We start from the raw sequence: 57,671 nt of genomic DNA, 5'->3' as shown, positions 1-57,671 counted from the left end.
ATCAAATGATGAGTCGTCCACTGTGCGCGCTATTACTTCGCGTACATCAAATGGCTTTTTAAGGTCGGTGCCTACAATGCCGTAAAGCTCGTTTATATCGTAACGGGGTGGTTTTACATCATCTAGAAGAGGGGCCGTAGGGCGTGTATAATTAATACGCTCAATACATTGGCGCGCAATAGACAGCGCATGAGCATCGTTTTCAGCGTAGTGATCGGCAACACCCGAAATTTTACAGTGCACATCGGCGCCGCCTAACTCTTCGGCTGTTACTTCTTCGCCGGTTGCTGCTTTTACAAGGGGCGGACCTGCTAAAAATATAGTGCCTTGATCTTTTACAATAATACTTTCATCGGCCATTGCAGGTACGTACGCACCACCTGCGGTACATAAGCCCATTACTACAGCAATTTGTGGAATGCCTTTACCCGACATACGGGCTTGATTGTAAAAAATACGACCAAAATGCAGTTTGTCGGGAAATACATCATCTTGCTCTGGCAGATTTGCACCGCCCGAATCCACCAAATAAATACACGGTAAGTGGCAGCGCTCGGCGATATCTTGTGCGCGTAAATGCTTTTTAACGGTAAGCGGAAAATATGTACCGCCTTTAACCGTGGCATCGTTTGCAATAATCATGCATTCAACGCCTTTAACACGGCCAATACCGGCTACAACGCCTGCACAAGGTATTGCTTGTTCGTACACACCAAAGGCAGCAAATTGCGAAATTTCTAAAAACGGTGAGCCTTCGTCAATTAATGTATTTATGCGGTCGCGTACAAATAATTTACCACGGCCTTCGTGGCGCTCTTTTAATGCAGCGCCTCCGCCTTGGCTAATTGTTGCTACTTTACTGCGTAAATCATCCACCAGCGCTGACATATTTTTATGGTTTTGCACAAACGTTGGGTCGTGAGGATTAACGCTCGATTTTAAAATAGTCATGGTTTAATCCTTAACGGCTTTCTGTGAAAAGTTCGCGGCCAATAAGCATGCGACGAATTTCGGATGTACCTGCACCAATTTCGTATAATTTAGCGTCACGAAGAAGACGACCCGTTGCGTATTCGTTTATGTAGCCATTGCCACCTAAAATTTGAATTGCATCTAGCGCCATTTTAGTTGCAAGCTCTGCGGCGTATAAAATGGCACCGGCGGCATCTTTACGGGTGGTTTCGCCTCGGTCACACGCTTTAGCTACCGTGTATACGTATGAGCGCGCAGCATTCATTTGTGTATACATGTCGGCTATTTTGCCTTGAATTAACTGAAATTGACCAATAGGGGTATCAAACTGTTTACGCTCATGAATGTACGGTACCACTATGTCCATACACGCTTGCATTATGCCAAGCGGGCCCGCTGCAAGTACTACGCGTTCGTAATCAAGACCACTCATAAGTACTTTAACGCCTTCGTTTAAGTTACCTAAAATGTTTTCCTGGGGTACTTCGCAGTTTTCAAATACTAGCTCACAGGTATTTGAGCCGCGCATACCCAGTTTGTCGAGCTTTTGTGCTGTTGAAAAACCAGGAAAGTTGCTCTCAACAATAAATGCGGTAATGCCTTTAGCGCCAGCGTTTAAATCTGTTTTAGCGTAAATAACGAGTGTGTGTGCGTCTGGGCCATTGGTGATCCACATTTTATTACCGTTTAAAATGTACTTATCTCCTTTTTTTTCGGCTTTGAGTTTCATCGATACAACGTCAGAACCCGCATTAGGCTCGCTCATTGCAAGAGCACCAATGTGCTCACCACTAATAAGCTTAGGTAAGTATTTTTCTTTTTGAGCTTGTGTGCCGTTACGGTTAATTTGATTAACGCACAGGTTTGAATGTGCTCCATAGCTTAACCCTATAGAGGCACTGGCACGGCTTATTTCTTCCATAGCAATAACATGTTCTAAGTAACCTAATCCTGCGCCGCCTAGCTCTTCAGATACGGTCATACCTAGTACGCCCATTTCGCCCATTTGAGTCCAAAGTTGATTTGGGAAAGCGTTGTCTAAGTCCGTTTTTTCAGCAAGCGGGGCAATCTCCTGACTCGCAAAACTATTTACGTGGTCGCGGATCATATCGGCGGTTTCGCCAAGGCCAAAGTTCATTTCTTTATATAGTGAAATAGTGCTCATGATTCATTCCTGTGTGACGTGTGTGTTGTCAGTGTGTTGTTATTTTAAAAATAAACTTACTCGTCTATTTTATTAAGCGTGTCTCTGCAGCGGCGCTCGGCCGTCACCAACTCCATAAGAACAACTTTAATGTCGTCCATTTGTTGAGATAGGTCTGCTTTTTTTTCTGAAATAAGGTCAAGCATAGTAACCAACTGCTTAGCGCTTGATTTATCTGCGTCGTACAGTTCAAACAAACGACCGGTTTCGGCCAATGTAAAGCCAAGGCGCTTACCACGTAATATTAGTTTTAAACGCACTTTATCGCGTTTTGAATAAATACGGGTTTGACCATTACGTTCTGGCGTTATTAACCCTTGGTCTTCGTAAAAGCGAATAGAGCGGGTTGTAATGTCAAATTCTTTAGCGAGTTCGCTAATGCTAAATGTTTGTTCATTACTGGCCGGCATTTTGGCTGAGCTTGCAAAGTTTGTTTGATTATCTGGTTTCATAATTGTATTTACCTCATTCGAATAACTCCAATATAAGTGAAGTTTACGTAAAGGTAAAGCTTGGTGTGGTTTGAAACTATTTATAAAGGGATGTTTAAGCGAGGTATTGATTTATATTATTAATATTCAATGGGTTATTTTTATTTTATCAGTGTAGTCCAACCGATGGAAAATAATCCTTACACTTATAAAACTAAAAATTAAGCTGTTTTTAGTTGACGTTGGCGTAAACGTTAGTATTGTGTAAGGGTATTAAATAATAAATGAATACTAAATTAATAGAGCAAATATACTAACAACTATTTGCATATAAATACAATGGAGTTAGTTATGACTTTAGAATCAGTGGTAATTGTAGCAGCAAAACGCACCCCAATGGGTGGTTTTATGGGAGCGTTAAGTGATGCGCAGTCTACCGAGCTTGGCGCTACCGCCATTGCAAGTGTACTCACACAAACTGGTTTAGCTAATGATGCAATAGACGAAGTAATTATGGGCTGTGTATTACCAGCAGGCCTTGGGCAAGCACCTGCACGCCAAGCAATGTTAAAAGCAGGCCTTGCACTTAGCACTGGCGCTACAACAATTAACAAAGTATGTGGCTCTGGTTTAAAAGCAGCCATGCTTGCAAACGATTTAATTAAAGCGGGCTCAATTCAATCTGCTATTGCTGGTGGCATGGAGAGCATGACAAATGCACCGTACTTTATACCAAAAGCGCGTGGCGGTATGCGCATGGGACATGGCGAAATAAAAGATCACATGATGAGCGATGGCCTTGAAGATGCTTACGACAACAAAGCAATGGGTTGTTTTGCACAAGACACCGCCGATGAATACGGCATTGGCCGCGAGCAAATGGATGCGTTTGCATTAGGCTCATTAAGTAAAGCAAAAGCAGCAATACACAATGGTAGCTTTGATAACGAAGTTGCACCCCATACAATGCAAACACGCAAAGGCGATGTAACAGTATCGATTGATGAGCAACCAGGTAACGCCCGTCCAGAAAAAATCCCCACCTTACGTGCAGCTTTTAAAAAAGACGGCACTATTACAGCGGCTAATTCATCGTCAATTTCAGACGGTGGCGCAGCGCTTATATTAATGAGCGAATCAAAAGCAAAAGAGCAGGGCTTAACACCGCTTTGTAAAATTGTAGCGCACAGCACGCATTCTCAAAAACCAAGTGAATTTACAGTAGCGCCAGTAGGGGCTATGAACAGCGTGCTTGAAAAAGCAGGTTGGGCTGTAAACGATGTTGATCTTTGGGAAATTAACGAAGCATTTGCCATGGTAACCATGCTGGCTATTAACGAGTTAAAACTTGATGAAAGCAAAGTAAACGTTAATGGCGGTGCATGTGCACTTGGCCACCCAATTGGTGCAAGCGGCGCGCGTATTTTAGTAACGCTTATTCATGCTCTTAAAAACCGAGGCCTTAAAAAAGGCATTGCGTCTTTATGTATTGGTGGCGGTGAAGCGGTTGCTATGGCTGTAGAAGCTTACTAATTAGGTATTTAACAGCAACATGAAGAGTTAAACGAATACCTAAATTAATAACTATAAAAGCGCTGCACTAATAATACTAATAAAGCGGCGCTACCAATTTCAAAAGAGAACACACAACTCACACACTAGGATTTAATCATGCACCAAGTTCCACTACTTATTAATGGCGAATTTATTCAATCAGCGTCAAAAGAGCTTATCGATGTTATAAACCCAGCAAATCAAGAAGTACTTGCACAAGTGCCATGTACCACAGAGTCAGAAATGGACGCGGCAATTGCCTCAGCCTCAGAGACGTTTAAAACATGGAAAGACGTACCCATTACTGAACGTGCTCGCATTATGATGAAGTACGCTGCGCTATTAAAAGAACACCATGATGAGCTTGCTACCATTATTTGCCACGAATTGGGTAAAACATTTGAAGATGCAAAAGGCGATGTTTGGCGTGGTATTGAAGTAGTAGAACAAGCCGCTAACGCTCCATCATTAATGATGGGTGAAACAATGGAAAACGTAGCGCGTAAAATCGATACGTATTCTTACATGCAGCCACTTGGCGTATGTGCAGGTGTTACCCCGTTTAACTTCCCTGCAATGATCCCACTTTGGATGTTTCCGCTGGCTATTGTGTGTGGTAACACCTTTATTTTAAAACCGTCTGAGCAAGATCCACTTACACCAATGCGTTTAGCAGAGCTATTTATTGAAGCTGGTGCACCAAAAGGCGTATTACAAGTTGTTCACGGTACAAAACCACAAGTAGACCGCTTACTAGAAGACAAAGCAGTACGCGCTATTTCGTTTGTTGGCTCGTGTGGTGTAGGTGCTTATATTTATTCTAAAGGCACGCAAAACCTTAAACGTGTGCAAGCCTGTGTTGGCGCTAAAAACCACATGGTTATTATGCCTGATGCAAGTAAATCGCACGTTGTAAACAACTTAGTAGGCGCATCTGTCGGTGCTGCTGGCCAGCGCTGTATGGGTATTTCGGTTGCTGTGTTTGTAGGTCAAGCAAGTCAGTGGGTAGATGAAATAAAAGCAGGCTTTGAAAATGTACGCCCAGGCGTGTGGGATGATGCAAACGCGGCATACGGTCCACAAACATCAAAAGCAGCAAAGGCACGTATTTTATCACTCATTGCTGGTGGTAAAGAGCAAGGCGCTACCTGTTTAATTGATGGTTCTGACTTTACGGTTGAAGGGTATGAGCAAGGTAACTGGGTTGGCCCAACGTTATTTACCGATGTAACCAAAGAGATGGATTTATACAAAGAAGAAATATTTGGTCCAGTACTAGCGTGTATGTTTGTAGACACGCTTGAAGAGGCAATCGCCCTTATTAACGACAGCCCTTACGGTAACGGCACCTCATTATTTACCTCAAGCGGCGCAGTGGCTCGTAAATTCCAACACGAAATTGAAGTAGGCCAAGTAGGTATTAATGTGCCAATTCCGGTGCCACTTCCGTTCTTTTCGTTCACCGGATGGAAAGGCTCGTTTTACGGCGATACTCACACGTACGGTAAACAAGGTATTCGTTTTTACACAGAAACTAAAACGATTACCTCACGTTGGTTTGAAGACGACATTGCGTCGGGTCCAAACATGAGTATTAACTTAAAGTAATCATGATTAAAACGAATAACTAATAATAAAAAAGATGGGCGCGAAGGCTACTTCACACACAACACACACATAAGCCTTCGCCGCTCGTCACAAACTATCCCTGTAACGGGAAACGCTAACAACACAACTAACACAATTAAAGAGGTCTACCATGGACTTTAACTTATCTGAAGATCAACAAGCCTTTGCACAAACTGCACGTCAATTTGCCGAGTCAGAACTTGCGCCCCATGCCGCAAAATGGGATCGCGAACATATCTTTCCTAAAGACACGATTAAAGCTGCGGGCGAGCTTGGTTTTTGTGGTTTATACACGCCAGAGGAAGCAGGCGGCCTTGGTTTATCACGTTTAGATTCGAGCATTATTTTTGAACAACTTGCTATGGGTTGTACCGCAACAACGGCCATGTTGACCATTCATAATATGGCCACCTGGATGGTAGCAAGTTTTGGTACCGATGCCGCTAAAGACAAATACGTAGAGCAATTAGTTATGGGCGAGTTACTTGCCTCTTACTGTTTAACAGAGCCAGGCTCGGGCTCAGACGCCGCATCACTTAAAACTAAAGCAGTGCTTGAGGGTGATGAGTACGTTATTAACGGCTCAAAAATGTTTATATCGGGCGCTGGCGAAACCGAAGTATTAGTGGTAATGGCACGTACAGGCGGCGAAGGCGCTGCGGGTATTTCGGCATTTGTAGTGCCTGCCGACGCAAAAGGCGTTGAATACGGCAAAGCTGAAGAAAAAATGGGTTGGAACGCACAACCAACACGCCTAATTAGCTTTGAAGATGTACGCATTCCTGCGCATAACTTGTTAGGCGCAGAAGGCGAAGGCTTTAAATTTGCGATGCAAGGCCTTGATGGCGGCCGAATTAACATTGCCACATGTTCAATTGGTACAGCGCAAGCGGCGCTTAATACAGCCCGTGAATATTTAAAAGAACGTACACAATTTGGTAAACCATTGGCTGCGTTTCAAGCATTGCAATTTAAAATTGCCGATATGAACACCGAACTTGTAGCTGCGCGCCAAATGGTAAGGCTTGCTGCATTTAAACTTGATAATAACGACGTTGAAAAAACCACTTACTGCGCCATGGCTAAACGCTTTGCTACCGATGTTGGCTTTACTGTGTGTAACGACGCACTGCAAATTCATGGTGGTTACGGTTACATAAAAGAATACCCGCTTGAGCGCCATGTACGTGATGTACGCGTTCATCAAATTTTAGAGGGCACTAACGAAATTATGCGTGTGATTATAGCGCGCCGTATTTTGGCTGAGTCTGCAAGCGACGTTTTATAAGGAGCAATGTATGTCAGAATCTAAATCTAATCCGAGTATTGAACTTACAACCGAAGGTCATGTTGCTATTTTAACTATGTCTAACCCGCCAGCAAACACCTGGACAAAAGACACCCTAGTTGATTTAAAAAATACCGTTAACGCGCTTAATAACAATAAAAATATTTATGCATTAGTACTGACTGGTGAAGGCGAGAAGTTTTTTAGCGCGGGTGCCGACCTAAACGTATTTGCTGGTGGCGATAAAGGCGTAGCCGCCGATATGTCGCGTGTATTTGGTGAAGCGTTTGAAGCGCTTACTAATTTTAGAGGCGTGTCGGTTGCAGCCATTAACGGCTATGCAATGGGTGGCGGGCTAGAAGTTGCCCTTGCGTGCGACGTACGTATAGCGGAAGAGCAAGCACAAATGGCGCTCCCTGAGGCTAAAGTTGGGTTGTTACCGTGTGCGGGTGGCACACAAAATTTAGCATGGCTAGTTGGCGAAGGCTGGGCAAAACGCATGATTTTATGCGGCGAGCGCCTAAAAGCTGATAAAGCTCTGCAAATTGGCTTAGTAGAAGAAGTAGTTCCACAGGGTGAAAGCTTTGCGGCCGCATTAAAACTGGCCAACCAAGTAGCCGATCAAAGCCCTAGCTCGGTAGCTGCGTGTAAAACATTGATTCAAAAAGGGCGCCATCAACCAATGGCAAGTGTATTGCCTCTTGAGCGCGAGTTATTTGTTGGTTTATTTGATACCGAAGATCAACAAGAGGGCGTAAATGCCTTTTTAGAAAAACGCCGCGCTAACTGGGTAAATGGCTAATGAGTGCTTTAACATTATTAAATAGCGCCGATGAGCCCGTGGTATTTGAAACCGCAACCGCAGAAAACGGCAGTTTAATTGGGCTTATTACACTCAATGCGCCAAAAGCCTTAAATGCACTTAATTTTGAGATGATCAAATTACTTGAGCCGCAATTGCGAGCTTGGCAAGACGATGATGCTATTGCAATGGTGTTGTTAAAAGGCGCAGGCGATAAAGCATTTTGTGCAGGCGGCGATGTTGTAAGCCTTCATCATGCAATGGCGCAAGGTAAACCAACAAGCTTAGTTGAAGAGTTTTTTACGCTTGAGTACAAGCTTGATTACCTTATTCATACCTTTGATAAACCAATCCTTGTTTGGGGTAACGGTATAGTGATGGGCGGCGGTTTAGGGTTAATGGCCGGTGCTAGCCATCGCGTCGTAACCGAAACATCTCGCATTGCCATGCCAGAGCAAACCATAGGTTTATACCCAGATGTAGGCGGCAGTTACTTTTTACATAAAATGCCACAAAACGTGGGGCTATTTTTAGGGTTAACGTCGGCATCAATTAACTGCGACGACGCGCGTTCTGTATCACTTGCCGATCACTTTATCGACAGCACTAAATATGATTCCATGCTTACGCAAATTTTAACTGCAAAGTGGGGCAAAACCGCAAGTTTAAATCATGAGCGTTTAACTAAGTTATTAACCGATTTAGACAACCAATCTGCGCGTATGCCAAAAGGCAATATAAAAGCTAATTTAAAAACGATTCAAAAGCTGGGTGAATTTACAACCTTGCAGGAGCAAGTTGATTATATTTTAGGGCTAGCTACTGACGATAAATGGCTACAACGCGCCCAAAAGTCACTTAAACACGGATGCCCACTAAGTTGCGCACTCGTTAGTGAGCAATTAAAAACAAGTAAAGGCAAAAGCTTATTAGCGTGTTTTAAAATGGAGCTGGGTATGTCGGTTCGTGCTGGCGAAGTAGGCGAGTTTCAAGAAGGTGTAAGGGCGCTATTAATAGATAAAGACGGCGCACCTAATTGGCAATACAAAACATTAAGTGATGTACCACAAACAATAATAGACAGCTTTTTTGTTAATCGTTTTGGCGAAAACCACCCACTTAATGGCTTAGACACGCCAATACACAAATAAAGGAAAGACGATGACTAAACTCAATATCGGTTTTATCGGCTTAGGCAATATGGGCGGCCCAATGGCGGCTAACTTAATTAAAGCTGGACATACTGTGAGCGTGTTCGATTTAAACCAGTCGGTCGTAAATGAACTTGCAAGCAAAGGCGCAAAAGCCGCAGTTGATGCAAAGCAGTGCGCAACAAATGCTGACGTACTTATTAGCATGTTACCTGCGGGCAAACATGTTAAATCCCTATACTTGGGTAATAACGGCGACAGCGGTTTAATTAACGTGCTGAGCAAAAATACATTAGTAATTGATTGCTCAACAATAGATGCAGAATCAGCACGCACTGTAGGCAGCGCACTTGGCGAGCAGAGTATTAGCTTTGTAGATGCACCGGTATCGGGCGGCGTTGCAGGCGCAACTGCTGGCACTCTTACCTTTATTGTAGGTGGCGAAAAAGCAGCGTTTAATAAAGCAAATACAGTGCTTAGTGATATGGGCAAAAACATATTTCATGCAGGCGATATTGGCGCAGGGCAAGTAGCAAAAATATGTAATAACATGCTACTTAGCATTTTAATGGCAGGCACCAGCGAAGCACTGCAAATGGGTATAAATAACGGCCTCGATCCTAAAGTACTTAGCGACATTATGACTGCAAGCTCTGGCCGTAACTGGACGCTTGAGCTTTACAATCCTTGCCCAGGTGTAATGGATACCGCACCGGCTAGTAACGATTACAAACCAGGCTTTATGGTTGATTTAATGGCTAAAGACCTAGGACTTGCCATGGAAGCCGCGCAGCAAAGTAATTCATCAACCCCAATGGGTTCAATGGCTAAAAATTTATACACTATGCTACAGCACCAAGGTGCGGGTAGTGATGACTTTAGTGCCATTTTTAAACTGTTTTCTAAGTAGGAGCAACGCGTGGAAATTAAAAATAACACGGTAGTAATAACCGGTGGCGCACAAGGTTTAGGCTTTGCAATGGCGCAAAAGTTTGCACTTATGGGTGCCAACATTGCTTTAATAGATATGGCGCAAGACTTATTAAACAACGCATGCGAGCAATTAACGCAGCTTGAAGGTGTAACTAGCAATATTAAAGGTTATGCCGCAAACGTAACAAATGAGAGCGAAGTAGAAAACGTATTTAATACCATTAATAGCGATTTTGGCCACATTGGTGTGCTAATAAACAACGCCGGTATTTTACGCGACGGCATGTTTATAAAGGCTAAAGACGGCAAAGTCGTTAAAAAAATGTCTCTTGAGCAATTTCAATCAGTGATTGATGTAAACCTAACAGGTGTGTTTTTAGCCGGGCGGGAAGCTGCAAGCCACATGATTGAATCTGGTAAAGGCGGCGTTATAGTTAATATGTCGAGCGTAGCGCGCGCAGGTAACATAGGCCAAACAAACTACGCGGCATCAAAAGCAGGCGTAGTGGCACTTACCACCACATGGGCTAAAGAACTTGGTCGATTTGGTATACGTGTAGGCGCTATTGCACCAGGTGTAATAAGTACCGCCATGACCGACGCCATGAAGCCAGAAGCCAAACAACGTATGCTCGCGGTAACGCCAGTAGGGCGCTTAGGGGAAAGCGACGAAATTGCGCATACTGCACAATACATAATCGAAAACGACTTTTTTACCGGCCGCGTGGTTGAAATAGACGGCGGCATTCGTTTGTAAACCGAACTGGATTAAGGTTGATTAAAAGCATAGCTCTTTGGGTTATGCTTTTTTGTTTTAAATCGGGGAGTTTATAATCTTGAAAAGGACTGATAACGGCGTTGGAAATTTGTTGTGAAATTAGTTGCTCGTTTGCTCTTAATAAAACCTAATGAGAATGGCTTTTTAATCACTTCTTTAAATAAAAAGCTCAACGCATTTAAGGCTTGTGTTTGAGTGTTAGGAGCAACATTTTGTTGGTTGACTAAACGAGTTTAAAAAAGCTAAAAAAAGTTCGACTTCATTATCTCCCATCGTTGTTGGGTGCCTCATAGAGTTAAATCGAATAAACGAAGCTATCCAGTATAAATACGCTTTAATAGTACTTTTAGCATAACGCTTTAGATACATTTGTTCGGCTATCATAGTTAAAAAAGATGATTTCATGATATGAATCTCTAGTAAAAGTTAACTGTATATATAGACAGTAATTGTTGTTTTGTCCAATATTACTGATCTCCACCATTTCGTGTATTTGTGCATTGATTAAAAATAATTTCCAGTTAACTAATTGTTTACAGGTGTTTATTTGATGATTAAGATAAATGCACTGTAATATATGGACATTTGTCGGTTTATAAAACGACAAATGTCGTAGACAAAATTGTTATAATCAAAGGAGCTGTAGTGGATGGAATCAAAAGTAAAGTTAACTGGTGGCACGTTATTCGTAATAGCGTTAATTGTTCTCTTTTTGGGGAATGCACGTTCCATAGAAATTGTAGAAAAACTAGATGAGATACAGTCTGATGTTTCTAGCTTAAAGAGTGAAGTTGCATCTTACAAGCAGCAAGTTGAAATATTGAAAAATGAAAACCTTAACTTAAAAGAACAGCTTAGAAGTGGTAATTAGTTATAACAAGCTGTTAAACAAGGACAATGCTCCTGACCCGTTTTAGTGGACACCTCCTCATCACTTTGAGGAAAATAATGATTAGGATGACACCTATCCTAATCATTAGGAAAAAAGCCAACAAAAACAGTATGAAGAGTGCATTATTATAAATAATGAATCACGCAAAAAGCTGAGCTATGTAGACAAAATGAAAGTAAAAATAGACAGCCCAATCGGGCTACGATAGCTGTTTATTAAAGAATGGCAAACGACTCGGCTGTATAGAGCCCGCTTTCCTTTAAATAAAAAGCGGAATATTACAGTGAATAAAGGCATGAATAAATTGACCTTACGGGGTCAAAAAAAAGTGAATGCCTTTACTTTACACTGCGGCAACTGTATTGCCTTGTTCATAAAATAGAAAAGTTGCAAAAGACGATAAATTAAGAAAGGGAGGCCCTTTTACCCTAAATTAAAGCTACTCAACCAGCCGCAACCCCTTCCAAAACGCCAATTAAAACAATATCAAACACTTTTTTATATTCTGCGTAAAATTACAGTAATCAATTGAACGAAAATAGGAACTCAGCTATGGTTTGTTTATCAATAAAAATAAATAAAAAACGAGTTAATCTACAGATTCGTTATGTTGCTCATGAAGAATGTGGGCTATTCTACTCAAAATAAGGATTTTTTATGAGTTTATTTAAATTAGTTAGTTTATTGATCAAGTTTAGTTGTTTGTTGTTGCTTTTAAGCGCCCCAAAATATCTTCATGCTGAGGATAAAGCCTACCCTCAATTTAGCGGTTATTCACCTAAATCTAAGTTAACAATAAACTTTGAACCTGTGAACATATTATTAGAATCGAATGTTCTTGATATGGGGCCATCCAGAAGAATAAATGCTAAACTTGACAAACCTCCGATAGGTACTAGGTTAAGAAATGTTTTCCCCAGTGCTACCCATAATGAAAGTAACAGATTCACATATGAGTTGATAAAATCTCCTAAACAAAAAAGTTTAGTCAATGATGTTAAAAAATATTTAGAATCATTGCCCGAGAAAAACAACCTTAATTTATATTCAAAACAAGAGCAATTGGCCTATTGGCTTAATCTTTATAACATTACTTTAATTAACGAAATTGTTAAGCGGTATCCAATAGTTAGTTTAGAAAAAATATTAACTGGTCCTGACTCACTATTGGATAAAAAGCTAGTGAATATTGGTAGTCTTCAGTTGAGTCTCAGTGACATACAGTATGGGATTTTAGATAAAAACTATAGTAAAGAACCTTTAATTATTTATGGATTATATCAAGGGTATATCGGCAGCCCAAATATCAATAAAAAAGCCTTTTCAGGTAAAAATGTATATAAGCTATTAAAAAATAATGCAACAGATTTTGTCAATTCGAATAGAGGTACAAAAATTGATTCTCTAAATAGTTTAGAGGTCTCAAGTTATTATGCGAGAAATGCTGATTATTTTCCTAATTTTAGCAATGACCTCAAACTTCATCTGTTGCAATTTGCTGATAAAACAACCCAAGAAATAATAAATAAGTCGGATAAAATTGAACCCATTATAAATAATTGGGCAATTGCTGATCTATTTGGAAGTAAAAGAGTCTTTGGTGGGGGCATGTCTACTAACTCAGCAGCATCAATAGGAATGTCAAGAAATTATGCGTTGACCGATAAAGTCACTAAAGACGCGAACACAGGTGGAAAGTTCAGACTTTCAGCTAGAGAAATAACCAGGTTAAAGGAGTTAATGAGAGTAAGAGCTAAGAATTACGGTGAGACATCCGTAACGATAACAGACCTAGAATTACAAGATGAAAACTAAAATTTACAATATATGAACAGTAGCTCAGTATGGTGAGAAAAAAAACAAATAAAAAACGAGTTAATCTATAGGCTTGTTAGGTATACAAGGAAGTATTGAGTCTGGTGTTGATCCTTAAAGAAAAATTCAAAACTATTTTTGAGTCTACTTTCTTAATCGTTGTATTCTTACTTTGTGGGTTGGCAATTAGTGATATCCTAATTCAGCCGTTTGCAAAACTCGTATTAATATCTATATTCTTTTTAGCATGGTTTATATTGCTAATTTATGGCTTAATTTACAAAGAGTCTTATATGTTTAAGTGTTCTGTAAAAAGTAGATTATTGATATACTTAGCTGAGCAGTTTATATATTGTTCTTTGATCATAATTACAGGTATTGTTCTCTTTCGAGCAGTGTATACCTAACAACACCTCTGAGGTGGACAGCAAGCTCTAAAGCTCACTTCCCACCGCAAGCTTTAACAGTGGTGATCTCTTACTTTTCAATGCCGTTAGGTAAGTTGATTCATCTTAGGGCGTATGTAGATTTAAACCCTATTTTACTTATTTAGTTCTTTTCTTATAATTTCAGCCCCAGCGCTCAAGGCATTTAGTTTACCTCTGGCTATATGGTGAGGTAGTGGAGCCATGCCGCAGTTTGTACACGGGTAGAGTTTGTCGGCATCTACAAATTGCAGTGCTTTACGTAGCGTATTAGCTACTTCTTCTGGCGTTTCGATAGTATGATTTGCTACATCAATTGCGCCTACCATTACTTTTTTACCGCGAATGAGTTCTAGTAAATCCATTGGTACATGCGAGTTATGGCACTCTAGTGAAATAATATCGATTTTAGATTGCTGAAGTTTAGGGAATGCTTCTTCGTACTGTCGCCATTCACTTCCTAGTGTTTTTTTCCAATCTGTATTGGCTTTAATGCCGTAGCCATAGCAAATATGCACGGCTGTTTCGCATTTAAGCCCTTCAATTGCGCGCTCTAAACAGGCAATTCCCCAGTCGTTTACTTCATCAAAAAATACATTAAACGCGGGCTCGTCAAATTGAATAATATTAACGCCTGCGGCTTCTAACTCTTTTGCTTCTTGATTTAGAATTATGGCAAATTCCCACGCTAGTTTTTCGCGGCTTTTATAATGATCGTCGTAAAGCGTGTCTATCATTGTCATTGGGCCTGGCAATGCCCATTTTATTGGTTGCTTGGTTTGCTTGCGTAAAAATTTAGCGTCTTCAACAAACACAGACTTTTGACGGCTGACAGGGCCCACAACGGTGGGTACACTTGCGTCGTATCGGTCACGAATTTTTACTGTTTTACGTTTTTCAAAGTCAACGCCATTTAGGTGCTCTATAAATGTAGTTACAAAGTGTTGCCTTGTTTGCTCACCATCGCTAACAATATCAATGCCTGCTTGTTGTTGGTCGAATAATGACAATCGAAGAGCGTCGTGTTTGCCTTGAGTTAATTCATCACCTTGTAATTTCCAAGGTGACCAAAGTGTTTCTGGCTCTGCAAGCCATAAAGGCTTAGGTAAACTGCCAGCAGTAGATGTCGGTAGTAATTTTTTCATAATAAATAATGCCGTATATTTTAGTTAATTATTAAACGTAGCGTTAAGCGCGTTATTACTGGTTGTTACCATTAGTTGTTATGACAGATAGCTAGTAGAGAATTGCTCAAGGACCGTTTGGTACGGCTTGATAAAATGCTCTTGTGCAAACTTGCCTTGCTCACTGGCTAACTTGCCCCGCTCTTCTCGGTCATACACAATTTGCGTTAGTGAGTGATCCAAGTTTTTTAAGTTTGGTTTATATGATTTACCCGCTGTTGCGTTGGCATTATAAATCTCTGGTCTGTAGATTTTTTGGAACGTTTCCATCGTACTAATGGTGCTTATAAGCTCAAGATTGCTGTAATCATTAAGTAAATCACCAAAGAAAAACAATGCTAAAGGCGCGGCACTATTTGGTGGCATAAAATAACGTACCCGTAAGCCCATTTTTTTGAAGTATTGCTCGGTTAAAGACGATTCATTTGGTTCGTATTCAACGCCAAGTACCGGGTGTTGGTTTTCAGTGCGGTTGTAGGTTTTGTTATCTGACACACTTAGGCATATAACCGGTGGTTTTTTAAAGTTTTGTTTGTATGTATCCGAATTTACGAATGACTGAAATAGCTTGCCATGTAAAACTCCAAAGTCATCAGGAATACTAAATTGAGGCTTGCCTTTATTGTGCTCTTGTAGGAGTACGCTAAAGTCGTAGTCGCGCACATACGATGAAAAATTGTTTCCTACAATGCCTTCAATGCGCTTATTAGTTTTATGGTCAACAATATTTGTTTTTAATATTTCGATAGAGGGGAAGCTTTCGCCGCCGTCTTCAATACCTATCTCAACAGAGACAATTTCAAGCTCTACAGCATAACGCTCACCTTTGGTGTTATCCCAGTGGGCTAGGGCATTAAAACGGTTGTTAATCATGTTTAAGGCGTTACGCAAGTTTGCTTTGCGGTATTCACCTCTGGCTAAATTAGCAAAGTTGGTTGTGATACGCGTATTAGTTGATGGATGATAATTTTCGTCGAGTGAAACGCTCTTAATATTAAATGTAAAATCTTTTTTCATCGTGTTTATATCCAATTTTATAATTTAGACCTGATTGATGCTCTGCGCTTTATTAGCCTTGCAACTTACTTAGCTGGCTTAACTGGTTTAGGTATTCAGCGGCTTTAAGTTGTTAGTAATAGTGTTTAGCGCTAAGGGATGAGTAATTTATACGTGGATTGGCATATGAAGAAAAACGGTTTAATTTCACATAAAACATGAGTCATATTCATTACACATTATTGTTAGATGCGATTACGTAGTAATTGGCGAAAAAAAGGCATAAATCGATAAAAATAAAGGATGGATGTTTAGCCGTTTAGACTTCCTTTGTGTTGATGTGTACTTTATTCATGTTAAACATGAGGAATATTCAAAGAGTTTTTTTGTAGCTATATCAGTGTATTAGTTTGTTTTTAGCATATTACATCGCTGTTTATAATAAATGTCGTCACGGGTAAGTTCCAGCTAGCTATATAAGTAGATACCTTAGCTAATCTAATCTCAAAAGATAAACCGACTTTTCTGAGTACGTATATAAATGCCTGTAAATTAATAAAAGGCTATAAATCATATTAATAGCCATGGCAGTACGTTAAGTAAGTTATACTCGTTTTTCATCACCTCACCTATTGAGTATTCGTGGATATCAAAGGCACTTGTATTGCATCAACTATTGATGAGCATGGCCCTGTTTATGTATATCAAACAAAAAAGAATCTTATTCTCAGCTTTGACGGAAAAATTTATCAAAGCTGTATTAAGTTAAATAATATTAACGGGTTAAGCTTAGCTTATACGCAAGCTATGATGGCTGCGCTTTTTTTTATACCAAATTTAAAAACCGCGATGATAATGGGACTTGGGGCGGGCTCTATAGCAAAAAGTCTTTATCATGCGTTTCCTGCACTAACTATACATACCGTTGAATACCGTAAAGCCGTGGCTGATATGGCTATAAAATATTTTGAACTGCCTGTGTCAGAACGTTTGTTTATTCACATTGATGATGCGGCAAACTACATGAAAAAAACGCAGATAAAAACGGATGTTATTTTTTCTGATTTATATAGCTCAGAAGGGATGGAATCAGATCAGGTGCAATCATCCTACTTACGTGATTGTAAAAATGCGCTCACTTTTGATGGTGTTTTAGTACTTAATATTTGCCATACCAAAGTTGGGCAAAGAGAAACGTTCGATCAACTACTTGATAAAGAATTTGCAGGACAGATTTTTAGTTTTATTATTGAAGGCGGCAATAAAATTGTTTTTGCTTTTAACAATAAAATGCCAGTACTTAGTGAGGATGAATTACTTGCTAAAGCTTACGCGTTACAAAAATTAATAAACGTACCAATGACGCGCTATGCCGAGCTTTTATTTAATTAAAAATGGTTAGTTTGATGTACTGTTAAATGGCGCGTTTAAATCCATCCGTCTATCTGTTGTTCATTTAAACTTGGTTAAACTAATCATACTCTGAATAAAAATAATAAAGTACGTACCCGTACGGAAACACTCATACATGGATTACTGTAAAAATATAATCTCTAAATTTATAAGCGCGATGCAAAAGCGGCCTGGATTATTGGCTGTGTTGGCGTTTTTGTCGGGCGTTGCCAGCTTTGCACTTGTAGATAGAAAAGAGTCTTTTTCGCAAGTTATTGCGATATTTTTACTTATTAGTTGGTTGTGGCTAATTATTGATAATTGGCTGCGTGACAAAGTAGAAGAAAAATTTGGTGTGGCTGTATCTCCTAATGTAATGCGTTTTGCTCTACAAATGGTGCAACAAGAAAGCCTATTTTTTGCTTTGCCGTTTTTTTTAGCGGTTACGCAGTGGGACCATCCTCAAGCATTTTTTACCTCCCTCATTGTGTTATGTGCGGTTATATCGGTGATCGACCCCTTTTATTATAAGAAGCTTGCTAAAAACCGAACGTTATTTAGTGTGTTTCATAACTTTGCTTTATTCGTTGTTTTACTTGTTACCTTACCTATTTTGTTAAACCTTACAACGAGCCAAAGTTTAGCTGCAGCCCTTGTAACGGCTGTAGTGGTTACTCTACCGAGTTTAAACAATTTAATGCCTAATGCACGCTGGTGGCGTTTTCCTATTCTTGTATTGATTTTATGTGCTTTGAGCACTGCTGTGTGGCAGTTAAGAAGCTATGTGCCTCCTGCTGCGCTGCGCTTAACCGATATTACGTTAGCTCATGAAGTTGATTTACAACATAAAAAGCCAGTAGGGAGTATTAAACAGTTAGACTCCTATACACTGCATCATCAAGGTTTATATAGTTGGACCGCTGTTAAAGCACCAAGAGGCTTAAATGAAAAAATATTTCATGTGTGGCTTCATAATAAAAAGGAAGTTGATCGGATCACGTTAAATATAAACGGTGGGAGAGAACTAGGTTATAGAGCGTGGACACACAAAGTAAACTTTCCTAAAGACTCTGTTGGTAAGTGGCAAGTAAAAGTAGTCACCGAATCAGGTCAGTTAATAGGTTTAACGAAATTTACTGTTACACCTTAATGATGGTAATAGGTTTGTAATCTAATAAATATTTGATAGGCTATTTTTACAGTGTTTATTGGATGAACGTTATGAGTTTTGCATTTGATCTGTTTATTTGGTTAATGGTAGAGACTATTTTAGGTTTTTTTATTTACTCAACAGGTTGTACTATTTTAAAAATAGTCACCTTTGGTAAGTTTAAAAGCGATATTACCGATTACGTATCGTTTAAGGCGAATAAAGCTAAAAATGTTTATTTAATTTGTGTGCTCGGGTTTAGCTTTTACGTGCTATTAATTGGCTTTGTTGCCTACATGAGTCATTAAATTATAATTACATGAATAATAATACATTATTTACAGCAGGCATTTTAAGCTTTATAGCATCACTTTTACATGTAGCCTGTGTTTTTGGAGGGCCTGATTGGTATCGCCTTTTGGGTGCTGGTGAGCAAATGGCTCAAATGGCAGAGCAGGGCAGTATGTATCCTACTTATGTAACTTTAGCTATTTCAGTTATTATTGCTATTTGGGGCTTTTATGCGCTCTCTGGTGCAGGCGCCATTTTAAAACTTCCATTTTTAAAAACTGCACTCGTATTAATAACCGCAGTGTATTTAATACGAGGTATTGCGGGTTTAATCATTCCTTTTTTAACTTCAAGCCAAATCGTTCATCAGAATTCTATTCAATTTTGGATTATAAGCTCGATAATCTGCTGCATTTATGGGTCATTTTACTTATTTGGTACCCTTAAATTGTGGCGAATAAAAAATGTATGAATGCTAGATTTCCTGATCTTTTAAATTCAAATTATTAAATACTGATAGCTTATTTTTATATTGCGAAATACTATGTGCGACTATTTTTTACGCGCATATATTTTGGCTTTAGGTATCTATAAATGAATAAAACGTTATTGAGTACTTTGCTTGCAGCTCTTATTTGTGCATCTCTTTTAGCTAAAGTGCAGGCCCAAGACGTTCATGCACTTGAGCCTGAATTAGGTGTTGGCGGAAATATTAAGCTAGATGAGGCAAGTACAGCTTATGTTGATGACGGTTTTGATTTTCATGTGCATCCACTTTGGGAAAGTCGATATGTAAGTGAGGGCCGTGACAATTTAGCGGGTAAAGGTATTGCCTCAATCGCAACTGAATTCAATTATAATGAAATAGCTATTATTCCGTGGGTTGCAACGGGTGTTGATAGCGATTATACCGAGTTTAACTTAAATGCTATTTATGCAACTCAGTTATTTAATACCGTTAATATGTTTATTGGTTACAACCATTTAAGATCGCGTGAAAATACCTCTAATGCTCACGACAATGAGGTTAGCTTAGATTTTTCGTATTTTTACGATGATAAATTTCAGCTCACTAGCAGCGCATATTATTCGTTTGATTCTCAAGGCACATTTATAGAGCTTACGATAAATAAAGGCTACGAGATAAATGAAGCTGTTAATATCGATTTTCAAACGGGGCTAGGGTTTAATGCAGGTTATGTAAGTGATGGCCATAATGGTATTAACAACCTTAAGCTTACAGCTAACGTGTCGTATAAAGTTATTAAGCAGCTTGAAGTATACGCATATACTAGCTACACCATGGCAATTAATAAAAATGCTGAGCGCTTTGTGGGTGATCAAACCTTAAAAAACGTGTTTTGGAGTGGTATTGGTCTGAGCTATCTATATCGTTAAAAGTTAGCAGCACAATAAAATGGTTGTGCTGCTTATTAAGAGTTTATCAATAAAAATTAGCCCTAAATTTACATAGCTTTATTAACGTTGGTTTTTAAATCACTCTTTTCTTTTTCGTGAGTGTGGCTTTTTATAGGGGCGGAAATTCCATTATCAATTTTTTGAATCGGCTGGCTTCGTACACACATTAAATCATCAGCCATATACTGGCAGCTGCCAATATATAAATCGTTATGGCCGCCTTCGTATTTACATGATTGAGATTTTACTTTATCTGCGCAGGCTTTAACTGCAACACCATTTAATGGCCCTGCATGAGCATTTAAAAATGTGGGTGCTGCAAGTAAAGCCATACCAAACACGCTTAAACAACTACTTTTTATAAACATAACAACTCCTTTTTAATGTTTTTCAGGATCATTTCCTGGCGGTGGACCGTTGTGATCACCTGGTGGCCCACCTGCAGGCCTAACTGATTCTCCATGTAGGCACCCTATAAACATATTTTCACTAGGACTGGCTGCGTGGTAGTGATAACCCCTTACTTCATCTGTATTACCTCGGCATTCATCAAGTGACTCTTCTTTACCGCTTGTATCACGCATTGCATAAATACCATAACCGTCTATTGCATAACCTATAAGAGGTGCATGTCCACCTTCTGTAGCAGCTGAGTCAGTACAACCAGTGGTAGAGTGATAGTGATAACCTTGGTGTAAATTTATATGGCCACCACAATCATCAAATGCCGCAATGGTATAGCTCTCTAAAATTGCATTAATTGGAGCAGGCCCTGATAGCTCAGTACCGTCTAGTGCTATACCTACTGTTCTTAATCGGCCAGTATCAGATGCTGGAATAGGTGTAACAGGAATTAAATACGTTAATGAAAAACTATCTTCTAAATACGAAAGTTCACACTCAATACAATTTTGTTTATATTGCTCTTCAACATCAGGGCGAGCTGCACCAGCGCAAGACTCTTTTGTAGCTGTATATCTAATTTCATTTGTTTTAGTGTCGTAAAGTACCCACTTTTCATCGCCGTAGTATTCATCAAGCTTTAGGACAAATTGGCCTGTTAAATCAACTAAATCACCAGTACCTTCTTTACTTTACTAAACCAACTGCCAGTTACATCAGCGCCATCGGTCGATGTGCGCGGGCAAAATGGACCCGGCTCTCTACCTGCAGGTGCGCCTGATGTAATTAACTCATAACACTTAGTTTTAGTTCCTTGCGCCGTTTCGCAATCAACAATGTTAGGCTCAGATAAAAAGGCCCCTTTTTTAAACATAGATAAATTTATTGTTTGATTCGTTTTTTGTACTTCACTAAGGGAGCTACTAACTTGCTTAGTATTTTTATTAGTTGGTGAGTCGTCGCAGCCACTTAGAGTTAAAACTGTTGCGGTAATAATGATTGCAAACGCGCTGTAATTATTTGAGCCCATTACTTGTATCCTTTTCAGTATAGGTTTTGGTGTACTTATACTGTGGCATATTACTGGCTAAATGTGCAAAAAGTATGGAGAACGACAAAATAAGCACATGATAAAAAACCTTTAACAGTGTGTGGTTGCTAAAGCGCAGTTTTAAATTTAATTATTAGTGTTCAAAATTAATAAAAACGGATATGTGTAATACACATAAGCTAAAAGTGTTAGTGTTTAGATGTTATTCAAATACATATGAGGATTACATATGAAGTTTTTAGTGTTTTTAGGGACAGTGCGTAACAGCACGCCACCAAAACCTGCTCGCTTAGGTGAGAGAGTGTCTAAAGCCTGCATGGAGTGCTTAAACGAGCAATTCTCCGAACATGAGTTTGAGCTTATAGATGCACTTGATTACCCAAGTGATCAAGTTTTTAAACCACATTTTGCCTATGCTCAAGGTAAGGCGCCTTCAATGCTAAATACTTTAGCTGATAAAATTAAAGCGGCTGATGGATATGTAATGGTTAGCCCTGAATATAATCACAGTATGAGCCCAGCTCTCGCTGACTTACTTAATCACTTTGGTAGCTCACTATTTTCATATAAGCCCAGTGCTATTGTTACTTACTCTGCTGGGCAGTGGGGTGGACTCAGAGCGGCAATTAGTATGCGCTCGTTTTTATCAGAGCTTGGCTGTTTGCCTGTATCTGCAATGATCCATGTTCCAAAAGCGCAAGAAGTATTTAATGATAATGGATCTGTGCAAGTTGGTGAAGAGCAGTCATCGTGGTTTAATTATTTTCACCGTACTTTTGGGCAATTGGTTTGGTGGGCGCAAGCGGCTAAAAATCAGAGTGGCGTTGAAGATCCTGAGCAGATGCTAAAAAGCTTTAAATCAAATCCATCGCAGCGAAATGCCCCATAACGAATACTTTTAAAATATAACAAATTTAGCCCTTGATTGGGCTAAATTTGTTTCTTTTATAGAAACTTAAAATATATAAATGTTACTATTAACATCTACTTATAAAAAAGGATGTTATATCTTGAAATACCTTACTCTTTTAAGTGTATTAACACTTAGTGCTTGCAGCTCTGTACAAAACTTACCGGCGCTAGGCGAAGGGACTACTGCTAATATGAATTTAATAGCTCTTTCGGAGCAGAGCGCGCCACAAGGTGTTAGCGGTACATTTAAGTTTTATATTAAAACTACAGGCTCTCAGTAAGGTGACGTATTTTTAAATACCGAAGCTGACTATCGTGATCGACGTGCTATTACAATTTCAATTGATTCAAACGTAGCTGCTAAACTCACAGAAAAATACGGACAATCAGCCAACACATTTTTTATTGGTAAAACAATTGAAGTAACAGGTGAAGCGAAGCGGGTAACTATCGATTTTTTAAGTAAAGGCAGAAAAACCAATAAATATTACTATCAAACACATGTTGCTGTTAACTCAATAAATCAACTTCGCATTGTTGAGTAACATCAGCCAGCTTGTTGAGGCATCGGATTAATTACTAAGATACTTATTGGCTAAGGGTATGTTTTACAGCCGTACTGTTTTTATATACAGTACCCCTGTAAATCTCAATGAATACTAAAATAATAAACTTACACTTAATCGAGCTGTTCGTGGCTCTATTGGATGAAAGTGGTTGTCTTCAACGCCTTGTGCTGATTCGCCAGGTAAACGCGATGCATAATAGTAATCTATATCGTGGTCGGTGCTATTAAATAAGTTAAGTAATTCAAAGTTTACTTTCCAGTGAGTCTGCTCATAGCTAATTGCGCTATTTACTACTGTTAAGGGCTCTGAACGCTCGTTACCATCGCTAGTTAATGTACGTTTGCCAATATGGCGAACTCTAACTGATGACTGCCATTGCTCACTTAAGTGCCAATTTAAACCTGTACTTGCAACAACCGGAACAGCACCTTCTATATAATCATTATTGTCATTAATATCTAAACGAGAATGCGTGAACGATGCTTCTGCGTCGATACTAAAGCTGTCGTTAATCCAATAATAAGCGCTTATTTCTAATCCGTAACGCTTAGATGCATCACTTGGTTCTGTGTTACCCGCATCGCCAACAAATAAAAGCTCTGAGTCGAGTGTTAGCCACCAAAGTGCAGCTGATAGATTAAACTTTTGCTCATCAGCAAATCGGACGCCTATTTCAGCGCCTTCACTTTTAACTAATAAGTCAACTTGCTCTGCTTGCTCACCGGTAACAGGGTCAATATTAATAGTAGATCCGCGCGCATCATTTGAATGAAAAGATTGTCCCCAATTAGCATATGCAGCTACTAAATTTGTAAAACGGTAATTTAAACTCCCTTTAAAACTTACTAAATCATCCTTTGCTTTTCCTGAATTTACGGCGGTAATACTAGTCACGTTTGTATCAAAATAGTCGTACCTAACGCCAACGGTTGCTTCAAGTTTTGGAGTAAGTAAAAGTTTGGACTCCCAAAAGCTTGAGTAGCTAGTTTGCTTTAGTTCATCTTGCCTAACCGTACTAAGTCGCTCTCTTGCTTGTGTGTTATAAAGCCCTACGTTATCTATGTCGTCGTGGCGAAGCTCAATACCTACGGTATGTTGTATGTTTATATCTGATGTTTTGGTTTCAAACTGGTAGCTTATATCTGTTCCATAAATATTTCGGCTATCTTGCTGATTAAACTGATCGCCATTAATAGGATCATTTAAAAAATAACTAAAGTTTGAATACAAAGTTAAATCGTAATTTATGGCATAAATGCTGGCTTTAATATGCTCACCTTGCCAGTTACTAGATAAACTATAACGGCTAGAGCTGCCACCAAGTGTGGTGTCAAGAGAGCCTAATTGAGTAATTAAATTTTGTGATATAGCGCGCTGTGGAATTTGATCTGCTGAATTCCATGTATTGTCGTACGCCATGGCACTTATTGATAAGTCACCATCAAAAGCTTTACCAACATAGCGCAGTAGGGCATTTTTTTTATTTACATCTTCGTTTATATCATCCCATGGGCCGTCATAGCCTTGCCATTCTGCCGCTGCAATGAGCTTACCTGTTGCAATGTTAGTAGATCCCAGTACAACAGCGCGTCTATAATTATCTTCTCCTATGCTGAGTTCTACTTGGTGATGTTTTAGGTTATCAGCAAGTTGAAATTGAGCACTACCAGCGGTTGAAAAGTCACCTTGGGTTGCGCTATATGAGCCTTTTTGATAGTTAATAGTTGAAATAGACTCAGGGATTATAAAGTTTAGGTCGGTGTAACCTTGTCCGTGGCCATGGCTGCGCATATTAATTGGCATTCCATCTATGCTGGTGGCAAAGTCGGTGCCGTGATCTAAATTAAACCCCCTAATAAAGTACTGATTAGCTTTACCAGAGCCGCTATGTTGAGTGACCGCCATACCTGGGATTAACTCTAACATTTCGGCGCTTCTTAACATTGGGCGCTGCTGAATTTCACCTTGACCAATAATACCGCTAGATGCGCTGATTGACTCACCAATTAGCCCATCTCTGTGACCATAAACGGTTAACTTTTCTATGTTTGCATAGCTATAACCACTATACAAAGTGCCTAGCGCTAAAATTGCTAATGTTCTCATGACTAAAATCCCTATCTAATGTATTTGTTATTAATGCAGCTATGTTAAATACGGCTTAGATAATTTATTGGATGCAACATTTGTTGGTTATTTGTAATTATTTAGGGGTGAGTAAAGATGGGTAACTTAAAAACTACGCCGCACGCTATTGTAATCTTATTACATAAAACTAATAATCGAGTGCTTTAAATGACTTTATAACACTAACAAGACAGAGAGCCCGTATTGAAAGCCAAAGAAATCCGCAATTTTTACATTAACGAAGAGCAATCTGTTTATTTGCTTTCGCACCGCGATGCTAAAAAGCACCGTCAGTGGCTTAACATTTGTATTAAGCAGTTAACACTGCTGGGGTACAAAAATGTAGAAATGATTGGCTCGGGTGCTTTTGGCTTTGTGTTTGCAGGAGATGACGATAACGGCTTACCTTGGGTATTTAAGTTTTCGCGTATTACTCTTGCCCAAAGTGTGCGTGACCGCCTAGAAGATGAAGCGTATATGCTTTCGCAAATTGATAATCCGTTAGTGCCTACCTTTTATGCTTTTGAACGTATTAAAAAACAAGGGATTTTAATGATGGCACGCGCCATTGGAGAGGACCTTGAAAAAGTATCGCTTAAAACAGGGCGCTTTAGTGCCGCGCAAATAATGGCACTCGCGGTTAGGCTTCGTAATGTACTGGTTGATTTACGCAGTCATAAAAATGGCATTAGCCCACAACCTATAGTGCATGGCGATATAAAGCCTTCAAACCTTGTATGGGATGCAAACACTGATGCGCTGTCGTTAGTCGATTGGGGCAGCTCTGTGTATGCACAGTTAGATAGTGATGGTAATCCTGTTGCGAGTAACTTTATGGATTTAATGTCGGGCGATTTAAGCACAACGAATGCGCGTATGGGCGATGTGTACTTTATTGGTGAAGCGCAAATGTCGGGGGAGCAATCATCCCCACGATTTGACGAACAAGGTGTAGCCGCTACGTTGTATGCGCTAGCGTCGGCGCAGTCATGTCGCTTTGGTGCACAAGCTATCCCAGCAAGCAGCTTAGGGCTTCCAAAAGAGCTGGCTAAAGTCATTGACGGTATGCTTTCTAAAAGTAAAGCTCAACGTGATGGTGCTGGTGATTACTTTATGCGTAACATTACAACTATGGCGAAAGCGTATTTACCTGAGTTTGCTAAAAAACCAAAAAAAGCAGATATCCCTTTTTGGTATGGCAACGACGAGCAGCCAGATACGGTTGTGTATAGCTCACGAAAACAATTTTTACGCCAGGCTGATCAGAATCAACAATTACTAGATATAAACGACGCGCAACTTGACCGCTATTATAAAGAGTTTTTGTTTGATACAGGCGATACCGAAAAAGCATTTTTGGCATCAATAAGCCGATTAGCTAAGTACCCTGTAGTAGGTGGGCTTAGTTTTCATTGGAAGGATGAGTCAATGTTTGTTGAATCATCTTTAATTATGCATGACGAATCATTGGGTGATGCGTTTAGTGATGCGATTAATAACACAGTGATGCTTGCGCAAGCGATTAATCAAAAAGGGTTATTTAAGTGTTGTTTGTTTGATGCCCGTAAAACTATTCAGTTAGAGCGAGATGGCACCGGTGCATTTAAGTTTGATAGCCTACCAGAGCTTGAATACGAAGTTGTAAGCATGAAAGCAAACGACATAACCCGCCCGCATTCATACTTTGAAGACGGTAAAGACCCTGATGAGCAACTACAGCTACCTAAAAAAGTTATTAAATGCGTATTTGAGCTTAACCAAATTCATCATACGGGGTGTATTATTTTTGAAGCACTGCCGGACAGAATGAAGATTCACCATTACTACCGCTTACTCGATTCGAGCAAAGAGGTTGAGTTTAAACGTTTGCTAAATAAACTTATGCAATACGCAGTAAATATTACGGACGTGGGTGTTGCGGGCTTTATGAAGTTGCCATATAAAAACACCCGTGAGTTTAGTTTACGTGTGCAGCAACAAGAGCATTACTTTCCTAAAAATCCCAAGCTTGTATCTTTATAGAAAGAACCCTTCACTAAAGAGTGTTAAATAAGAAGACAAAGATAAAAAAGAGCACAAATTTGTTTAACTTGTACTCTTTGCCACTTAATTATTTAGGTAAGTATTACTAATTATTAAACACCTTACTAAAGGGCGACGTTGGTGATAGCTCAAATTGATGAGTTAGCTTTTGCGTTTTATTAGTCGCTGTAATTTGATAATGCTGCTTGTGCTCATTGTTACTAAATAGCTTAACGTTAAAGTTAACTTTGGTTAGTTTACTAGGCAAAGAGTAGCGCCCAGTAATGGTTACTTGATCTATGTTGTTGCTTTTATGTTTATGTGACGCTTCTGGGTTTAGCAAAAGTCCGTCAATAGTAAATTTATACTGATGATCCGCTAAATAAACGTTTTTTTTAACTCGCTTAGTTATTAGTTTTTTATGAGTGTTAAACTCAATTATTGACACTTTGCCATCCTTGTTTTCATCAATCCCTTTAAAAGCCGACATAGGGATTGAAAGTACAATAAACACGTTATTATCAACAAAATTCAGCGTACCGTGCTCTGCAACCATTAAATGCGCGTTTGCTAATGTTGATGTGCTCAATAAGCCCAATGTGGTTACACTTAACAGATAATTTTTTATATAAGGCATAACTTACTCCTAATTAAACTTCGCCTTTAACGCAGCGTTGAAAAAACGGGTAAGTGTCTGTTGCGTAGTAGTGGTATATCCCATCAGGAAACTCAGGTGTTACGCCAACGCGGCCATTACATTCATCTAAATCACCAGAGCCTGCTACGTATTCCCAATCTTGTGCAAATGTACCTAATGGGTATATATCGGTAGAAGGGCGGTTTACGCTTACAGATGTTATGTGTTGGTAGCTACCGGTCATTACGGTTAGCGCTGAAGTTGCATCATTTGAGTCTAAATAGCCGTAACGTGCATAAATGGGAAAGCCGTCTGCTGCCCAGCCTATTAAAGTCATAGTGGTGTTATTACCACCTCGCAGTGCTACAAAGCCTTCAGGCATACCGTGATAGTGGTATGTGCCATCGGGTTGTACGTGTGCATTGTTGTCGTCTGTTCCAAAACTAAACGTGTCTTGGCTTAAAGCTTCTATATTCCAATTACCGCTGTTGTCGCCTAAATTACAATCGGTGCCTGAATCATCGCAACTTCCGCCTGTGCCGGCGTCTATTTTAATGCCGTTAAGTACAACACCTATCGTTCCACGAGGGCCACCAAGCATGGTTGCTTGTGTTGTTTCTACAGGCTCAAGTGTGTAGCTTTCATTTACTGATTGTTCAGAAATAGTATTTGGGTTATCGGCATTAGGGAATGTACCTACTTCGTGATCAGGTATGCCATTAGCTACTAAGTCGCGTGTAGTTCCTGTGCATGACCAATCTGCAGCGCTGGTGGCCTGTACTGATACTGACTCGTTATATTCACTGTAGCTATATTCACAAAGCACGCCTTGGGTTGAGCTACTCGTACCTGTACCGTTATCTAAGGTGGTTGGTGATGAATCTGTAGTTGTTGAGGTATCAACTATGCCTTCGCCATCTCCGCAAGCAACTAACGATGAAACAACTAGAGCCAAGGTGCTTAGGTTTATAGCATTTACCCTATTTCGATTATTATTAAGTGCGTGTAGTTTCATTGCTGCTTACCTGAACAATTAAGTTACTCAAACAATAATCAGCAATTGTGCAAATAATGTGTAAACAATGATGACAAATTAGCAATGATGTAAATAGACGAAGTATTAAAGCTAAGTTGAGATTTAACTTTATTGGATTGTGTTTTATTTTAAAAATTCAAAAAGTTAAACTAATGCAAAAATAGCTAATATAAAAGGTTACCTTAATGGCTAAAACAAAACCTGTAGTGACGTTACAAAGTCACGGTATTTACTCTAAGTGGGATAGCGAAAGCAAAGCATTGCCACAAATAGAGCAATTTACAACAAATGTAATAGCTGAGGTAGATGTTGAGTTTGGCTTAATCGTAAATATTAAAAAGGGTAAAGGCGAAAAGCTTCACTATTGTATATACCATCCAGATATTCCAGACAGTGACGGTGATGTAATGGACCCCTTTGAAGGCGACGTATACGTTAAAAACAGTGATTGGAACTTTTATTTAGGCGACACGCTTTGGTTACCAATAGAGAATAAGTTGGGTGATTGGCGTATGACGATTGAGCTAAATGGAAAAATTATTGCTGATAAAACTTTTAAGGTGGCATTAGAGGTAGAGCGTACTGAAACAGATTTTTGGAAAAACCGAGGGTATTGATTTCTATTTGTTAGCTATACGGCGTGGATGTAATAGAAATTAATAAAAGAGACTTGTAGAGCCATTTAAAATAGCTCTACAAAATTAAATTAGCGTGTTTAGTTACCCCAAGGGTTACTAGAATTAGAGCGTTGTTTGCGATCACGAGCACGTTGCTTTGATGCTTTTTTTTCCATAATACGTTTTGCATCACTAAAACTTAACTCACATGGCTCACCAGGTTTATGATCAGCTGGGATAACGCGATCACGTGGCGGTAATTCGTATTGCACATCATCAGGTCTAGGTAAGTTTTTTAAGCGATAAAGGTAAAAGTTATCTACTTTTTCTTGTGCCCATTGTGTTTTACGTAAAAATTTAACCGCTGACTTTATATCAGGATTGTTTTTAAAGCAGTTAAGTTGTAAATAAGCGTGTAGGAGCTCCCACCCGTATTGTTCAACCAGCTCTTCAACCACTTGTTCTAATTTAACGCCTTGCAGTGGATTATTACTGAAAAGTTCTTGGTTGCTCATAGGTGTTGCCTCGTTATTAAAATACAAATTGCATTATAAATTTAATAACGAGGCTTTAACAGAGTAAATAGCTTAACTTTGACAATTAACTACAACACGACCGCGAATTTTGCCTTGCATAAGCAGCTCTGCGTTATCAATTACGTGTTCTAGTGATATTTCTGTCGAAATTTTATCTAAGTAATCAGCGTTTACTAATTTAGCTAAACGATCCCACGCTTCAATTCTGTCGGCTTTAGGGCGCATTACGCTATCAATGCCTATTAGTGACACACCACGTAATATAAATGGGGCAACTGAGGCAGGTAAATCCATGCCTTGGGCAAGTCCGCAGGCGGTTACTACACCCCCATACTTTAATGATGCACAAATATTAGCAAGTGTATGGCTACCTACTGAATCTATTGCCGCTGCAAAGCGCTCTTTTTGCAAAGGCTTACCAGGGTTTGAAAGCTCGTTTCTGTCAATTACCTGTTTAGCACCTAACTCTTTTAAATATTCACTTTGATCTAATCGACCCGTAGCTGCTGTTACGTTGTAGCCAAGCTGGTTTAATAAATAAATAGCAAAGCTGCCTACGCCACCATTGGCACCTGTTACAAGTATTTCGCCAGATTCAGGGTTTATTCCTTGTTTTTCAAGAGCTATAACACTTAGCATAGCGGTATAACCGGCTGTACCTATTTGCATCGCTTGTTTTGGAGAAATACCTGCAGGCAAGGGGATTAGCCAATCGCTATTAAGTGCCGCTTTTTGAGCAAGCCCGCCCCAATGTTTTTCGCCTACACCAAAGCCATTTAATATTACGTTATCGCCATTTTTAAATTCATCGCTGGTGGAATTTGTAACCGTACCCACTAAATCGATACCTGGCACCATAGGAAAACTGCGTACAACAGGGCCTTTACCCGTAATTGCTAAACCATCTTTATAGTTAAGTGTGCTGTATAGCACGTCGATAGAAACGTTTTCGTTTGGTAAATCACTGCTTTCGATAGTCGATAATGAGGCGCTGTAGTTATTATCTTCTTTATTAATAACAATGGCTTTAATTGGGTTACTCATGGGATATCCTTTTAGACCGATCGTCTTTTAATTGGTAAATAAAAACGCATTAGGTTAGTAATGCGCGTAAAAACATTTCTGTATATAAAGTAAGTGGGGTATTTGATTTTGTGAGCTTGGCGCGCATAACCGCACCTTCCCAGCCAATCCAAAAGTACTCACTCATCAATTTTGTATTTACATTGCTTGCAATAGTGCCTTGTTGCTTAGCTTGGTTTAAGCAAACCTCTACATGGTTTTGCCAAGCGGTGTAGCTTTGCATTAATCTGGTTTTAAACTCATCACTTAAATGGTTAAGCTCTTGATTTAAGTTACCTACTAAACAGCCACGTTTGTAATCGTATTTTTTCATTCCTTTAATTGCGCTTTGGGTAAAATTAACGATTCGCTCAAGTGGGGGAACATCTTCTTGCTGTAGGTAATGGGTAAGCTTTGCAATAAAGTAACTGTCGTATGCATCAACTAGGGCAATGCCGTAGGCTTCTTTACTTTTAAAGTAATGATAAAAGGAGCCTTTAGGTACAGCTGCTTTTTTTAAAATAGTATCGAGCCCCGTGGCGCTAAAGCCAAATTCAGTTAAGGTTTCTAGGCCCGTGTGAATAAGTAACGCTTTGGTATCGGCGTTCTCTCTGGCTATTTTAGGTGGGCGACCACGGCGTATTGGTGTTGATGTATTTTTGTTCATGTACATATATTAGACCGATCGACTTTAAATAATCAAGCATAAATTTAAATTGTTTAAAAATACTTCAAGTTAGGGGCGGGCTACTAATTTAAGATTAATGAAATAAAAGTGTCACGATTACATTTTTGTTTGGAACTTAGTCAATATTAGTCGGTCACAAATAAAGCACATAAGTGCTTTTTAGCGATTATTGAGTCGCATTTTATTTAGCATAAAACCGGTCAAATTAAATGTTGTATGACCACTTACTTTTTTAAATGTTAATTCATTTTTGCATCAGCAGCTTAGTTAAAGTCAAACAATTTAATTGCTTTTACGATTTGAATTTTACATTTTTATTAACTATTCATTAAATGTAGATTTCACTAATGCTACACAATATACAAATAAAAAGGTGAGGATATTACCGATGAAGAGACAGAAAAGAGATCGTTTAGAAAGAGCTCATTCTCAAGGTTTTAAAGCAGGTTTAGCAGGTCGCTCAAAAGAGCTATGCCCTTATCAACAAGTAGATCCCAAATCAGAGTGGTTAGGAGGTTGGCGTGAAGCGATTGAAAACCGCAACATGTACAAAACCTAAAATCAATAATCGAATTTAAGCAAAAAGGCCTCCACGTTGGAGGCCTTTTTGTACGCATTTAAAAATTAAAACGCGCTAGTGTCTTGGAACAAGCCCACTTTTAAATCTTTTGCTTCGTAAATTACTCGGCCATCTACTTCTACAGTGCCATCTGCAACGCCCATGAACAATTTACGTTTAATTACGCGTTTCATTACAAGGCGGTAAGTTACTTTTTTATTAGTTGGTAAAATTTGGCCAGTAAATTTAACTTCACCCACACCTAGCGCACGGCCAAGACCAGGGCCACCAGACCAACCTAAGTAAAAACCAACTAGTTGCCACATAGCATCTAAGCCTAAACAACCTGGCATTACTGGGTCGCCTTTAAAATGACAATCGAAAAACCAAAGGCTAGGGTCAATATCAAGCTCAGCAACAATTTCGCCTTTCCCATGAATACCGCCATCAGCAGTAATAGAGGTAATGCGATCCATCATTAACATGTTGTCACTTGGTAAACGGCAGTTACCTTCACCAAACATTTCACCTTGACCACACAGGATCAACTCTTCTTTTGTATAGCTATTTTTAGGTTCCATAACACTTATCTTCGCTTAGAAATTGCCAAGTACTTTAGCGTACACTTGTACGCTAAACAACTCGGAGCAGTTAAAAAATCAAAATATTGCATATTAAATCATCAATCAATCAACGCGATTGGTTTTTGCACTATAAAACCGCGCAATTACAATCAGAAATCATTATAATTAACGCTGTCTTATAACCAGTCTAAAGGAAGTTTATGATCCTTTTTGTTAACTCACTAACTGTGATTGATTTTTCTTACTTATGTAACAAACGCGGCGCCGTTGGCGAGAGCTGGATTGTTGATTTAACTTTGCACGGTAAACTTAACGAAGAGTCTATGGTTTTAGACTTTGGTTTAGTTAAAAAGCAAATTAAAGGCATTATAGATGAGTGTATTGATCACCGTTTAGCAATTCCTACAGGGCTTAATGGTACTGTATCTGAATTTGACGAGCATAAAACACTCGACTGTACATTTGGTGAAAATAATCACTTAGCTATGAGCGCTCCTCATCAAGCTTATTGCATGATTAACGCAGATGAAGTAACTGTTGAATCGGTTACCGAATTTTTAATTGCGACTATTTTACCGAAGCTACCAGATAACATTGAAAAAATTGAGCTGTCTCTTAAGCCTGAACACAGCCAAAGTTTTTACTATCATTACAGCCATGGCCTTAAAAAGCATGACGGTAATTGCCAGCGTATTATTCATGGGCATCGTTCTCAAATTGGTATTAGCCTAGATGGCATCTCTATGCCGCGCTTGCAAAAAGAATGGTCTCAAAAGTGGGAAGATATTTATTTAGCCACCAGTGAAGATCAAATTAACGCTGCTGATTTAAAACACATAACAGCCAAAGCGGGTGATGTATGTTTTGCTTATACATCGGCACAAGGCTATTTTGAAATGGCTATAAGTGAGTCTCGTTGCGACATTTTGCCAGTAGATACCACTGTAGAATGTATTGCTGAACATGTAGCTGGCCAAATTAAAGCCCAATACCCAGAAAAAGCAGTGAAAGTAACGGCTTATGAAGGTGTTGGAAAAGGATCGATTAGTTATGTTTAAAACACTTTTAGCAACTGCGCTTGTTGCCTCTGCTAGCTTTAGTGCTATGGCGCTTGAGTTAAAAGGACATTTAACACAAGGCGGTTTAGTTACTGGAAAGCTAGAAAACGCTAAATCAGTAAGCTTAGATGGCAAAAGCTTAAAACTTTCACCAAAGGGTGACTTTGTATTTGGTTTTGGTCGTGACGCTGAAACTACTCATACTTTAAAATGGGTAGATAACAATGGTAAATCGCATTCACAGCCAATAGCTATCACAAAGCGCGAATATAAAATTGATAAAATTACCGGTGTAGCTAAAAAATATGTCTCTCCGCCAAAAGAAGTTAGTGCGCGTATAAGCCGTGAAGCAGTTGCTGTGCGAAAAGCCAGAGAAGTAGACTCTGATTTATTGTACTTTTTAGACCCTGTGTTAAAGCCTGCAGAAGGGCGCATATCGGGTGTTTACGGTAGTCAGCGCTATTTTAATGGCGAGCCTCGTCGTCCGCACTTTGGCTTAGATATCGCGAATAAAACGGGCTCTCCTGTTTACGCGCCTATTAGTGGTACCGTGGTATTTGCTGAACCTGATTTATACTACTCTGGCGGAACATTAATTATTGATCATGGCCATGGTATTACCTCAACTTACATTCACTTAAGTAAGCTTGATGTAAAAGTGGGTGATAAAATTGAGCAAGGTAACAAAGTGGCTGAAATTGGTGCAACTGGACGCGTAACGGGTCCTCACCTAGATTGGCGTTTTAACTGGAAAGGCGAACGCCTTGATCCTGCATTACTAATGCAAGATACATTAGCAAACAAAAAGTAGAGATTATGACTGACGTAAATCGCGATGCAATAATTGCTCAGCGTATTGAAGACTCAACCACATCGGTAACTAAAACCGTGTTTCCAGGGCGTACTAATCATCACAATACTTTATTTGGTGGTGATGCACTGGCGTGGATGGATGAAGTGGCATTTATAGCAGCGACTCGTTTTTGCCGTAAGCCTTTGGTAACTATATCTTCTGATAGAGTCGACTTTAAAGAAGCCATACCAGCAGGTACTTTTGCAGAGTTAATAGCTAAAGTAGTGTATGTAGGTAATACCAGCTTAAAAGTTGACGTAGATATATTATTAGAAACCATGCACAAAGACGACAAGCATTCAGCCATTAGTGGCAGCTTTACGTTTGTTGCAGTTGATGATAACCACAGACCGACTCCGGTAGTATGCGAAAAAATGATTTATGGTTTTGATTAACTTAAAGCTTTGAATATGCGCTAAAGCAAATTTATATAAGCACCTTAATTGGTGCTTATATAAAACACCTAAAAGAACACATCATACTAAATATTCATAAAGTATAACCTCAACAACAGAGTGAGTATTAACTAAAAAAGTAATCAAACTGAAGGGGATTGATAGGGGGGAGAGTTGTTGGATTTGGATACTAAAAAGGTATGCTTTTAACATACCTTTTTGGTTATATTTAGCTTTTAATCACATTTATCAACAATTACATAAATACTACTTAAAGCACCATTGCTGCAATCCAGCCAAATATCAGCAGCGGTATGTTAAAGTGAATAAACGTTGGAATAACAGAGTCTCTAATGTGGTCGTGCTGGCCATCGGCATTTAAACCCGATGTTGGGCCAAGCGTTGAGTCTGAAGCAGGAGAGCCTGCATCACCTAAAGCGCCCGCAGTACCAACAAGCGCAGCGGTAGCCATAACAGAAAAGCCAAGGTCTAAACATAAAGGAACAAACAAAGTTGCAATAATAGGCACTGTTGAAAACGAACTGCCAATTCCCATTGTAATTAATAACCCGACTAACAAAATAACACCGGCGGCCAAAGGTTTATTACCATCAAAAAGGGCGGCTGCGCTGTGTACTAAGCTTGCTACATCGCCAGTGGCTTGCATAACCGATGCAAAACCTTGTGCCGATATCATAATAAAGCCAATCATGGCCATCATCGCAACGCCTTTACTAAATACGTCGCCGTTTTCTTCCCACTTAACTACACCAAAAACACTAAATATCATTACACCTACTAAGCCACCTAAAATCATTGAGCCACTTAGGTTTTGTGCAACAAGTGAGGCAAGTACTGCAAAAAGCCCCACAATCATTACTTTTTTAGGGTTTTCTACCTCAGCAGATTTACTCACAGTTGTTAATGGGAGCTCGGTGTATTCGCGGCGTTTTTTGTAAGTAATAAATACCGCAATAAGCAATCCAATAAACATACCTAATGCAGGAATTATCATCGCCACAGGGACTTGGGTATTTACAATGTCTAGGCCGTTATCAACTAGGTTTTTGTGCAAAATCGAATATAAGTAAATACCCCCAAAACCATAAGGAAGCACCATGTAAGACGTTGCTAATCCAAATGTTAAAATACACGCTATAGCACGCCTGTCTAATCTTAACTGATTAAAAACAACAAGTAACGGCGGGATCAAAATAGGAATAAACGCTATGTGTACAGGGACTAAGTTTTGCGAAGAAATTGCACAACCTAAAATAATTAATAAAATGAAGTAACTTAAAAATGTTTCATTACCGCTGCCTTTTGCATTTACTTTAGCAAGTAGCTTATCAGCGAGAATGCGTGTTAAACCCGACCTAGAAATAGCAACGGCAAACGCGCCGAGCATAGCATAACTTAGTGCAATTTCAGCTCCAGCTGAAAGGCCAGAATTAAACGCATCAACACTTTCTTTTATGCCCAAGCCTGCAGTAAGACCTGCAACTAACGCGCTTATGATCATGGCAACAATGACGTTAACGCGAGCCAGAGATAGCCCGAGCATTAAAATAACGCCTATAACAACAGCATTCATAGTATTCTCTATTTGGAAATTTTAATTAATTTTATCAGATCTTTAGCCTGAGTTTTACGCTCTTTCGTAAAAGGTTTTTTACCATAGCGTACTTGGTTAAATAACTGCCTAAAAGTGTTTATAGATTGTGCAGAACGAGGAAGTTGATCAGCAAAAAAGTCTAACTGCTGACTCGGTGTTAAATTATCGGGTGTATTTATTTTTTGTTTTTTAGCCCATGCTTTTACTTCATAAAACTCTTTAACCATAGGCGCTAATTTAGACGGGCGTTTTGGCAAGTTTAAATAAATAAAATAACCTATAAAACAAAAACCAGCTGTTAGTAAAACTATTAATGGTACAAGCCAAATATTTTTACTACCAAAAATTGATTTTAAAAAATCATTTTGTTTTTCTTCGTCAAAACCAAGTACCCAGCTAGACCATTGATAATCGAGGTTTTCAAGTTCCAACCTTAACCAATTAATAGCGGGGAAACTACTTAAACTCACTAAACCAAAATCAAGGTTACTTTTAAATTCGTCATTCAGCTCTTCGTTTTGCGAAAGTGAGCCATTTAAACGCTCGGGTGCGACAACAGCGGTTGCATCAAAAATAACCCAACCTTCGTTTTGTAGATATACTTCTACCCATGCATGTGCGTCGTATTGGCGAACAGTGAGCGTATTATTATCTTGGTTTAATTCACCGCCTAAATAGCCACTTACTAGTCGAGCGGGTATACCTGCGGTTCTAAAAATGTACGCGGCGGCACTGGCATAGTGGCCACAAAAGCCACGTTGGTTTTCAAATAAAAATTGGTCAATTGTATTATCACCGCTCATAGGTGTAGGAGTTAGCGTGTAAGTAAATCCCGTACCTGCAAAGTATTGTAATAAGCGGTTATAAAAATCGCGATCAGAGTGTGTATTTTGCTTTAAAGTTTTAGCAAGTGATGATGTTTTTACATTCTTTTTATAAGCGAGGTATTTGTAGCGTTTTTCTTCAAATTCGCCAAGCGGTAAAGCTGTGAAGTTAAAGCTATTTACATCGTATTGTAAGTTTTTAGCTTGGCGACTTTTTTTACGTAATAAACCTAGCGAATTACCTTCAACATTTGGTGAGTTACTACTGGAATACGCTAAACCATAGAGCCATTTTTGTGTAGCAGGCTCTGTAATAACTGAGTAGCTTGCAATAAGTTGCTCATCATTTTCGCTCTGCGTATTTGTTTTTACATTATTATATTTTAAAAAGTCAGACGTAAGCCACGCATTACCATTAAACTCATCATGGACTATTGCTCGCCAATAATAAGGCGCTACAGGTTTTTCTTCGTTAAATTTAGCTCTAAACACAAGTTCATCTGAGTTTGAAAGCTTTGCAATATCGAATGGATCGACTTGTTCAGAAAGCCCTGTTTTAGCAAGCTTAGGCCCAGGAAGCTGCCAAAAGGCGGGCATTTTTGGCAAAAAAAGCAGTAAAAATATAGCTAAAGGAAGCGCTAAAAGTAGCAGTTTACCGCTTTGTTTAGAGGCTATTTTTAAATTATGTTTGGACTCGAGTAAGCCAAGTACTGCAAAGTTTAATATGTATAAACTACTAACAGTTAAAGTCGTTAAAATGCTTTGGTTAAATAAATACACAGATGAGAGTGAAAAAAACGTAAGCGTTGTAATTACATGATAGTGTTTTTTGGTTTTAGCCTGTAGCAGCTTAAATAAACTAGCAAGTAGCAGCATGGCCACAAATAAAATAACCGTATCCGACATGCCTACTGTGTAGAGCATTAAACCGAGTGACACACCTGCGAGTATATTTGCCAGCCAAGCATTTGGCTTTGGTTTATTACTCAGCGTTATGTAAAAGTTCCATGCACAAATAAGTGAAAGTACACCAACAAAAACAAGCGGTAAATGTGATACAAAAAATACAATCAAACATGCATATATAAAAGACAGCGAATAATTTATTACTTTTTCGTTTTTAAGTATGTCCATTACACATCACCATTAAATGAGCATAAGAATTCTAAGCATTGCTGCTTATGTTGCTGTCCGGTATTTGTATTTATTGTTTTATTCGGTAGCTTTAACATAAAAGGGGTGTTTTTCTCGGTTGCTTCACACACTAAAAAGCATAACTGGGTTAACCGTTGTTCTGTATCTCCATTCATTAACGTAAAATCGAAGAGCGCATTCGCTGTTTTAAAGTCTACAAACTCTTTAACTAACAACTGCTGTGTTTTTGCGTAATGCTTCCACGACACTCTTTGCAAGCCCATCTCAGGTAAGTGTGGGATAAGAGACTCAAACTCTTCGCTACCAGATTGTGTAGAAATACCTTTATCGGCTTGCTCATCAAGCATAGAAACATGCGCGTCACAGTGAACCTGTTCAAGCGACGGGTATACAAATACATCTTGTTGTAATTGAATGTAGCTCCAAACAGTTATCAAACCAAAGGGATAGTTACTCGCTATTTTAATACGTTGCACTGAGTACTTACCGCGTGAGCTGTAGGGTAAGTTGAGTGTAAGTAACTGAGGTTTACTATCAACTTGGCCGGTATGTTTGTGAGTTTGCTCACTACCTTGATATGTTAAATTAATAGATTGGGTAACAGAAGGGCTTTGTAATTCAAATATAATACTCGGTTTTTGAGGAGCGTAGCTGTTAAATGCATCTTTAAATTTAACTGTTAAGCCTTTAGCGTTACTGTAGCCCATTAATACAGCAATAATCATTACCACAAACATAAGATAAGACATTATTAAAATTAAATTATTTTGATAATTAATGCCCATCACAAAGTTTAAAATAGCTACAACTATAAAATACCAACCAAGGGATGATGGCAATACATAAATTGTTCTGTGTTCAAGTGTAATTGAGTTTTTTAAATGTTTATTTTTTAATAACTTATTAAATACACTTTGCTTAAATGACTTAAATAAAGAAGGGCGCTTAGCTGTTTTTTTTGGCATAAAAGTTTATACCGGAACTAATACGTTTTTTAAAATATCGTTTACTTGTGCTTCACCTGACTCATTATGCAAACCTAATCGATGCTGACACACACTTACAAATACGGCTTGAACATCTTCTGGCATTACAAAATCACGACCATCAATAAAGGCCCACGACCTAGCTGCTTTAGCCAAAGCCATACTAGCACGAGGTGATAACGATGATGCAAAAGCGTTGCTTGTGCGTGTGTAATTAACAAGCTCTATAATGTAGTCAATAACCGGGCTACTTAAAGAAATTTGGCTTATCTGAGTTTGAATTGCCGCTAACTCTTGTTGGTTAATACGCTTAGGTAATTGGCTGTAATCTCGTTTTTGCATATTCAAAATTAAGCGTTTTTCGGCTTCTTTAGGTGGAAAACCTAAGCTAATGCGCATTAAAAATCGGTCTAATTGCGACTCAGGTAACGGGTAGGTACCTGATTGGTAAAGCGGGTTTTGTGTTGCAATCACAAAAAATGGATTTGGCAGCGTATATTTTTTTCCATCAACTGTTACTTGTTGCTCTTCCATTGCTTCAAGCAACGCACTTTGTGTTTTGGGCCCTGCGCGGTTTATTTCATCAGCTAAAACAACTTGGCTAAAAATAGGGCCTTTATGAAACGTAAAACTGTGCTCGGTAGAGTTAAATACATTAGTACCCAGAATATCAGCAGGGAGAAGATCACTGGTAAACTGTATACGCTGATACGATAAACCTAACACAGCTGACAATGCATGAGAAAGAGTGGTTTTTCCCATGCCAGGCAAATCTTCAATGAGTAAATGCCCTTCGCTAAATAAGCATGTAAGTGCCAGTTTTATTTGTTGTTGTTTACCAAATATAACACTCGAAAGATCTTCTATAATCGCAGTAACAGTACTATGCATGCTAACCTTATTATTATTCTATTATTTCTAGACGCTTCATTACAGTGTCTACTTTTTTTGTATTAAAAGGTTTTGCAATAAAACCTTTAGCGCCCATTTCCCACGTGTTTTGTACGTTTTCGAGACTATTGTGGCCCGAACACATAACAACATGAGTGTGCGGGTAAGCACTATTAATGTATTCCAATATCTCTGCACCGTTAGAGTCTGGTAAATCTACATCTACAAATATAACGCCTGGCGGTTTATTGTCCATAATAGGTTTGGCAGAGCTAAAATCAGCACTTTCTAATATATCTTCAAACCCTAAGTCAGTTAAAATTTGGTTTAGATAATCACGAATTTCCTTAACGTCATCAATAATGAGGATGGGCTCTAGCGGGCGAACAAATTCCATATGTAGGTTACTTCTATTTTGAATACATCTAAGTGCTTTAATACTAAGCTAACCCCATCATAAGCTCAAGAACGTTACTTAAAAAACACCAATAAATAAACTGTTTATAGGTTTGCCCAACAACGTATTTTTAAATGATTATCTGCTCTCATATCTTCTACTAACTTATATTTTCATTAATTGTAATGAACAATAATGACGTATTCATAAGAAATTCCTTAATCCAATACAACATTCCATCAAAATTTGATGTAACAAATTTGCTACTTAACTTATTGATTCAAAAATATTTACATATGAATTCGATTTTTTGTAAACGTTTTGTAATAAAAAATCGTTGACCTTCTAAATTCATTCTGTGATTATGCTCAGCAGATGGGCTTATGCTCACAAGTGCAGTTTCATTGACCACTTAATGTTTTGCTCAGTCAGCCTCATCTATACACACTGAATTAATACCAATTTCATTAAATGAAAATGCAATTTAATAAAGTTGGCATCACACACCACACTAAATAAAGAGCTTATTATGTTGAATAATAAAAAGACTAAATTTGCAATTTCTCTCATAGCGGCAGCTATGGCTACATCGGCTCCAGCACAGGCTGATATTTCTGAATATTTAGATCGCGTTAACGTAGACTTTTTACTAATGCAAAACTTTCAGTCAATTCAGGCTAAAGATGGTGCATTTCGTCCAGAAGATGAAGAACAAGAATCAGGATTTGGCCGTATTAGAGCTAATCTAATGCTTAAATTTCATATTAACGAGTTCATCACTGCCGATATAGATATTGCAGAAGAGCCTAATGACTTTGGTGGCGAAGATCGTGACTTTTCATTTCACAACGATTTTGCAGGTGTTGAATTTGACTTACTAGGTCTATATGGCACACCAAAAGAAAACGCAAATTTAACACTGCGTTTGGGTAATATTGGTGGCTCACCATTTCAATTTAAAGGTTTTCAAGACGGCGCAGATAACCAAAGTAATGCACTTATTGGTAATGGTATTACCGATTACGCAACCGCAGAAAACGGCGCACAGCTTAGTTACAGCGAAACTTTCGATAGTGGTGTAGTACGTGCTTATAATGTTACAGGTCACATTACGACTTCAAGTTTCGGTGAAGCATTTCAAGAAGACAGAGGTTATAACTACCGACTTCAAGGTACTCTAGAATTTGAAGGTGGCTTTAAAGCAGGCTTAAACTTATTAAAAGCGAATCAAGGCGACCAGTTACGTTTTGAAAATGGCGTAGCAAGTCTTGATGGTGTAACCACAACAAACTATCGCTTTGGCGATGGTGAAAACTATAATTTCTCAGCGTCACCTTCAAACGAGCGTGACACTCACGTTGGCGCAATGCCAGGGCTTGAGCAATCAATCATCCAGCTTAACTTAGCTTATCAACCATCTGACGAAACTAGCTTAATTTTTATGGTTGGTAAATCGTCTGATGATTACACATTTGCAGATGCCGCTGGTAATGCAGTTGCCGGTATTACCTACTTTGGTACAAACGGCATAGCTGATGAAAATGGCACTACTTTTGATTCAAACAGTGTAATAGAAGGCGACTCATCGGTTGAGTACTTCGTGTTTGAAGCACAACAATATCTAATCCCTAAAAAGCTATATGTAGCGGCTCGTTATGCAGAAGCCGATAACACTTCCGACTTAATTGAACAAACAGACAACACAGTAGAGCGTATTCAAGTAGCCGCAGGTTACTGGTTTAACGATAAAACGCTTTTAAAAGTTGAGTATGTTAACCAAGAAGAAGGTGTTAATTCGGGCGGCCAAATCGGTAAAGGATTTGACGGCTTCACTTCTGAAATATCTGTTAAATTTTAAATCATTATCAAACTAGTCTAACTATTTAAACAAAGGACCTAAAAAGGCACTTTGCGGGCAGTTTTATGCGTTAAAACTGCCATAAATAGAATTGGTAATAGATTGAAATTTAATAGCACTTGTTAAAACATAACGTGTATGGGGAATACCCGATGAAAAATAAATTAATTATGCTCGCGTGTGGCTTTATAAGCATGGGCGCTGCGGCAAAAGAAACAATCACAATAGCGACTGTTAACAATGGTGACATGATCACCATGAAAGAATTAAGCAGTGACTTTACCAGCCAAAACCCGGATATAGATCTAAAATGGGTTACTCTAGAGGAAAACATTCTTCGCCAACGTGTCACAACCGATGTTGCAACAAAGGGCGGCCAATACGATGTTATGACCATAGGTACTTATGAAGTACCAATTTGGGGCAAGCAAAATTGGCTAAAAGAGCTAGATAATTTAGGTGAAAACTACGATTTAGACGATTTAATTCCGGCAATTCGAAGCGGTTTAACGATTAACGACAAGCTTTATGCTGCGCCATTTTATGGCGAAAGCTCAATGGTTATGTACCGCACTGACTTAATGGAAAAAGCAGGGCTGACAATGCCTAAAGCCCCAACATGGGACTTTATACGCAAAGCTGCTAAAGCGATGACAGATAAAAAAGAAGGTGTTTATGGCCTTTGTCTACGTGGTAAAGCAGGTTGGGGCGAAAACGTTGCGCTTATTACATCCATGGCAAATTCGTTTGGTGCGCGTTGGTTTGATGAAAATTGGAAACCTCAGTTTAATACCCCAGAGTGGGAAAATACCCTTCAGTATTATGTCGATGTGATGAAAGAATCTGGTCCTGCTGGTTCATCTGCAAACGGTTTTAATGAAAACCTTGCACTTTTTCAAACCGGAAAATGTGGTATTTGGATTGATGCAACCGTTGCAGGCGCATTTGTTACTAACAAAAAAGATTCAGAAGTTGCCGATAAAGTAGGGTTTGCACTTGCGCCAGATAATGGTCTAGGTAAACGCGGTAACTGGTTATGGTCTTGGACTTTAGCCGTACCGGCAAGCAGCAAAAAACCAGATGCCGCAATGAAATTTATTAGCTGGGCGACATCAAAAGAATACACTCAACTTGTAGCTGACAAAAAAGGTTGGGCAAAAGTACCGCCAGGTACACGTAAATCACTTTACAGTAATCAAAAGTACATGGACGCAGCACCGTTTGCGCAAATTACCTTAGATTCTATCCAATCTGCAGATCCTAAAAATCCAACCGTTAAACCGGTGCCTTATGTAGGTATTCAGTTTGTTGCTATTCCTGAGTTTCAAGGAATTGGTACAGCTGTTGGGCAACAATTCTCAGCAGCATTAACTGGCCAAATGACCGTTAAGCAAGCGCTTAGTACGTCTCAGCACCTCGTTGAGCGAACAATGCGTAAAGCTCGCTATCCTAAATAGCATGTAATGGGCGGGTAAGTACTCAAACTTACCCAATATTTTATGTCAATTCTATTTACTTGTTAGTTATAAACGCTATCAAGGGTTTCTGATTTTCACTTGATAGTTAACAAGTAAATAGAATTGGCTTTTTTAAGGTCACCTTTATGGCAACAACTAACTCGCGCACGCTTGCTCGGTTTATGCTTCTTCCAAGTGTAATTTTATTACTTGCTTGGATGATAGTTCCGCTGTGTATGACACTGTATTTTTCTTTTATTGATTACAACTTACTCGTTCCAGGGGATAAAGAGTTTGTAGGCTTTTTAAACTATGAATTTTTCCTAACAGATCCGGCTTTTTTTGAATCATTTTTTAACACGCTCTACCTAGTAACTGGGGTTTTACTTATCACTATTTGTGGTGGTATTAGCTTAGCTATTTTACTAGACCAAGCAATATGGGGACGAAACTACGTTCGCATTATGGTACTAGCCCCATTTTTTGTAATGCCAACTGTGTCGGCATTGGTATGGAAAAACATGCTAATGAACCCAGTTAATGGCTTATTTGCACACTTTGCTATTTGGCTTGGCTTTGAACCTATCGACTTTTTTGCTCAAATGCCGCTATTTTCAATCATCATAATTGTGTCTTGGCAGTGGTTACCGTTTGCAGCTTTAATACTGCTAACAGCAATACAATCACTCGACCGTGAACAATTAGAAGCGGCTGATTTAGACGGAGCTGGCCCATTTAGTAAGTTCTTTTACATCGTTTTACCGCACTTATCGCGCGCTGTAACTGCGGTTATATTAATCGAAACTATATTTTTACTGTCAATTTTTGCTGAAATATTAGTTACAACCAGTGGCGGTCCTGGTTATTCGTCAACCAATATAACGTACTTAATTTACACGCAATCGCTACTTCAGTTTGATGTAGGCGGCGGTTCGGCAGGGGGCATAGTTGCAGTTATTATTGCAAATATAGTCGCTATATTTTTAATGCGCTTAATTGGCAAAAACTTGGAGGGTTAATTATGACTATAAAAGATAGCCGTCGTTCCAAACTAATTTATACCATTGCTGCATGGACAATAAGCGGCATGATTTTCTTTCCAATTTTATGGACGTTAATCACCAGCTTTAAAACGGAAGCTGAAGCAATTTCAGCAAGTCCAAGCTTATATGCATTCGATTGGACACTCGAAAATTACCGAGATGTACTGTCGCGCTCGCCATACTTTAACCATTTTTGGAACTCTGTAGTTATATCACTAGGTTCAAGTTTACTGGGGTTATTAATTGCGGTACCTGCAGCTTGGTCTATGGCTTTTGTACAAACTAAAAAAACTAAGCATTTATTAATGTGGATGCTTTCTACCAAAATGTTACCGCCAGTAGGGGTACTTATTCCGATTTATTTATTGTTTCGAGACTTTGCGCTACTCGATACAAAATTAGGTTTAGTAATTGTAATGACACTCATTAACTTACCAATAATGGTATGGATGCTGTACACCTACTTTAGAGAAATACCAAACGAAATACTTGAAGCTTCACGTATGGATGGCGCAACAATTGGAGAAGAAATATTTCATGTTTTATTACCAATAGCCTTACCGGGTATAGCCTCAACGCTATTGTTAAATATAATTTTGTCGTGGAACGAAGCTTTTTGGACACTTATTTTAACCGCTGCAAATGCTGCACCTTTAACGGCATTTATTGCCAGTTACTCAAGCCCTGAGGGGTTATTTTACGCTAAGTTATCGGCAGCATCTGCCATGGCCATTGTGCCAATTTTAATACTTGGTTGGTTTAGTCAAAAACAATTAGTGCGTGGATTAAGTTTCGGCGCAGTAAAATAGGAGAATACACATGGGCAGCATCACACTAAAACAAGTCACTAAAAACTTTGATGAAGTTAACGTAATTAAACCGCTCGACTTAGAAATTAAAGACGGTGAGTTTATCGTATTTGTTGGGCCATCAGGCTGTGGTAAATCTACATTACTTCGTATGATCGCAGGTCTTGAAGATACCACCAGTGGTAATATAGAAATTGACGGCATTGACGCTACAAAAACACCGCCTGCAAAAAGAGGCTTAGCAATGGTGTTTCAATCCTATGCGTTATATCCGCATATGACAGTGCGTAACAATATTGCTTTTCCTTTAAAAAGAGCCAAAGTTAGCCCTACAGAAATCGAAAGTAAAATTGCTAACGCCGCTAAAATTCTTAATTTGACCGATTATTTAGACCGAAAGCCTGGGCAATTATCGGGCGGTCAGCGCCAGCGTGTAGCGATAGGGCGCGCAATTGTTCGTCAGCCTTCGGCATTTTTATTTGACGAACCACTTTCAAATCTTGATGCATCACTACGTGTAAATATGCGTTTAGAAATATCTGAATTACATAAAAGTTTAGCTACAACAATGATTTATGTTACGCACGATCAGGTTGAAGCTATGACAATGGCAGATAGAATCGCGGTATTTAATGCCGGTATTATTGAACAGGTAGGAACACCTTTAGAGCTTTATAAAAACCCAGTAAACAAATTTGTAGCTGGTTTTATTGGCTCTCCAAAAATGAATTTTATAGATGCTCCACAAAATGAAAATGCGAATGTTAGTTGTATTGGTATACGACCAGAGCACATAACACTCTCTACTGAGCAAGGAACGTGGGCTGGTACTGTCGGTGTAATTGAACATTTAGGGTCGGAGAGCTTTTTACATATAAATATTGAAGGCAAAGGGACCGTAACAGTAAAAGCAGATGGTGATTGTCCGTTAAAATATGGCGACAGTATTTACCTAAGCGCACCGGATGATAAAGTATTAAAGTTTGATAATAACGGTTTAACAATTCGCTAAAGCCAATCTTTAATTACCGTAAATAGCACCTTTATAAGGGTGCTATTAACTAAATTCTAATTACATAATCCTATGAAACCTAGGTATTTTTTATTAAGGAATGGTATATTTAAAACTATAAATAACAAAAACGTTATTGATAAATAGATAATCCAAAATTAATAAAATAATTTATATAGCAGCACATATAATTAAAATTATGTGATGAAAATAAGGACTTAGTTTTCCTTCTATTTTAAGAGGTTTACGTGGTAAAGCTATCAAATACAGAAATTAGAAAGCTAGATGATGCAGCCAGAGCAGGGTGGTTATATTATGTTGGCGGTAACACACAAGATGAAATTGCCAAAAAGCTAAATATATCTCGTCAATCTGCACAAAGAATGGTCGCATTATCTGTGAGCCAAGGATTAATTAAAGTTAGACTTGACCACCCGATTGCTAAATGTATGGATTTGGCCGAAAAATTAAAAAGCCGTTTTGGGTTAGATTCGTGTGAAGTTGTACCGAGCGATCCATCTGAACCTTCATCTACATTAGGTTTGGCTCAAGCTGGCGCGGCAGAAATAGAACGTCATTTAAAATCAGAACAACCCAAAGTACTTGCTATGGGAACCGGTCGAGTTTTACGTTCATGTGTAGATGAGCTAAGAACCGTTGATTGTCCGCAACATAAAATTGTAGCAATGCTAGGCAATATGGCTTTGGATGGATCGGCTTCACCTTATGATGTTGTAGTAAGAATGGCCGAACACACCAATGCAAAACATTATCCAATGCCATTGCCAGTTTTACCAAGAAGCATTGAAGAAAAAGAACAATTACACGCACAACAAAATATTACCGGTAATTTAAAACTCGCTAAAGATGCCGATGTAACATTTGTGGGTATTGGTAGCTTAGGTGAAAAGTCGCCATTACATATAGATGGTTTTATTGATGCGCAAGAACTTAAAGAGTTACAAGATTTGGGTGCTGTTGGTGAAATGATTAGTTGGGTGTTTGATAAAAACGGTAAGCTTTTAGATTGCACAGTTAATCAGCGTGTAGCAAGTACGCCATTAAAAACAAAAGCTAACAAACAGATTTATGCGATAGCTGCTGGTGAAGAAAAAGTGTTAGCCATTTTGGGCGCAGTAAGGTCAAACATGATCAGTGGATTAATTACTAACGAATATACAGCTGAGCGTTTACTTAGTATTGATTAAACAAATTGATAAATAAAGTATCTGTATTAGTAATACTAGTTATTGTAATAAAAACACTTAATGTCCGATACCGTCTAGTATTGGACATAGCAAGGGCGCATTTAGGCGCTCTTTCTATATATACATTAACTACCTATAATTTATATTATGTTAAATTGCATAAATAAATACATAACTAAGTTACTCACCTTCATTAATTAACGTATAAACGCGAAATTTTGACTATTTAATAAGCATTAACCTACTTATCTTAATAGTTAATGTTTTTCCCATTTACGCTATTAGCTTCTTGAACATATAAAAATACCGCTTGGTTATTAATATATCCAAGCGGTATGAACAATAACTTCCTAGTAGATATTTCATCCAGTAAAATTCAAGATGTTGAATTTAATGGATTTTTAACTATCATACTGATGTACTTGCTGAGACTTTAGAATTTTTTATCATTCATAAATTCACTAATAAGCTCAGATACTTTATCTGGATACTCATCAACAACCCAATGTGCGGCTTTATCTATCCAAACCAATGAAGAATTTGGAATTGCTTCTTCTAACATTGGCGCATATTTTGGCTTTTGAAATTTGTCTTCTTCACCCCATAATATGAGTGTTTCATGAGGTAAGCTTTTAAGATCGCCTGCAATAGCTTGTGTATATTCTTTATTGAGTCTGCGCATGTTGCTAAATAAAGCGGCTTTTCCTTGCTCATTGCTCCATGGTTTTAAGTATATTTCCATTAACTCTTCAGTCATTACGCTAGAATCGTATACACCTTTAGGCATGAAATCTCTTAATGTATCAACAAATTCAGCTACACTTGTCTTTTCTTCTACACCAGGTTCTAGCAAAGGTTCAAATTCTGGTATTGGCCAAGAATCAAAACATACACTATCTATTAAAACCAATCCGTTTACTTTATCAGGATGATTTACCGCCATTAATTGAGCAACACCACCACCAATGTCATGTGCAGCAATATTAACTTTAGAAATACCGAGTTCTTCCATAAACTTACACATTATTCTACATTGCGCATTTATAGATACATCGGTGTTAACTGGCATATCTGATTCACCAAAGTTTAGTAAATCAGGCGCTATTACTCGATGTTCTGATGCGAGTTTGGGCATCACATTTCGCCATAGAAATTTGTTGGTTGGTATGCCATGTATTAATAATAAAGGTGTGCCTTGTCCCATTTCTTGATAAGCAATTTGATGACCTTCTACTGTAACGTACTGTGTTTTGCTCATAATTTTGCCTCGTTAACTTTAAAAATTATAATGTTTAATAAACTATAAAATTAGAATATAACCTTATAAAGCAAATTCCATCCCAAGATGAGTATCTATTAGTTATTAAAAAATATTAATGTTTTAAAAGTTAAACCCTTGTGATAGGTGGGCTCTAGGCTAAATAAATTTACTAACTTTATAATATTACAGCGTTTAATAATTGAGATTATTAAACCGCTTTAAAAAGTGTGAAACGATGACTCGTATACATGCAACAATTACAAAAGCGTAGTTTGTAATAATTTGAAGTAATTATTCTAATTAAAGGATTTTTACAAATTTAAATAAATTAAAGGTTCATATACACAAAAGCACTAAATAAATATTAGTCTTTAAAAAATTATAATTTAATTTTTTAATAAGCTATAAATAAAAATAGTTAACCGCCCTACTGTTTCTATTTATCATTCCAAGAAAGTTCTAATATTTTCAATTAATACGCTTTGCTTAACTGGCTTTAACAAAAGACCGTTAAACCCAAGCTTTACGTACTTATTATCACTATTTTCGTTTTCACTAAATGTATGAGCTATAATTTTTGTTGCTGATGCGTCAGCATGCTTCCTGATTTTTAGCATTGCATCAGTGCCTGTAAATTGCGGCATTACTATATCCATTAAAATAATATCGTAAATATTTTGAGAAACCATCAATAGCGCCTCTATAGCACTTGATGCGAAATCTATTAAAATATTTTCTTCATTAAGCATTTTTCTTATTACTATTTCTATTAGTAAGTCATCATCTACTAAAAGTAGTCGTTTAGTTTTATTTATTGGCGTTACTTTAAACTCGATAACTTCTGCCATATTTTCATTAATGTTTTTCATTTATTACCCCAGCGGCTTATCTTTTTAAAATACGTGTTATTTGGTTTATTAAAACACCTTGTTTCACTGGCTTTAATAACACGTCATCAAAGCCCTGATTTACATATTTAGATTCTGTATCGGGTGTCGATGTATGCGCAATTATTTTAGTTTTAGAATTATCACTGTGTTTTTTAATTTTTAACATAGCGTCAGTTCCCGACAATTCTGGCATTACTATATCCATTAGAATAATGTCGTAACTATTTTGCGAAACCATCAACATAGCCTCTATCGCACTGCATGCGTAATCTATTATGATATTCTGATCTTTTAGCATTGCCCTAATCACAATTTCTACAAGTGGATCGTCATCAACAAGTAGTAGCGTGTTTTGTTGCTTATTAGTCACTAAACTCGCTTTTACTAAATGAGTATTTAATGAGCTACTTGGTACTTTTTGCACATTGTCTTTATCTTGCTTCGTTACTTTTTTTACCAGCATAGAAAGCGTTATCGTTGATTTATTCGCGTTACTACTTACAGTTATCGCTTTACCACCTAACATTTTAAATATTGAGATAAAAAACTTTAACTCTAATGACACGTATTTATCATCTATGAGGCGTGCTATATCATCACCCGATATACTTTTAAGCTCAGCTATAAAGTAACTACTGTCGATTAAATTGCTTAATGAAAAGTCTAGGTGTAAGTAATTACGGTTACTTTCATTTTTAATCTGAGCGTTAATAGATAGCGTTGTATTATTTGACGAATCCAAAACCTCTGTCACTAACTGAATAACCAATTGAGAAATTAACTTTTCATCGCTTACTACGGTTAACTCAGGCGTAATATTATTTTTAAGAACTATTTTTTTGTTTTCAGCTTCTTTAGTTAAAATCGAAATATTATTATTGATCATATGATTCAGGTTAACGTTTTTGGCCTGTAGTTTTAACTTACCTATTTCAGATTTATTTATATTTACGAGTTGTTGAATTACACTTTCGAGCTGGTCGCATGCATCAGAAATATTCCCCACATTGTTTTTAAATTCGTTAAAGCTTATTGGATCTTTAGATATTTCAACTAATGACTTTAAAGATGAGAAAGGCGTTTTTAACTGACGGCTAAGCCTTGTAACAAATTTTTCTTTTAATTGATTTGTCTGTTTTGATTTTTCAAGAACATCAGCGAGTAAACATTCTTTTTGATGTGCATCTGTATCATCTCTAAAGTAGCAAACGAAACCATTAAAATCTGTATGTCTTTGTAATACAGTTATCCACTTCCCGTCGGTAAAACCTATATCTATTAATTGGTTACGATCATCATCAAGCTTATGATGTTCATGGTAGTGATTTATAATATTATTCTGCTGCGCAATACTTATTAGCTGGCTATACGATAGCTGACTATTTTGTTTATTCACTTGTGCAAATAAAAGGTTAAATGCATTGTTGGTGATCACAGGAAATTCGTGGCTATTAAAAATAGCAAACCCATGCGGCAGTGCATCAAGAGAACTTGAAAAAAGCTCTTCTCTATTGAGTATTAACTGATTTTTTTGTTTTATTTCGTTGTGTAAACGTCTTGGCAAACGTAAAAAATAATACACAAAGGCAAATACACAAAAAGAGATTAACCCTAATCTAATTAAACTATATTTAGTTATTTGTGGGCGTACTATTTTATTCATAGGTTGCACATGTAAGCGCCATGTAGGTGGAAAACGACTACTTAAAGCGCTAATACTATTTTTAATTATACTCGGGCTAACTTCTCCTTGTTTTCCTAAAGTAAACTGTGGTGTTGCTATAAAAACGTTATAATTTTCAGTGTTTAATTTGCCAATAACGGCTTTTAAAAACTTACTTAAATCAAATGCTGTAAGTGTATAAATAGAGCCTTGTTTAATTTTTATTTCAGAAATTAAGAAGGCCGTATCTGCAACAGTAAATACTTCTACTGCTTGTTTATTCGCTCTGTTATTGAATTTTTCTAACCAGTTTTTAAATCCATACGCGGCTAAATCAAAATTATTTTTTGACCAAAGTGCAAGTTGGTTATACTCAGAATCAAACACAATATACCCTTTATAAGTTAAGCTTTGTGAAACCTGACTCTGTACTAAATCATTAAGCTGCTCTTTTGTATAGCTATTTTGGCTTTGTAAAAAGCCTGCGATAACTAAATCTTTTTGCGATATATATAATCCTTGATTATCAAATCGCTCTAAAGCATTAAATAACGTTTTACGTAATTGCTGAGTTTGTTCATTGTAATTACTTTGCAGCTCCTTTTTTTCTATAGTATAAAGCAGTAATGCAGTGAATGAGCATAATACTAATGCAATTAATAATGCCACGGGCGCTAAACTAAATACATGAATATACTTTTCCCCATAATTTTTTTTCACAGGATTAGTACTTTGATTACTTACTGAATCTGAATTTTTATTTAACTGTGTCTGCAATAATTGAGCAAATGAAATAAACTGATTTTTTTGTGAACCTATTAATGTTTTAGGTGCTAAATCAGCCATCAGCACTACGCCAATTAATTTATTAGTGACACTATAAATTGGATATTGTGCATAAAAACGAATTAATTTGTGCGTGTTGTTTGATACATCATCAAAAAAAGTATCTTCAAATAAATATAGTTTTTCTTGTGTGCAGCGTAGTTGATAGCTTAATAACTCATTTTCTACACTTTCTTTATCGTTGCAGGTTATTAACTGCTCTGAATAAACCTCTCTAAAATCGATAAATTTAACAATTGGAACATCATAAAACTGTTTTAGTAGCGTTAGCGTTTCTTTAATTTCTGTTGATATTTCATCAGTTGGTGTATCTGCTAAATTAGCATGTGAGGTAAATATATTTGAGGCGTTCATTGACGTTCTCCTTCCCCTTTTGGGGGAGTATGTATCCACGTTGTCCTGTTTTGGCCGCTATGTACTGGCAGTAAAACTTTAAATGGTGGCGTTAAACTACTAAGAGCAGGTTCGCCTGTGGTGATATTAATTACTTGTTCTGCATTAACTAAATTAAGTGATGTTTTGCAATATGTAATACCTGGCTCAATCCCTATTAAGCTCAGTGTTTCACTAATGATAAGGTTATTTACTAAATCGATACCGACCAGCTCAAATGTGGTTTGTAAAATAGTGAAAACAAGTGTTTCTACAATGTTTTCATCATCTTCTAAGCGTGTACCTTCTGGGCAGCATATTGTGCCAAGCTCTATATCAACGTTTGTGCCTATACCTACTAATGAAAGCGCATTAAGGGCTGTATTTAAAAGCGGTTCTACCTGAGGTAAATATAAATCAAGTATGTCACCTTGCGATTCGTACCCTGTTTGGCATGTATCACACGATTGTGATAAACCTTGATCGCTTGTACCTAAAAGTGGATTTCCTAAAGCTGTTACTCCAACTAAACAACTGCTGTCGGCTGGTTGCTTATCTATTTCAAAGCTTTCACAAGGTGAGCCTGTTACTACTTTTTGGGATACATAACGAGATAGAATTTGTTCACTATTAGCAGGGCATTGTTGTGGCGTGCTTCTTAATAACTGACCAATAACGCTGTTACCTAACTGCCCTATTGCGTAATTTGGACCTTGCTGCAGCGCATTTATATAACTTACATTACCGGTATTATTTAACTTGCTGACACCTTGGCTGTCTGTTGCTTCGTCGCTTAAGCCCTTTAAACACGGGTTACCTTGGCAATTTGGAGCATCGTAATAAACAGCTTCTCGCGAGGTAAACCTATCATCTCTTATGCCTATTAATGCCCTGTACGTGTTGTTTGCTCCACGATCTGTATAAAAAATGAGTGGTGCTTGATGCTCATCAAAACTTACTGCAATACCGAGTGGTCTATTGTTAGCATCAACTACAGTAATTTGATTATCTACCTTAGTTTGATGGCGCTTAATAAGGGCATCCCTTACTAAAATCACCCCACCAATTGAGCCAATAATTAAAATAGTTATAATTAATATAAGCTCAATAGTAAGTATGTACCCTTGTTGATAATGCTTTTTCATATCAGGCTCCTATAACACTTCTACAAGCATTTTAAGTACGTTCATTACTTGTAATGCTGCGGGAAAAAACACCAATACCAAAAACATCGGAAAACAAATTAAGATAATGGGAAAGGTTGTGTGCATCGCTTTTTTGTTTACCTTTTTAGCGAGTAAAATGTTCTTTTTTAAAGCTAGGCCTTCAAGTTGAGCCTCTACTGCTTGGATAAGTGGCGTACCAAGTTTTGACCCTATTAACATTAAGTTTGCGAGTTTTTTAATTCCTAATACGCCGGTTCTTTCAAAAAGTGAATTAAATGCAAATTCACGATCTTTACCTGCACTTAGTTCGAATAAAAATAACTTTAGCTCTTTGTATAATGGGTGTTTTTGACTCAATCCATGATCAACCGCCAGTGCAAATGAACGCTCTAGTGAAAATCCAGCGCGCATGTAAACCAGTAACACCCGTAAAAAAAACTCTAAGCTGTTATTTATAGTGGTTTGACGTTGATTTTTACGTAATAAAAACCAGCATTCGGGTGCAAAAAAACACATAAAACACAGTAATAATTTAATCGATTGGCTCAGCTCATACCCTGTTAGCTCTATAACCGTAAATGCACTAAAAGTAGCAGCCACTTTAAAGCAGTACAGGCTTATTAATATTTTATTAATTTGAATCCCTGCTTGTCTTAGTTGACGTTTAGAGATGATAATTAGCGGATACCAGTTAATGTTTTTAGTATCGGGTTTATCTAATTCGACTTTAAGCGATTGCCTATGAATATGGATAAATGAGCCCATACTTACTAAAAGCCCGATAAGTAAAAGTATATCAATCATAATGTTACCCTTAAGCTAAGGCGTAGCCATAAAAAGCCAAATAGCTGACAAAGAAGCGCAACCGTTATAAATGCAATCCCATTAGGATCGTTTAATAATGGTTCAAACCAGGTTGGATCGGTATAGCTAAATAAAGGAATTAGTGCGTAAGGTAAAAAACCACTAAACACAGCAGCGTATTTAGTACCGGAAAGCTTAGCTTTCAGCTGTTGGCGGTCGAGAGTTATTAGCGACATCATGTTGCATACGCTTTTTAGCATGTCGGTCAAATCGCACTGGCTTTGTGTATGTGTAATGATGCTATGAGCAAACAATCTTACGGTTTCGCAGTTGTATCTTTCAATTAATGGGGCAAACGACGTTTCGGCATCACTACCCATGCTCATGCGTTGTATTAGTAAGGTGCTTTGTTTTTTTATATATGGGTCTGCATGTTCATCAGCAAAGTGCATTGATTGCTGTAGCGATAGCCCTGTGCTTAAACACGATTGTACGGTTTCAATAAATTCTAAAAAGTGATGCTCAAATTTTGCTAATTTATAATGAGCCAAGTCAATCACAGTTATAAAACAGGTTACAAAGACCACGATTGAAATAATAAACGCGCTGGTTGATGCCTCTGGGTAATATAATTTAGCTAAAAACCAGGAGCTACTAGAGAGCGAGCACGCCATGCTTATAAACCAGGCGTTACTAATATTTAAACCAAGCACTCGTAGTGACAGAGTAAGGACATCTTTTTCTTCTAAAATATCTGCTTTTTTAGTGCTTTGGTTGCTTTTATTATTCACATACAAAGAAGCCAATACACTCGCAGCCAGTACAAAAGTTATAACCGCCGCAATAGCTAATAAATAATCAAGTTTAGTCATTGTTAGCCTCCGGGTTATTGTGCAGTAATGCTTTCAATTCTTGTGCATTTGCGCCTTGACCTTTCATAAACTCAATAACACTTGAGTTATCTATTAAATCACTTTGTACTGGTTCTGCTTCGTTAATACTATAAAGCGGGCTAAATTGTGCCCCGCCATTAACACGCTTAATTTCACCAATACTTTTTAGAGTGCGGATGCCATTAGTTGAGCGAGAAACATGAACTATGAGCTGAATACTCGACGCGATTAGCGAACTTGTATGGGTATCGCTCAGTTGTGCATTGTGTAACTGCACTAAGGTAGATAAACGAATAACGGCATCATTTGCACTGTTAGCATGTATGGTCGTCATCGAACCTTGGTGGCCACAGTTCATTGCTTGGAGCATATCGATTACTTCGCCTGAGCGTACCTCACCTACAAGTATTCTATCTGCGCGCATTCTAAGGGCTGCTTTTACTAAATCTCTTAGGCTTACTGCACCTTTACCATCGCTGTTAGTGTCGTGGGCTTCCAATTGCACAACATGGTTGTGATGCAAATTAAGCTCAGCGCTTTCTTCAATGGTTACAACACGTTCGTTTGGATTAATTGAGTTGGCAAGTACGTTCAATAATGACGTTTTACCAGCCCCCGCATTGCCACAGACTAAAATATTAACGCCTGTTTTAACTGCACTTTTTAAAAATAATAAGATGTTTTTATCTAAAAAATGGTTATTAACTAAAAAGTCATCGTTTATTTTTTTATGATTAAACTTACGAATAGACACAATAGCGGCGCCGGTACACGCAGGCGGTACAATAATATGAACACGGCTACCATCTTTTAATTTGCCATCAACAATTGGCATAAGCGCATTTACCTGGCGACCACAGCCATCAAGTAAGCGATCAACAAATCGGCGTAAATGGCGTTCGTCATCAAACTTACTGGCTGTGCAAAGTAGTTTGCCTTGCTTATCAATCCAAATATCTTGCGTGTCGTTTATTAAAATATCACTTACCTGATCGTCCAGCATAAACTGTGCAATAGGACCCAGACCCTGAATTTCATCAAATACAACCTGAACAACCTGCTCTTTTTGATGCTGATTAAATGAAGATTGATTGAATTGTGGGATTT

General features: G+C 38.2%; 55 protein-coding genes and 2 pseudogenes (2 of these 57 running past the window's edge). 28 read left to right on the top strand and 29 right to left on the bottom strand.

The window, feature by feature from the left end; genetic code table 11:
* The 3 genes in view from H5160_RS01060 to H5160_RS01050 are tightly spaced (at most 56 nt apart) and all read right to left on the bottom strand, a layout consistent with a single transcriptional unit that may run on beyond the window.
* On the bottom strand, positions 1-951 hold the 5' portion of the coding sequence (locus H5160_RS01060; protein ID WP_182736441.1) for a carboxyl transferase domain-containing protein. Its footprint begins 657 nt before the window's first position; 951 of the gene's 1,608 nt are visible here — the first part of the coding sequence; the start codon lies at positions 949-951; its stop codon lies off the left edge, out of view.
* 10 nt (positions 952-961) lie between these two features.
* On the bottom strand, positions 962-2,137 hold the full coding sequence (locus H5160_RS01055; protein WP_182736440.1) for an isovaleryl-CoA dehydrogenase: 1,176 nt from the start codon (positions 2,135-2,137) through the stop codon (positions 962-964).
* A gap of 56 nt (positions 2,138-2,193) precedes the next feature.
* Positions 2,194-2,628, bottom strand: coding sequence for a MerR family DNA-binding transcriptional regulator (locus H5160_RS01050; protein WP_008135264.1), 435 nt, complete (start codon positions 2,626-2,628; stop codon positions 2,194-2,196).
* Positions 2,629-2,958: 330 nt separating this feature from the next.
* Here H5160_RS01050 and H5160_RS01045 point away from each other — a divergent pair, with 330 nt between their 5' ends.
* The 7 genes from H5160_RS01045 to H5160_RS01015 all read left to right on the top strand — a co-directional run bounded on the left by H5160_RS01045 (position 2,959) and on the right by H5160_RS01015 (position 10,721).
* A complete protein-coding gene (locus H5160_RS01045) occupies positions 2,959-4,140 on the top strand; it encodes an acetyl-CoA C-acyltransferase (RefSeq protein WP_182736438.1) in 1,182 nt (393 codons plus the stop codon).
* Between the two features lie 138 nt (positions 4,141-4,278).
* A complete protein-coding gene (locus H5160_RS01040; RefSeq protein WP_182736436.1) occupies positions 4,279-5,769 on the top strand; it encodes a CoA-acylating methylmalonate-semialdehyde dehydrogenase in 1,491 nt (496 codons plus the stop codon).
* Positions 5,770-5,920: 151 nt separating this feature from the next.
* Positions 5,921-7,078, top strand: a complete 1,158-nt coding sequence (locus H5160_RS01035) for an acyl-CoA dehydrogenase family protein (RefSeq protein ID WP_182736434.1) — start codon at positions 5,921-5,923, stop codon at positions 7,076-7,078.
* 10 nt (positions 7,079-7,088) lie between these two features.
* Entirely contained in the window at positions 7,089-7,880 is a 792-nt protein-coding gene (locus H5160_RS01030; protein WP_182736432.1) for an enoyl-CoA hydratase, read from the top strand.
* Positions 7,880-9,031, top strand: a complete 1,152-nt coding sequence (locus tag H5160_RS01025) for an enoyl-CoA hydratase/isomerase family protein (RefSeq protein ID WP_182736430.1) — start codon at positions 7,880-7,882, stop codon at positions 9,029-9,031. Before H5160_RS01030 ends, H5160_RS01025 begins: the two co-directional genes overlap by 1 nt.
* A gap of 10 nt (positions 9,032-9,041) precedes the next feature.
* Positions 9,042-9,941: a 3-hydroxyisobutyrate dehydrogenase gene (gene mmsB, locus H5160_RS01020; protein WP_182736428.1), complete on the top strand. Its 900-nt coding sequence runs from the start codon at positions 9,042-9,044 to the stop codon at positions 9,939-9,941.
* A gap of 9 nt (positions 9,942-9,950) precedes the next feature.
* Positions 9,951-10,721, top strand: a complete 771-nt coding sequence (locus H5160_RS01015) for an SDR family oxidoreductase (protein ID WP_149592399.1) — start codon at positions 9,951-9,953, stop codon at positions 10,719-10,721.
* Positions 10,722-10,843: 122 nt separating this feature from the next.
* Here H5160_RS01015 and H5160_RS20560 read toward each other — a convergent pair.
* Positions 10,844-11,147 (bottom strand): annotated as a pseudogene (locus H5160_RS20560) (phage integrase N-terminal SAM-like domain-containing protein); the annotation flags it as partial.
* 244 nt (positions 11,148-11,391) lie between these two features.
* On the opposite strand from H5160_RS20560, the gene H5160_RS01000 reads away from it, so the two are divergent.
* Both H5160_RS01000 and H5160_RS00995 read left to right on the top strand, forming a co-directional pair.
* Positions 11,392-11,613, top strand: coding sequence for a hypothetical protein (locus H5160_RS01000; protein WP_002961860.1), 222 nt, complete (start codon positions 11,392-11,394; stop codon positions 11,611-11,613).
* 678 nt (positions 11,614-12,291) lie between these two features.
* Positions 12,292-13,449 carry a DUF547 domain-containing protein gene (locus H5160_RS00995; RefSeq protein ID WP_182672632.1) on the top strand — a complete coding sequence of 386 codons (1,158 nt, stop codon included), beginning with the start codon at positions 12,292-12,294 and terminating at the stop codon, positions 13,447-13,449.
* A 541-nt stretch (positions 13,450-13,990) separates the two neighbouring features.
* Here H5160_RS00995 and H5160_RS00990 read toward each other — a convergent pair.
* The gene (locus H5160_RS00990; protein ID WP_182736425.1) at positions 13,991-15,019 is read right to left on the bottom strand and encodes a methionine synthase; all 1,029 of its coding nucleotides are present in this window, start codon (positions 15,017-15,019) and stop codon (positions 13,991-13,993) included.
* 78 nt (positions 15,020-15,097) lie between these two features.
* Positions 15,098-16,075 carry a DUF1852 domain-containing protein gene (locus H5160_RS00985; RefSeq protein ID WP_182736423.1) on the bottom strand — a complete coding sequence of 326 codons (978 nt, stop codon included), beginning with the start codon at positions 16,073-16,075 and terminating at the stop codon, positions 15,098-15,100.
* A 621-nt stretch (positions 16,076-16,696) separates the two neighbouring features.
* On the opposite strand from H5160_RS00985, the gene H5160_RS00980 reads away from it, so the two are divergent.
* From H5160_RS00980 to H5160_RS00960, 5 genes are all read left to right on the top strand, one after another.
* A complete protein-coding gene (locus H5160_RS00980) occupies positions 16,697-17,446 on the top strand; it encodes a spermidine synthase (protein ID WP_182736421.1) in 750 nt (249 codons plus the stop codon).
* A gap of 136 nt (positions 17,447-17,582) precedes the next feature.
* The gene (locus H5160_RS00975; protein ID WP_182736420.1) at positions 17,583-18,596 is read left to right on the top strand and encodes a DUF5924 family protein; all 1,014 of its coding nucleotides are present in this window, start codon (positions 17,583-17,585) and stop codon (positions 18,594-18,596) included.
* A gap of 71 nt (positions 18,597-18,667) precedes the next feature.
* Positions 18,668-18,904 (top strand): hypothetical protein, encoded by a 237-nt coding sequence (locus H5160_RS00970; RefSeq protein WP_182711272.1) that lies wholly within the window; start codon positions 18,668-18,670, stop codon positions 18,902-18,904.
* Between the two features lie 11 nt (positions 18,905-18,915).
* Positions 18,916-19,359 (top strand): hypothetical protein, encoded by a 444-nt coding sequence (locus tag H5160_RS00965; protein WP_182721194.1) that lies wholly within the window; start codon positions 18,916-18,918, stop codon positions 19,357-19,359.
* A 122-nt stretch (positions 19,360-19,481) separates the two neighbouring features.
* A complete protein-coding gene (locus H5160_RS00960; RefSeq protein WP_182736418.1) occupies positions 19,482-20,285 on the top strand; it encodes a hypothetical protein in 804 nt (267 codons plus the stop codon).
* Between the two features lie 68 nt (positions 20,286-20,353).
* On the opposite strand, the gene H5160_RS00955 is transcribed toward H5160_RS00960, so the two are convergent.
* The 4 genes and pseudogenes from H5160_RS00955 to H5160_RS20320 form a co-directional block, all read right to left on the bottom strand.
* A complete protein-coding gene (locus H5160_RS00955; protein ID WP_182715461.1) occupies positions 20,354-20,674 on the bottom strand; it encodes a hypothetical protein in 321 nt (106 codons plus the stop codon).
* 12 nt (positions 20,675-20,686) lie between these two features.
* Positions 20,687-20,890 carry a hypothetical protein gene (locus H5160_RS20330; RefSeq protein ID WP_259416264.1) on the bottom strand — a complete coding sequence of 68 codons (204 nt, stop codon included), beginning with the start codon at positions 20,888-20,890 and terminating at the stop codon, positions 20,687-20,689.
* A 54-nt stretch (positions 20,891-20,944) separates the two neighbouring features.
* Positions 20,945-21,106, bottom strand: a pseudogene (locus H5160_RS20640) (hypothetical protein); the annotation flags it as partial.
* A gap of 269 nt (positions 21,107-21,375) precedes the next feature.
* A complete protein-coding gene (locus H5160_RS20320; RefSeq protein WP_259416262.1) occupies positions 21,376-21,738 on the bottom strand; it encodes a hypothetical protein in 363 nt (120 codons plus the stop codon).
* Positions 21,739-21,988: 250 nt separating this feature from the next.
* Here H5160_RS20320 and H5160_RS00945 point away from each other — a divergent pair, with 250 nt between their 5' ends.
* Together H5160_RS00945 and H5160_RS20315 are read left to right on the top strand one after the other, a co-directional pair.
* Positions 21,989-22,648, top strand: coding sequence for an NADPH-dependent FMN reductase (locus H5160_RS00945; protein WP_182733511.1), 660 nt, complete (start codon positions 21,989-21,991; stop codon positions 22,646-22,648).
* A 121-nt stretch (positions 22,649-22,769) separates the two neighbouring features.
* Complete coding sequence (locus tag H5160_RS20315) at positions 22,770-22,952, top strand: hypothetical protein (RefSeq protein WP_259399084.1); 183 nt, start codon at positions 22,770-22,772, stop codon at positions 22,950-22,952.
* A gap of 378 nt (positions 22,953-23,330) precedes the next feature.
* On the opposite strand, the gene H5160_RS00935 is transcribed toward H5160_RS20315, so the two are convergent.
* Complete coding sequence (locus H5160_RS00935; RefSeq protein WP_182736416.1) at positions 23,331-25,346, bottom strand: TonB-dependent receptor; 2,016 nt, start codon at positions 25,344-25,346, stop codon at positions 23,331-23,333.
* 225 nt (positions 25,347-25,571) lie between these two features.
* Here H5160_RS00935 and H5160_RS00930 point away from each other — a divergent pair, with 225 nt between their 5' ends.
* Positions 25,572-27,389 carry a protein kinase domain-containing protein gene (locus H5160_RS00930; protein WP_182736415.1) on the top strand — a complete coding sequence of 606 codons (1,818 nt, stop codon included), beginning with the start codon at positions 25,572-25,574 and terminating at the stop codon, positions 27,387-27,389.
* A gap of 106 nt (positions 27,390-27,495) precedes the next feature.
* Here the strand turns inward: H5160_RS00930 and H5160_RS00925 are convergent, their stop codons facing one another.
* Together H5160_RS00925 and H5160_RS00920 are read right to left on the bottom strand one after the other, a co-directional pair.
* On the bottom strand, positions 27,496-28,026 hold the full coding sequence (locus tag H5160_RS00925; protein ID WP_182736413.1) for a hypothetical protein: 531 nt from the start codon (positions 28,024-28,026) through the stop codon (positions 27,496-27,498).
* 13 nt (positions 28,027-28,039) lie between these two features.
* Positions 28,040-29,041 (bottom strand): YHYH protein, encoded by a 1,002-nt coding sequence (locus H5160_RS00920; protein WP_182736411.1) that lies wholly within the window; start codon positions 29,039-29,041, stop codon positions 28,040-28,042.
* Positions 29,042-29,247: 206 nt separating this feature from the next.
* On the opposite strand from H5160_RS00920, the gene H5160_RS00915 reads away from it, so the two are divergent.
* Entirely contained in the window at positions 29,248-29,679 is a 432-nt protein-coding gene (locus H5160_RS00915; protein ID WP_138489047.1) for a DUF3859 domain-containing protein, read from the top strand.
* Between the two features lie 98 nt (positions 29,680-29,777).
* On the opposite strand, the gene H5160_RS00910 is transcribed toward H5160_RS00915, so the two are convergent.
* The 3 genes from H5160_RS00910 to H5160_RS00900 form a co-directional block, all read right to left on the bottom strand.
* Positions 29,778-30,194, bottom strand: a complete 417-nt coding sequence (locus H5160_RS00910; RefSeq protein ID WP_002960902.1) for a VF530 family DNA-binding protein — start codon at positions 30,192-30,194, stop codon at positions 29,778-29,780.
* Positions 30,195-30,266: 72 nt separating this feature from the next.
* Positions 30,267-31,259, bottom strand: coding sequence for an MDR family oxidoreductase (locus H5160_RS00905; RefSeq protein WP_182736409.1), 993 nt, complete (start codon positions 31,257-31,259; stop codon positions 30,267-30,269).
* A gap of 49 nt (positions 31,260-31,308) precedes the next feature.
* Positions 31,309-31,944, bottom strand: coding sequence for a TetR/AcrR family transcriptional regulator (locus H5160_RS00900; RefSeq protein ID WP_182736580.1), 636 nt, complete (start codon positions 31,942-31,944; stop codon positions 31,309-31,311).
* A gap of 409 nt (positions 31,945-32,353) precedes the next feature.
* Between H5160_RS00900 and rmf the strand changes: the two genes are divergently transcribed.
* On the top strand, positions 32,354-32,524 hold the full coding sequence (rmf, locus tag H5160_RS00895) for a ribosome modulation factor (RefSeq protein ID WP_002960897.1): 171 nt from the start codon (positions 32,354-32,356) through the stop codon (positions 32,522-32,524).
* Positions 32,525-32,589: 65 nt separating this feature from the next.
* On the opposite strand, the gene fabA is transcribed toward rmf, so the two are convergent.
* Positions 32,590-33,105 (bottom strand): bifunctional 3-hydroxydecanoyl-ACP dehydratase/trans-2-decenoyl-ACP isomerase, encoded by a 516-nt coding sequence (gene fabA / locus H5160_RS00890; protein ID WP_002960896.1) that lies wholly within the window; start codon positions 33,103-33,105, stop codon positions 32,590-32,592.
* Between the two features lie 203 nt (positions 33,106-33,308).
* On the opposite strand from fabA, the gene H5160_RS00885 reads away from it, so the two are divergent.
* The 3 genes from H5160_RS00885 to H5160_RS00875 are packed head-to-tail and all read left to right on the top strand — an operon-like array spanning position 33,309 to position 35,414.
* Positions 33,309-34,166 (top strand): 6-carboxytetrahydropterin synthase, encoded by an 858-nt coding sequence (locus H5160_RS00885; protein WP_024595367.1) that lies wholly within the window; start codon positions 33,309-33,311, stop codon positions 34,164-34,166.
* Positions 34,159-34,977: a M23 family metallopeptidase gene (locus H5160_RS00880; RefSeq protein WP_182693902.1), complete on the top strand. Its 819-nt coding sequence runs from the start codon at positions 34,159-34,161 to the stop codon at positions 34,975-34,977. The genes H5160_RS00885 and H5160_RS00880 overlap by 8 nt, the downstream gene beginning before the upstream one ends.
* Before the next feature lie 5 nt (positions 34,978-34,982).
* Positions 34,983-35,414: an acyl-CoA thioesterase gene (locus tag H5160_RS00875; RefSeq protein ID WP_182736408.1), complete on the top strand. Its 432-nt coding sequence runs from the start codon at positions 34,983-34,985 to the stop codon at positions 35,412-35,414.
* A 271-nt stretch (positions 35,415-35,685) separates the two neighbouring features.
* Here H5160_RS00875 and H5160_RS00870 read toward each other — a convergent pair whose 3' ends face one another.
* Genes H5160_RS00870 through H5160_RS00850 form a run of 5 tightly spaced genes read right to left on the bottom strand, consistent with a single transcriptional unit; the run spans position 35,686 to position 41,282 of the window.
* A complete protein-coding gene (locus tag H5160_RS00870) occupies positions 35,686-37,008 on the bottom strand; it encodes a Na+/H+ antiporter family protein (protein ID WP_182736407.1) in 1,323 nt (440 codons plus the stop codon).
* Positions 37,009-37,016: 8 nt separating this feature from the next.
* Positions 37,017-38,987, bottom strand: a complete 1,971-nt coding sequence (locus H5160_RS00865) for a DUF3488 and transglutaminase-like domain-containing protein (protein WP_182736406.1) — start codon at positions 38,985-38,987, stop codon at positions 37,017-37,019.
* The gene (locus H5160_RS00860) at positions 38,987-39,973 is read right to left on the bottom strand and encodes a DUF58 domain-containing protein (RefSeq protein ID WP_182736405.1); all 987 of its coding nucleotides are present in this window, start codon (positions 39,971-39,973) and stop codon (positions 38,987-38,989) included. Before H5160_RS00860 ends, H5160_RS00865 begins: the two co-directional genes overlap by 1 nt.
* Positions 39,974-39,979: 6 nt before the next feature.
* Positions 39,980-40,885: a MoxR family ATPase gene (locus tag H5160_RS00855; protein WP_182695959.1), complete on the bottom strand. Its 906-nt coding sequence runs from the start codon at positions 40,883-40,885 to the stop codon at positions 39,980-39,982.
* 13 nt (positions 40,886-40,898) lie between these two features.
* Complete coding sequence (locus H5160_RS00850) at positions 40,899-41,282, bottom strand: response regulator (RefSeq protein ID WP_002960883.1); 384 nt, start codon at positions 41,280-41,282, stop codon at positions 40,899-40,901.
* Between the two features lie 529 nt (positions 41,283-41,811).
* Between H5160_RS00850 and H5160_RS00845 the strand changes: the two genes are divergently transcribed.
* The 6 genes from H5160_RS00845 (at position 41,812) to H5160_RS00820 (ending at position 48,669) form a co-directional block, all read left to right on the top strand.
* A complete protein-coding gene (locus H5160_RS00845) occupies positions 41,812-43,140 on the top strand; it encodes a hypothetical protein (protein WP_182736404.1) in 1,329 nt (442 codons plus the stop codon).
* 152 nt (positions 43,141-43,292) lie between these two features.
* Positions 43,293-44,597, top strand: coding sequence for a sugar ABC transporter substrate-binding protein (locus H5160_RS00840; protein WP_007377152.1), 1,305 nt, complete (start codon positions 43,293-43,295; stop codon positions 44,595-44,597).
* A gap of 146 nt (positions 44,598-44,743) precedes the next feature.
* Complete coding sequence (locus H5160_RS00835; protein ID WP_182733522.1) at positions 44,744-45,616, top strand: carbohydrate ABC transporter permease; 873 nt, start codon at positions 44,744-44,746, stop codon at positions 45,614-45,616.
* Between the two features lie 2 nt (positions 45,617-45,618).
* Entirely contained in the window at positions 45,619-46,449 is an 831-nt protein-coding gene (locus tag H5160_RS00830) for a carbohydrate ABC transporter permease (RefSeq protein WP_182693431.1), read from the top strand.
* A 10-nt stretch (positions 46,450-46,459) separates the two neighbouring features.
* On the top strand, positions 46,460-47,461 hold the full coding sequence (locus H5160_RS00825; RefSeq protein WP_182693430.1) for an ABC transporter ATP-binding protein: 1,002 nt from the start codon (positions 46,460-46,462) through the stop codon (positions 47,459-47,461).
* Positions 47,462-47,709: 248 nt separating this feature from the next.
* Positions 47,710-48,669, top strand: a complete 960-nt coding sequence (locus H5160_RS00820) for a sugar-binding transcriptional regulator (RefSeq protein WP_182736403.1) — start codon at positions 47,710-47,712, stop codon at positions 48,667-48,669.
* A gap of 433 nt (positions 48,670-49,102) precedes the next feature.
* Here H5160_RS00820 and H5160_RS00815 read toward each other — a convergent pair whose 3' ends face one another.
* The 7 genes from H5160_RS00815 to H5160_RS00785 all read right to left on the bottom strand — a co-directional run.
* Positions 49,103-49,927 carry an alpha/beta fold hydrolase gene (locus tag H5160_RS00815; protein ID WP_182736402.1) on the bottom strand — a complete coding sequence of 275 codons (825 nt, stop codon included), beginning with the start codon at positions 49,925-49,927 and terminating at the stop codon, positions 49,103-49,105.
* Positions 49,928-50,373: 446 nt separating this feature from the next.
* Entirely contained in the window at positions 50,374-50,799 is a 426-nt protein-coding gene (locus tag H5160_RS00810; protein ID WP_076925984.1) for a response regulator, read from the bottom strand.
* A 16-nt stretch (positions 50,800-50,815) separates the two neighbouring features.
* Positions 50,816-53,683, bottom strand: coding sequence for a response regulator (locus H5160_RS00805; protein WP_182736401.1), 2,868 nt, complete (start codon positions 53,681-53,683; stop codon positions 50,816-50,818).
* Entirely contained in the window at positions 53,680-54,846 is a 1,167-nt protein-coding gene (locus H5160_RS00800; RefSeq protein ID WP_182736156.1) for a hypothetical protein, read from the bottom strand. Before H5160_RS00800 ends, H5160_RS00805 begins: the two co-directional genes overlap by 4 nt.
* A 9-nt stretch (positions 54,847-54,855) precedes the next feature.
* Positions 54,856-55,671: a type II secretion system F family protein gene (locus H5160_RS00795; RefSeq protein ID WP_169043649.1), complete on the bottom strand. Its 816-nt coding sequence runs from the start codon at positions 55,669-55,671 to the stop codon at positions 54,856-54,858.
* Entirely contained in the window at positions 55,668-56,543 is an 876-nt protein-coding gene (locus tag H5160_RS00790) for a type II secretion system F family protein (RefSeq protein ID WP_182711254.1), read from the bottom strand. The genes H5160_RS00795 and H5160_RS00790 overlap by 4 nt, the downstream gene beginning before the upstream one ends.
* Positions 56,536-57,671: the 3' portion of a CpaF family protein gene (locus tag H5160_RS00785; RefSeq protein WP_182736399.1), read on the bottom strand. The gene runs 163 nt beyond the window's last position; the window shows 1,136 of its 1,299 coding nt (coding positions 164-1,299); its start codon lies off the right edge, out of view; the stop codon is at positions 56,536-56,538. The genes H5160_RS00790 and H5160_RS00785 overlap by 8 nt, the downstream gene beginning before the upstream one ends.

The sequence above is a fragment of the Pseudoalteromonas sp. SG43-4 genome (assembly GCF_014164325.1).
GTDB classification, from domain to species: domain Bacteria; phylum Pseudomonadota; class Gammaproteobacteria; order Enterobacterales; family Alteromonadaceae; genus Pseudoalteromonas; species Pseudoalteromonas distincta.
This window is presented reverse-complemented; position numbering and strand designations above follow the sequence as displayed.

Bases quoted from the DNA above. Each gene is read 5' to 3' on its own strand.
- H5160_RS01055 (WP_182736440.1), bottom strand. From the start codon at position 2,137: ATGAGCACTATTTCACTATATAAAGAAATGAACTTTGGCCTTGGCGAA.
- H5160_RS01050 (WP_008135264.1), bottom strand. From the start codon at position 2,628: ATGAAACCAGATAATCAAACAAACTTTGCAAGCTCAGCCAAAATGCCG.
- H5160_RS01045 (WP_182736438.1), top strand. From the start codon at position 2,959: ATGACTTTAGAATCAGTGGTAATTGTAGCAGCAAAACGCACCCCAATG.
- H5160_RS01040 (WP_182736436.1), top strand. From the start codon at position 4,279: ATGCACCAAGTTCCACTACTTATTAATGGCGAATTTATTCAATCAGCG.
- H5160_RS01035 (WP_182736434.1), top strand. From the start codon at position 5,921: ATGGACTTTAACTTATCTGAAGATCAACAAGCCTTTGCACAAACTGCA.
- H5160_RS01030 (WP_182736432.1), top strand. From the start codon at position 7,089: ATGTCAGAATCTAAATCTAATCCGAGTATTGAACTTACAACCGAAGGT.
- H5160_RS01025 (WP_182736430.1), top strand. From the start codon at position 7,880: ATGAGTGCTTTAACATTATTAAATAGCGCCGATGAGCCCGTGGTATTT.
- mmsB (WP_182736428.1), top strand. From the start codon at position 9,042: ATGACTAAACTCAATATCGGTTTTATCGGCTTAGGCAATATGGGCGGC.
- H5160_RS01000 (WP_002961860.1), top strand. From the start codon at position 11,392: ATGGAATCAAAAGTAAAGTTAACTGGTGGCACGTTATTCGTAATAGCG.
- H5160_RS00995 (WP_182672632.1), top strand. From the start codon at position 12,292: ATGAGTTTATTTAAATTAGTTAGTTTATTGATCAAGTTTAGTTGTTTG.
- H5160_RS00990 (WP_182736425.1), bottom strand. From the start codon at position 15,019: ATGAAAAAATTACTACCGACATCTACTGCTGGCAGTTTACCTAAGCCT.
- H5160_RS00985 (WP_182736423.1), bottom strand. From the start codon at position 16,075: ATGAAAAAAGATTTTACATTTAATATTAAGAGCGTTTCACTCGACGAA.
- H5160_RS00975 (WP_182736420.1), top strand. From the start codon at position 17,583: ATGGATTACTGTAAAAATATAATCTCTAAATTTATAAGCGCGATGCAA.
- H5160_RS00970 (WP_182711272.1), top strand. From the start codon at position 18,668: ATGAGTTTTGCATTTGATCTGTTTATTTGGTTAATGGTAGAGACTATT.
- H5160_RS00965 (WP_182721194.1), top strand. From the start codon at position 18,916: ATGAATAATAATACATTATTTACAGCAGGCATTTTAAGCTTTATAGCA.
- H5160_RS00960 (WP_182736418.1), top strand. From the start codon at position 19,482: ATGAATAAAACGTTATTGAGTACTTTGCTTGCAGCTCTTATTTGTGCA.
- H5160_RS00955 (WP_182715461.1), bottom strand. From the start codon at position 20,674: ATGTTTATAAAAAGTAGTTGTTTAAGCGTGTTTGGTATGGCTTTACTT.
- H5160_RS20330 (WP_259416264.1), bottom strand. From the start codon at position 20,890: ATGCGTGATACAAGCGGTAAAGAAGAGTCACTTGATGAATGCCGAGGT.
- H5160_RS20320 (WP_259416262.1), bottom strand. From the start codon at position 21,738: ATGGGCTCAAATAATTACAGCGCGTTTGCAATCATTATTACCGCAACA.
- H5160_RS00945 (WP_182733511.1), top strand. From the start codon at position 21,989: ATGAAGTTTTTAGTGTTTTTAGGGACAGTGCGTAACAGCACGCCACCA.
- H5160_RS00935 (WP_182736416.1), bottom strand. From the start codon at position 25,346: ATGAGAACATTAGCAATTTTAGCGCTAGGCACTTTGTATAGTGGTTAT.
- H5160_RS00925 (WP_182736413.1), bottom strand. From the start codon at position 28,026: ATGCCTTATATAAAAAATTATCTGTTAAGTGTAACCACATTGGGCTTA.
- H5160_RS00920 (WP_182736411.1), bottom strand. From the start codon at position 29,041: ATGAAACTACACGCACTTAATAATAATCGAAATAGGGTAAATGCTATA.
- H5160_RS00915 (WP_138489047.1), top strand. From the start codon at position 29,248: ATGGCTAAAACAAAACCTGTAGTGACGTTACAAAGTCACGGTATTTAC.
- H5160_RS00910 (WP_002960902.1), bottom strand. From the start codon at position 30,194: ATGAGCAACCAAGAACTTTTCAGTAATAATCCACTGCAAGGCGTTAAA.
- H5160_RS00905 (WP_182736409.1), bottom strand. From the start codon at position 31,259: ATGAGTAACCCAATTAAAGCCATTGTTATTAATAAAGAAGATAATAAC.
- H5160_RS00900 (WP_182736580.1), bottom strand. From the start codon at position 31,944: ATGAACAAAAATACATCAACACCAATACGCCGTGGTCGCCCACCTAAA.
- rmf (WP_002960897.1), top strand. From the start codon at position 32,354: ATGAAGAGACAGAAAAGAGATCGTTTAGAAAGAGCTCATTCTCAAGGT.
- fabA (WP_002960896.1), bottom strand. From the start codon at position 33,105: ATGGAACCTAAAAATAGCTATACAAAAGAAGAGTTGATCCTGTGTGGT.
- H5160_RS00885 (WP_024595367.1), top strand. From the start codon at position 33,309: ATGATCCTTTTTGTTAACTCACTAACTGTGATTGATTTTTCTTACTTA.
- H5160_RS00880 (WP_182693902.1), top strand. From the start codon at position 34,159: ATGTTTAAAACACTTTTAGCAACTGCGCTTGTTGCCTCTGCTAGCTTT.
- H5160_RS00875 (WP_182736408.1), top strand. From the start codon at position 34,983: ATGACTGACGTAAATCGCGATGCAATAATTGCTCAGCGTATTGAAGAC.
- H5160_RS00870 (WP_182736407.1), bottom strand. From the start codon at position 37,008: ATGAATGCTGTTGTTATAGGCGTTATTTTAATGCTCGGGCTATCTCTG.
- H5160_RS00865 (WP_182736406.1), bottom strand. From the start codon at position 38,987: ATGGACATACTTAAAAACGAAAAAGTAATAAATTATTCGCTGTCTTTT.
- H5160_RS00860 (WP_182736405.1), bottom strand. From the start codon at position 39,973: ATGCCAAAAAAAACAGCTAAGCGCCCTTCTTTATTTAAGTCATTTAAG.
- H5160_RS00855 (WP_182695959.1), bottom strand. From the start codon at position 40,885: ATGCATAGTACTGTTACTGCGATTATAGAAGATCTTTCGAGTGTTATA.
- H5160_RS00850 (WP_002960883.1), bottom strand. From the start codon at position 41,282: ATGGAATTTGTTCGCCCGCTAGAGCCCATCCTCATTATTGATGACGTT.
- H5160_RS00845 (WP_182736404.1), top strand. From the start codon at position 41,812: ATGTTGAATAATAAAAAGACTAAATTTGCAATTTCTCTCATAGCGGCA.
- H5160_RS00840 (WP_007377152.1), top strand. From the start codon at position 43,293: ATGAAAAATAAATTAATTATGCTCGCGTGTGGCTTTATAAGCATGGGC.
- H5160_RS00835 (WP_182733522.1), top strand. From the start codon at position 44,744: ATGGCAACAACTAACTCGCGCACGCTTGCTCGGTTTATGCTTCTTCCA.
- H5160_RS00830 (WP_182693431.1), top strand. From the start codon at position 45,619: ATGACTATAAAAGATAGCCGTCGTTCCAAACTAATTTATACCATTGCT.
- H5160_RS00825 (WP_182693430.1), top strand. From the start codon at position 46,460: ATGGGCAGCATCACACTAAAACAAGTCACTAAAAACTTTGATGAAGTT.
- H5160_RS00815 (WP_182736402.1), bottom strand. From the start codon at position 49,927: ATGAGCAAAACACAGTACGTTACAGTAGAAGGTCATCAAATTGCTTAT.
- H5160_RS00810 (WP_076925984.1), bottom strand. From the start codon at position 50,799: ATGAAAAACATTAATGAAAATATGGCAGAAGTTATCGAGTTTAAAGTA.
- H5160_RS00805 (WP_182736401.1), bottom strand. From the start codon at position 53,683: ATGAACGCCTCAAATATATTTACCTCACATGCTAATTTAGCAGATACA.
- H5160_RS00800 (WP_182736156.1), bottom strand. From the start codon at position 54,846: ATGAAAAAGCATTATCAACAAGGGTACATACTTACTATTGAGCTTATA.
- H5160_RS00795 (WP_169043649.1), bottom strand. From the start codon at position 55,671: ATGATTGATATACTTTTACTTATCGGGCTTTTAGTAAGTATGGGCTCA.
- H5160_RS00790 (WP_182711254.1), bottom strand. From the start codon at position 56,543: ATGACTAAACTTGATTATTTATTAGCTATTGCGGCGGTTATAACTTTT.